We start from the raw sequence: 57671 nt of genomic DNA on the forward strand, positions 1-57671 counted from the left end.
CCTGGCGGTCGCGGGCTTGTTGTTTTTTAGCAGTCTGTCAGTGATACCTTTCATGGGGTCGAGCTTCGTGCCTAACAGCGACTTTGGGGAATTCAGCGTTGTGCTGGATTTGGATTCCGGACTGACGCTGGATGCTGCCGCCCAATCAGTACAATCGGCCGATTCGGTCATACGCAGTCATCCTGAGGTCACCAGCACCTATATTACCACTTCGGCGGAGAATTCCCGGATTTTCGTGCAACTGACCGACAAAAGTCAGCGTGAACCAGGGGTGGAAGATATCGCTGCCGAGTTGCGCCGCGAGCTGCAGAGCCAGCCCGGATATACCGCCAGCATGCTTTTTTACAATGCTATTGCCGAACAATATGCCTGGGATTACCGCATTCAGGGGGATGATATGCGCTTGATGGCAGGGTATGCCGAAGCAGCCCAGCGCATTTTGGAGAGCATTCCCGGGGTGGTCGATATATCCAACAGCTACCGGGAAGGGACCCCTGAGACCAGGCTGGAAGTGGATAAGCAGCGAGCCGGCGATTTGGGGATCAGTCCCGGCTACATCGGCGATACACTGTATACCCTGTTGACCGGCAAGATAGTGACTCAGTACAAAGAGGATGAGGAACGCATCAATGTACGCCTGCAGTTGGATGAATCACAGCGGCGCAGCTTATCCGACCTGGGGCGGATCTATCTACCCAGCGAGAATGGCAATGTGGCCTTAAGCCAGGTGACCAGGGAGGTTTTCGCCACCTCGCCGCGGAGTATCGAGCGCTTCGACCGTTCCCGGGAGATCGCTTTGAACGGAAATTTGCGCGGGATTTCATTGGGGGCCTTTAATAAGGAGTTTGCTGAGCGGGCCGAACAGGAACTAAAGCTGCCAGCCGGCTATCGGTTCTATGCCGGGGGTGACGCAGAACGCATGGGGGACGCCTTCAGTTCGTTGGCTTTGGCCATGGTGATGGGGATACTGTTCATATTCCTGATTCTGGCAGCCCAGTTCGAAAGCTATATCGATCCTTTCTCTATCATGTTCTCCCTGCCCCTGGCAATCGTCGGTGCCATTATTGGGTTGTTCCTTATGGGCAGCGAACTGAGCCTGGTGTCCATGATCGCCGTTATTCTGTTAATGGGCTTGGTTACCAAAAACGCCATACTCTTGATCGATTTCACCAAACAAGCCCGGGCTCGGGGATTGGAGCGCAATCAAGCCCTGCGCGAGGCTGCGGCCACCCGTCTGCGCCCTATACTCATGACCTCGACTGCAATGATATTGGGGATGGTGCCGGTAGCCATGTCCTTGGGTGCAGGCTCTGAATGGCGGGCTCCCATGGCCCATGCCACCATCGGCGGGCTGATCACTTCCACGCTCTTAACACTGGTGGTGGTGCCGGTGATCTATACCCTGTTGGATGATCTTCTTCAAGGCAGTCAGCCTAAACGGCTTCCTGCTGAAACAGCCTCAACAGATAATGATCTGGATGCTGGCATTTGAGCACTTTGAACCTGGGGTACCGGGGGCAGGCACTTTTGCCTAATTACAAGCCACGATTACGATGTTTGCTTGGAACGGGGAATCAGACCAGCACAGGCATAAATGGGATTGTTTTGGCCCTTACACCCCCAAACCGGACATCAGAACAGCTGATAGCAGGACATTGACAAAGGCTGGCAGAGGTTATTATATATTTCCCGCGGAGGATTAATAACCGCAATTGTCAAATATACTAGCACAAGCCAGGATATTCAGGAGGACAGCCTATGTGGATCATATACACCGACCCTAGAAGCCGCAATTTCCCACTGGAAATCGGCTCTAGATCGATTGCTTCCGCTCAGCTCTGTAACGATTATGATCGTATCACCGGGTACTGCAAGGACGGCTGCCCGGATTACGGCTCAGGGGGATGTCCTCCCCATGCCCCCGCAGTGGCACAAGTAGCCGAAAAGAACCCCCACGGGATATTGATTTACGCCAAATTCCACTCCCGTTTCAAACCACCTGAGCTAACGGCTGACGATTTCAGCCTGCAGGATACAGTTTTATCAGATATGCTTAACCAGCTGGGTTATGCCATTCTGGCCGAACACAAGGGGCAGCTGTTTTTCTTGACCTGCGGCCACTGCCAGGGATGCGGACAGGAGGCTTGCAGCTACAAGCTGGGCGAGGCCGCCTGCCGACTGCCGGAGCGCCGAGCCTATTCTATAGCCGCTACTGGGGTCGACGTAACCCCGACCTTGAAAAACGTGTTTGATATTACCCTGCAGTGGACAAAGGGGGGAGAACAGGCGGAATACATTATTAAAGTTATGGGCCTGTTGAGTTCTGATGAGGAGTTGCCAGGAGTCATTGAACAAAACCTGGGCCGGGTCTTAAACAGACTGGATTGTATAAAATGGGCAGGTGACAGCCTTGACAGCCCAGAACCCTGTCAGATGCTGAAAGACGCAGAGGGCTAGACCGAGTTGGCACACAAAAATTTTAGTCTTGCCAGAGCATAGGCGGTAACCTTTGCCTTATCGATGCTCAGACCAAGTTGGCACACAAAAATTTTACTCTTGCCAGGACCGAGGCAAGCTGTTTATAATTAAAAAAATTATATTACCTTATGTTTCAGGTGCCCCTTTGGGGGATAATAGGGAATCAGGTGCAAGACCTGAACGGACCCGCCACTGTAACCGGAGAGCTCCAAAAGCCGCAAAGCCACTGGGTAACTGGGAAGGCTGGCTAAAATGGTGAGAGCGTTTGATTCGGGAGTCAGGAGACCTGCCTGAGAACATGCGGTTGAGGATGAAGGTAAAGTTCTCAAGTCTAATCGGCTTGGGGACTTTTTATTTTTGTAATAAAGAAGGAGGTCAAACACATGGAACTGCTTAGTGCAACCCTGCAGAGTATCGGATTACCGGATGAAAAAGCGGCTGAGGCGGCACAACTGCGACTGGACAGCCTAACCAAACCATTAGGTGCTTTAGGCATCATAGAACATATCGTGGTGCGCCTGGCGGCCATCCAGGGCCAAGCTATCCCCGATCTGGGGGATAAGGTGGTTTTAGTCATGGCCGGCGACCATGGGGTGGTGGCTGAAGGGGTGAGCGCCTATCCTCAGGAAGTGACCCCGCAGATGGTCATGAATTTCCTCAATGATGGGGCGGCTATAAATGTGCTCGCCAACTATACCGGTGCAAAAGTGGTAGTCACCGATGTCGGAGTCTTGGGCCCAGCCATACAGCACCCCAACCTAAATGTACGTAAAATCCGGGAAGGGACCCGCAATATGGTTCGGGAAGCAGCTATGACCGAAGCTGAAGCAGTGGCTGCCATAGAAGCCGGTATAGAAATAGTTCAGGCCGAAATTGATGCCGGAGCCACGCTGATAGCGACAGGTGAGATGGGCATCGGCAATACCACCCCCAGCAGCGCGATATTGGCGGCATACAGCGGAGTGGACCTGGATATCATAACCGGGCGCGGCACCGGCCTGGATGACAGTGGGCGTAAGAAGAAGATTGAGGTCATCAAGCAAGCCCTGGATCTGCACCAGCCCGATCCCAACCGCCCGCTGGAGGTCCTGGCCAAAGTAGGCGGCCTGGAAATCGCCGCCTTGACCGGCGTGATCATAGGGGCGTCCGCCCGTCGGGTGCCGGTGCTGGTGGATGGTTTCATCTCCACCGCGGCAGCCCTGTTGGCCTGCAAGATGAATGAACGCTGCCGCGATTTCTTGTTTGCCTCCCACCTCTCTCAGGAGCCCGGACATCGCATCATGCTGGAATACTTGGGCCTGCGGCCTGTCTTGCACCTGGACCTCAGGGTAGGAGAGGGCACCGGAGCCGTTTTGACCTTCCCCATCTTCGAAGCCGCGGTAAAATTGACCAAAGAAATGGCCACCTTCGGCGAAGCCGGAGTCTCCAACAAGGAATGACACAGGGGGACGCGTTCGTTGTGTCATTTTTTGATGCGGTTTTGAATTAAGAGTACACCGGAGTACGTATTCAAAAGGTCGTGGTTTTACTGGCTCAATCCTTTGAAACACCCATTTGCAGCATACTGAGAACATGTGGGGAGGTTCTGATTTCCCAACCTCCCCACTCCCTCCTCAAATGACACAGGGGGACGCGAGCGACCGAGCAAGGTCGTGACATATAGTGGGTGAGAAGCCCACCGAGAAAGGACTAGCCAACCACTCGTAGCCAGCCTTGGAGCGCAACTGGCAACAGAAGCGTTTAAGCGTAGGCAGGCGAGGTAATGGGCCGAAAGCCAGAGGCTGAAGGGAATGAGCCCCGAAATGTGTGTGGATGAGGAGGCCGATGCCGTACGTCCAGCAGAAGGCAACACCTCAGCGGTCGATAGGGCGAGAACGCTGAGGCTCCTCCGGGGTCAGAGACCTTGGCACGTTACACATTGTTAAGTCACGGTAACTCGGGAGACCCTGACAGTTCTTCCGCAGGGGAGTATGGCCGACAAGCAATACAAAGCAAGGGAGCCAAAAGTCTGTCAGGGAGTCGGATTGCTGCATAGTACTGATGAACAGGGTAATGCCTGGGGAGGAAAGGCGGCAACGTATTATAGCCCTTAGTCAAGGAAACATTGTCCTACTGGAGAGGAGAAGACAGTGGAAACGCAACTGGCAAGGATAGCCGAACGAGCAAGAGAAAATCCCAAGTACAAATTCATGACCCTAATCCATCTCATCAACGAGGATACGCTAAGTGCTGCACATAACCAGATGGCAGCACGAAAAGCACCAGGAGTGGATGGGGTAACCAGAAAAGACTACGGCGAAAACCTGGAAGAAAACATCAAAAACCTGGTGTCAAGAATGAAGAAACAAGCCTACAAACCGCAAGAGGTCAGGCGGGTTCGCATCCCCAAGCCAGGAACAGACAAAACGCGTCCGCTCGGAATACCCGCCTATGAAGACAAACTTGTACAGGCAGTAGCAGCACAGATACTAAACGCCATCTATGAACAGGACTTCATGGGTTTCTCCTATGGATTTCGACCCAAGCGGAGTGCGCACGATGCATTAAAGCACCTTAACAAGCTCATAGAGGATCATCGAGTAAACTACATCGTGGACGCTGACATCAAGGGATTCTTTGACCATGTGGATCACAAATGGGTAATGGAATTTCTAAAGGAACGCATAGCAGACACGAACATGCTACGACTCATCTACCGATTCCTCAGAGCAGGGGTGATAGAAGCCGGGGTAAGATATGATACCCCCGAGGGAACTCCCCAGGGCGGGGTAATATCACCAATACTGGCAAATGTGTACTTACACTATGTATTGGATCTATGGTTTCAGAAAGTAGTGCGAAAGCATTGCCGTGGTTCGGCCCATATGGTAAGGTGTCGCCTTGCACGCAAAATAGGCGCTAAAAGGGACTTCTTTTTGCATATTCCGCCTGCAGGCAGTCTAGTCTGCAAACGCTAGAATCTGCTAAACTTCTTGCATAATAAAGTGCAGGAGTGTTTAAGTTGCAACTTCCTTGGAATTTTAAGCTGAGCCCAGGGTTGTGAACATCCTTCAGTGTAAATGGAATAATCATCCTAAAATTTGACCATAATATTATTGCAGCATAAATCGGGCAACGCTGAGGAGCGACCCAACGCTCGCTGTGGCTTATACGGTGAGACGGCGGGCAATGAGTCTGCCGTTTTCTGCTTCACCGGTAAGCCCTGAGCGGGTAAACCTCGGGAGTTTGAGGGCAGAGCCCTCAAGGCCTTATGCCACTAACCTGTCTGCAAAGAATATCATAATCTGGCTGTACGCCATTGCCCAGTCCCTTGATGGCTGCGTCCACTTCTTCGTGATTTCCTTAGTCGAAAGAAATACCACTTTCCGGATTGAGTCATCTGTGGGGAAGATGGATTTTGTCTTCGTAAATTTCCGCACCATCCTGTGGTACGCTTCCACTGCATTTGTCGTATAAATCAAATGCCGGATCTGTTCAGGATAATTGAAAAACGTGGTGAGTTCTGCCCAATTAGCATCCCAGGACCGCAAAATGGAGGGATACTTCCTATCCCATTTTTCCCGGAATTCTTCCTTGGCATACTCTGCGTCGTCTAAATTTACTGCACCGTAGATTTTTTTAAGGTCAGCGCAAATTGCTTTTCGATCCTTATACTGCACAAATTTAGTGGAATTGCGAATCTGATGGACTATGCAAAGCTGTTGCTTTGTCCTTGGGAAAACCGCATTTATGGCTTCGCCAAGTCCTCTCAGGTTATCATGACAGGCGATAAAAATGTCTTGCACGCCGCGCTTTTTCAGGTCGGAACAGATGGATGCGTAAAAGCTTGCGCTTTCATTCTCGCTGATCCAGATGCCCAGGATGTCTTTTTGGCCGCTCATATCAATGCCTAGCACTGAGTAGACGCATTTGTTGATGATCTGACTGTCCTTGCGGCTTTTGAATACGATCCCGTCAAAGTAGATGATCGGGTAAATCGACTCCAGCGGCCGATTCTGCCACTCGTTCACTTCCGGGAGGATTTTATCTGTTATCTTAGAAATCAAAGCCTGCGATATTTCTGCCCCGTAAATCTCCCGTAGATTATCTTCAATGTCGCGCTGGCTCATTCCTTTTGAATACATCGCCATGATTTTATGTTCGATTTCATCCGTCCGTGTCTGCCTCTTTTCGAGGATTTTAGGCTCAAATTCTCCGTTGCGGTCACGGGGCACGGCAATTTCACTCTCGCCGTAATCGCTGATGATGGTCTTTCGGTTATACCCATTGCGGGAATTACCAGTGTTGTTTCCTTCGGTGCTGTGCTTTTCGTATCCCAAATGATTTTCCATTTCGGCTTCCAGCATCTGCTCAATTGTTCCCGCAAAAAGGCGTTTTAGCTTCGACTGAATGTCACCCGTGCTTTGGCAGTCCTGCATTAATAGGCTCACTAATTCCATTTCCTTGTCCGTAAGAATGTTTTTTGACTGTCTCATTTTAATAACCTCCATTTTGTTTTATATGGAGATTATTGCCATTTACACGGGTTCTTAATCAGCCTCGAGCCCAGCTAAATATGCCAGCCTGGGCCGTGATTTCATCATCTTCCCCATATTACTCACTTGTCCAGCTTGTCATGCTAATGTCAGGTTGGACCGTCATGGATTCTACTCCCGTAATGCTTTAACTACTTATACCGAATACAGAATCGAGATTTGCCGGTATCTGTGCCAGTCTTGCCGGACAACCATTTCATTGCTTCCGACCTTCCTTTTGCCGCATTACCAACGCTGCTGCCTATCCATCCTGGAAGCAATCAGAGCATTCTTCTGTGGCATTAACAGGGTTTACCGGCAATTGGCGGCCTTCTACCTGCATCGATTTCGTAGAAACATGAATTCCATTATCATTGGGTTCCGAGAGCGTGACCCTAAAATTAAGATCCCGGATGATGACAAAGAAAAAGCCATAAAGTTACTCGATCTGTTATCCGAAACTCTGACCAGTCCCCCGGATAACGACTGTCTCCAGACACACCGAAACTTTATGGCACTTTCATTGTAACCGGAAACAGAAAAATTTGAAAGATTAGTTTGCTCCACATCGGTTTTTCCTGGTCTACATGCTTTTGTGGCCATACAATAGGTTCAGTGGTTAACCGGTTAGCCTTCAATTTGTTTTGGAGGTTTGAATATGGCTCTTAACGCTGAACAAAAAATGGATGTTGCTCTTTTTCGTTTTGGCTTGATCGCTCCTTTGATCAATAATCAGATCGAGAATCCGCGATCATATCTGGAGTCTATTTGCTCCAGGATTCATGACGTGCCTCACTATGGCCGTCGAGAGTATTCTGAACGGACGCTTTTGACTTGGGTGTCTGCATACCGTCAGGGCGGGCTTGATCGTCTTATGCCCTCAGAGCGAAAAGACAAAGGGTTATCCCGTACCATTAATACTCCCCTTGGTGAAAAGTTGATCGAGCTACGCCAAGAATACGCAGGCCTAAGTGTCCAGCTTTTTTATGACCAGATGCTAAAAGATGGTGTTGTCATGCGTCATGAAGCATCGTATCATTCTGTATACCGTTTTCTTAAGCGACATGGCTTACATAAACCAGCCCCAGAATCCAAGGCGGCTCTCAAAGATCGGAAGAAGTTTGCCCATGATCAGGTCAACCGCCTTTGGCAGGGGGATATGATGGTGGGGCCTTATCTCTACATAGAAGGCAAGAAGAAGGCCTCCTACCTCTTCGCCTTTATTGATGATTGTTCCCGAATCATACCCTATGCCTGTTTTGACACCAGTCAAAACTTCAATGCCATGAAGTCGGTCTTTGTGGAAGCTTTGATTCGTCGTGGCCTTCCTCAGGTGGTCTATTTGGATAACGCCAAGGTTTACCGGTCCAAAATGTTTCACGAGGCATGTGCCCGTCTGAAAATTACGGTTGCCCACGCCGAACCCTACGATGCAGCCAGCAAAGGCAAGATTGAACGGTTTTTCCGTACTGTTCGCAGCCGTTTTTTGCCCCTTTTGCCGACACCTTTAACCTCTCTTGAGGAACTGAACAGGGCTTTCTTTCTCTGGCTGGAACAGGATTACCATCGCAAAATACATTCGTCCCTTGATATGTGTCCTCTGGACAAGTATTTAAGCCAGTCGGCACAGGTTGAAATGGTCAATGATCCAGACATGCTCAAACGCTTTTTCCTGAAGCAGGAGGAGCGCCGTGTCAACAATGATGCTACCATATCTCTTTTTGGTCATTACTTCGAGGTTCCTGCTCATCTTATCGGGCAAAAGATCCAGGTTCGTTTTAATCCCGACGACATTACCCAAGCCTGGATCAACAATGGCAATGAGGTATTAGAATTGATCCGCCCGGTGATCGCGGCTGACAACGCCATCATCAAGCGTAACCAGCATGCTCTCTCCTTTCGAGATGCCCAGCGCGTGAAGGAGGAATTTTAAATGTACCGGGCTTTCTATTCGCTGTCCAGCCGACCATTTACCAAAGAGCTGACTCCTGCACAAATGTTTGCTTCGGCATCTTTTGAAGAATTAACTGCGCGGCTTCACTATCTCAAGGACAATCGTGGCATTGGGCTTATCACCGGTGAGGCTGGATCGGGTAAGACTTCGGTTATTAGGGCTTTCGCAAGCGACCTGAATCCAGCACTTTTCAAGCTAGCCTATTTCCCGCTTTCCACGGTAACGGTAAATGACTTCTATCGTGGGCTTGCCTTTGCTTTGGATCTGACTCCAGCGTTTCGCAAAGTCGACCTCTTTCAGCAAATCCAAGCCACTGTTTCCGAATTATATGCTGGCAAAAAGATTACCCCGGTAATTATTCTCGACGAACTCCAACTCGCTACTCCCAGCTTTCTAAGCGAATTACATCTGCTGTTTAATTTTGCGATGGACGCTCAAAATCCGTATATTCTGATTCTCTGCGGTATGCCCTTATTGTTGAACAAGCTGGCTCTGGCATACCAGCAACCGCTAAACCAGCGTATTATTCTTCGATACAAAATGCAGCCCCTTACCAGAGATGAGATCTCTGCTTATGTTGAACACCATATGAAACTGGCCGGTGCCAACCATCCCATCTTCAGCTCTGCTGCAATTGAGGCGATTTCAGCTGCCAGTCGTGGCTGGCCTAGGCTTATCAACAATCTGGCTACCAATAGCCTGGTGTACGGGTGCCAAAAAGGATTACCTATCATCGATGAGGAAGCTGTTCGCATGGCTGCTATTGAAACCGGACTCTGATGAATGAATCTGACTCTTTAAGTGCCAATGTGCAAATTAAGGGTTCTTGCATATTGGCACTTTCTTCTTCGCCCTTCTCGCGCACTTATATTCTGCAATCATCCAGGATATTTAGCGTGCAAAGCTACAGTAAGGTACGCAGACGACTTTGTATGCTGTTTTGAATTTGAGGAAGACGCCCGAAGATTCTACGTCGCACTAGAGAAGAGACTGGCGAAATTCAACCTCGAGCTGGCCGCTGACAAAAGCCAGATCATAGCATTCGGAAAGAAGGCGGAGGCAGAGGCTAAAGCAAACGGGCTGCCCAAACCCGGGACTTTCGACTTTCTAGGTTTCACACACTATTGCGGAAAGAGCAGGCATGGTAAATTTCGTGTAAAGCGGAAAACCTGTCGCAAGAAATTCAAAATTAGTGTAGCCAAGGCAAAGGAATGGATAAAGTCACATCGACACATTCCGGTGCCGGATATTATGGAGGTGCTGAAGAGGAAGCTGCAGGGCTACTATCAGTACTATGCAGTGACGGATAACAGCGACGCGCTCTATCGGTACAAGGAACAGATAGAGAGACTCCTATTCAAGTGGCTAAACCGACGAAGTCAGAGGAAGAGTTTTGGATGGGACAAATTCCAGAAAATGCTAAGAAAGTACCCACTACCAAGGCCAAAGATAGCTGTAAACATATTTGACATGAGGTGGGAAATCTCTAGCTGAGAAGGCAAATGATAATACGAAGAGCCGTATGCGTTAATAGCGCACGTACGGTTCTGTGAGGGGTAAGGGTACAATCGTATGGAAATTAAGTACGGTTGAGCTAGTGAGACACTGCCAACCGAAAGGGGCAGAAACCGAGTAGGCTCAACCTAACCTTAATCATCTGGCGAGAGGCCCTGCCTACTCGACTTTAGTCGTGTCATTTTTTGATTCACTCCAGAATCATACCAAGTAAATTGTAGTCAGCCGGAATAGGCTTAAAACACTGCTGCACCAGCTCAAATGACACCTGCAGGTTCTCGCGCGGTGTCGTTGAGTAAAGCAATAGACCCTTTATGTCTAAAAGTGGTAAAATGTGTAAAAGAGGAGGGGGAGTATGGGGCGTCAGGCAAGAAGATATGGCCAGACCGGAATATATCACTTAATGGTCCGGGGTATTAATCGCACCGAGATTTTTGGCGACGATAAAGATCGCCTACAGTACATAAATACCCTCGCTAGCATTAAAAACGAGGAGTCTGTCAGCCTGCTGGGCTACTGCTTGATGCCAAACCATGTCCACCTGTTGGGCAAAGACAATAACAATACCATATCAAAATTCATGCACCGCCTAAATATTCGTTACTCTCGCCATTTTAACGCCAGATACGAACGTGTGGGCCACCTTTTCCAAAACCGATTTAAAAGTGAAGCTATCGACGATGATGCTTATCTGATGACAGTCCTCCGATATATCCATCTTAATCCGGTAAAAGCGGGCATATCAGCACAGCCTGACTACTATCGCTGGAGCAGCTGCCGGGTGTATTATGGAAGTAAGGATGTCATGCCTGGCTTAACTGATACCGAATTCATTCTGAGCCTTTATTCAGATCATCTGGAAACCGCTCGAGAGGCAATTCGTCAGGCTACTATGATGGATAGCTGCGAAACGTGTCAGGAGTATGAAGAGAAGCTGACCGATACCCAGGCCTTTGCAGCCATCAAAAAGGTGCTCCATAACCGGGATGTGCATACGCTGACCAGCTTGCCCCGGGGAGAGCGCAATGCCGCCCTGCAGCAGATAAAAAGTATCCGCGGTTTAAGCATTAGGCAGATAGCACGCCTAACCGGTGTAACATTCAATATTGTAAAAAGAGCTTGATATAGATGTGCCGACCCTATGGCTGGCTGTAATTTTAGACTTGCCGGGAATAATATGCCCGGGAGGCATATGGGTATGAAAAAGCTTGAACTGCAGAAAAGGTATAGGCACCTTTATAATACACCGCGGGGAAAAATGTGCTGGTGGAGGTTCGGGCCAGGCCTAAAACCTTTGTCAGACAGCCGGCAGGAAGATGATACCTCGGATTCATCCCGAGTAATCAGCACATCATGCCGGTTAGGTAGCCCTAATATTCAGCTAGATAGTCTACAACTTCGGGGGAAGCGGGGATATGGCTTTAGAAATTGATCGTTCTCTACATATAATTCACTGTGATCTGGACGCTTTTTATGCTGCAGTGGAGCAGAATGACGATCCCACTCTGCGGGGCAAACCGGTTATTGTTGGTGGATCGGCTGAGTCCCGCGGGGTTGTCTCAACCTGCTCCTATGAAGCCAGGAGTTTCGGGGTGCGATCAGCAATGCCCATAACCAGGGCGAGACGCTTGTGCCCACAGGGGGTCTATCTTCCTGTGCGTATGCAGCGCTACCTGGAGGTATCCCAGCAGGTTTTTGCCATTCTCTCCGATTACACCCCCCTCATGGAACCGCTATCCATTGATGAAGCCATTCTCGATGTCAGCGGGACACAAAACCTCTTTGGCACCCCGGAGGAAATCGGGCGTGAGATCAAAAGCCGGGTCCGAAGTGAGCTGGGCCTGACCATATCGGTAGGCATTTCGTATAATATGTTCCTGGCCAAACTGGCTTCAGAGCTGGACAAACCCGATGGGATGTTCATCATTCCCTATGATCAGGCTATGCAGATCTTGAGGCCGCTGCCGGTCACGCGCCTATGGGGGGTGGGTGACAAAGCCCGCCAGACCCTGGAACGTATGGGGCTCAAGACCATCGGCGATATACAGGACCTGCCGCCAGGCTGGCTGGCAGAACGTCTGGGCACCAGCGGACAGCTTTATTGGGATTTGGCCCACGGCAATGATAAGCGCCAGGTGGATACCAACGAGGAGCGCAAATCCCTGGGTCGGGAGATAACCTTTCCCGAGGATGTCAGCGACATGCCTATGCTGCAAAACACCCTGGCCGCTTTTTCCGCCGAATTGTGCCGCAAGCTGCGCCGTGACAAGCTCTATTGTTCTACCATAACCTTGAAACTACGTTACAATACCTTTAAAACCATCACCCGCAGCCAGACCATCGCCCCAACTCATGCCGATTTGGTAATAGCTCAAGTAGCTGATGATTTACTGCAGAAGAACTATCAGGGAAATCCCTCCTTGCGCCTGATAGGCCTCAGTCTGGGGAAGCTCTCAGCAGCGCCGGATGTGCAACAAGGTGATCTTTTTGGGGAAGCTGGAAAATATGCCGAGGTGGATATGCTCATGGATCAGATCTGCCAGCGCTTTGGCTCCAGGGTCATACAGCGCGGCAATCAACTCCATAAGCCAGGCCAAGTTAACCGGCAAAGCACATGATCGGTAAATCAATTAAATTACTCAAAACGATTCGGGTTTGGACTGAGTTGTGGAAGATGGTTTTAATCCCTTTAGATCGTTGTAATTTTTGTAACCCAATGGCTAGATGGTAACCATCTCGGCATAGTGATACCGAAATGAATTAGAAAATGACACAACGAAAGCGTCCCCCTGTGTCATTATTGTGTTGGCATTTCTGTTCGCTTGTATTATAATCCCGTCTTTGACACTTAGTGAAGAGAAAAAAGCTCGTAAACTCCTAAAACAAGGGGGTTGCGAGCTTTTCACGTGTTAGTAAAAAGTGAGTACTATTTGTCTAAGACTTAGTAGCTTTAAAAATTTTTTTCATCTGTCGCATGGGGAGAATCTGGTAGTCAGTACGGAAGCCAAACACATCATGAAGATTATCCGTGAAGTCCGTTCTCATATAGGTGGGGACGAAACCCTCCCCTTTGACCTCATAGAAATTCATGTCACGCAGCCCCTGAACGATCTCACTGCAGGTGTATTGCTCACCTAACGTCTTCTTCAAGAGTCGGTAGATCACCAGCGCGATAAAACATATAATAAAATGCGCCATTATCCTGTCATCGCGGCTAAGGTATACCGGTCTAGCCTTAAACTCGCTTTTCATGATCCTGAAGCACTCCTCAATCTGCCAGCGCCTCCTATTTACCGCAAGGATAGCAGCGGCGTCGCCGTCAAGGTTAGTGCAAACCGCGTAGAAACCATCAAAAGCCTCCTCTTTCTGGATGACAGAGTTATCGATTTCATATACCGCCTTGCTGGCAACCTCACCCTCAGGGGTAATGCTGGTTTTCTTGATAAAACGTTTGTAGTCGTTTTGGTTCACCTTCGTAAGTTTCCCCAAATTCGTGTTAAGGACTTTGCGAGCACGCTCAATTTGGGCGTTCCTGACCTTGCGTTGATAATCTTGGTACTTGAGCGAAAAAGACACAATAAGCTTCTGCTCCAGCCCATCCTCCACAATCCAACGCTCCTTGTAAAAAGTCTTTTCCATGTCTTTGTTTTCATCAAGCTTGTCCAGACTGTATACGGAGGTATCGCCCGGGAGGCGCCAGCCCTCAGGGCTTAATGCCCATTCTCTTAGGTGTTTCTTCAGCTTCTTGACCGACTGCGTAGTGATGAAAGCTCGCTCGCCCTGGTTGTTGAATTGACGGTTACTATTGGAAGCGAGCCCTGCATCGGTGCAGACGATGAACTTGGAGCAGTTAAAGTCAGACAGTATTTTCTTCTCCAGCGGTTTTAGCGTCAGTTGCTCGTTAGTATTGCCTTTGCCAATATATACGGCTAAAGGCACCCCATCCCCATCCATGAAAAGCCCCATCTGGACAATGGGGTTAGGGCGGTGCTCTTTGGAGTAGCCGTATTGCTTGATGCCTGACTCCTGCTCAATTTCGAAGAAGTAATTGGTGCAGTCATAGTACAGCACCCGCGTGTTCCGCTCTGACACAGCCAGGCTGTTGGAATAAAGAGACGCCTGGATAGAGTCAGCCTCTTTGGCAATTATCTCCAACGCACGGTAGATTTGGTGGAGATCAAACGATGGCTGTTCTATGAACCTTGAGGAAAGTTGGAATGTAGAAAGCTTAGAGGAAGGGTAGATAATCCTGGCGTAGATAAGTCTGGATAGGATGGAGTCCAGGTCGTAAGAAAACTTGTACTTCTTAGAGATAGCTCTGCACATTTTATCAAGCTTCAGTTCGTGATATATCTTCTGCAAAAAGAGGTATCCGCCGTTGAATAAGCGCTGCTGGCCTTTATCAATAGTCTTGATCGGGGAATACTTAACTAGGACATCGCGTTTGTTAAGCTTTTCCTCCTCGTTAAGCTTGGCAATATACTCCTTGGCCCACTCGATCGGGTCTTGCCCGCCCAATTTTTTCTTAAGTTCATCATATGTACCAAGCTTTTCAACAATCTTGGAAGAATGAACGCCATTGACATAGGTGGACTTTATGACATAAAGCGAAGCAGCATTTTTTGACCTAGAGATTTTTAGCCGCATAGAAAACACCTCCCATCCCCTATATTATGACACATTACTCAAAAGTACTCAACACAAAAGTGTAACAATTGACAAAAAATTTAGCCCTTTTCGGGCTTCTCTAACCTTTTTCTACTATTCAACTGTCAAAGACCCGATACAGCGCGGCAATCAACTCCATAAGCCAGGCCAAGTTAACCGGCAAAGCACATGATCGGTAAATCAATTAAATTACTCAAAACGATTCGGGTTTGGACTGAGTTGTGGAAGATGGTTTTAATCCCTTTAGATCGTTGTAATTTTTGTAACCCAATGGCTAGATGGTAACCATCTCGGCATAGTGATACCGAAATGAATTAGAAAATGACACAACGAAAGCGTCCCCCTGTGTCATTATTGTGTTGGCATTTCTGTTCGCTTGTATTATAATGATTGCAACTCAAAAGTTGAAGCTACTGGTCCCGCAAGGGATAAAGGGAATCAGGTTAAAGGCCTGAGCGGTCCCGCCACTGTAACCAGTACGAACCACACATTAGCCACTGAGCAATCGGGAAGGGGTGTGGGGAGGATGACCTGGGAGCCAGTAAACCTGCCAATAGCTTGCGCAACAGAACCCCGAGGAAGGGTCGGTTTGCACAGTGTGGTTAGCCGTAGGCTTCTACTTTCGAGAAAGTAGAAGCCTTTTTTGATGGGAAAATTAGGAAGGCTGGAGAAAGAAAATGCATTATCCCCGTCTGATGATAGCCGGTGTACACAGTGGCAGCGGCAAAACCACTATATCCCTGGGCCTAATGACAGCCCTGCGCCGGCGCGGTGTGAAAGTGCAGCCCTTCAAGGTGGGGCCGGATTACATAGATTCAGGCCTGCACACCCATGCCAGCGGGCGCAGTTCGCACAACCTGGACAGTTGGATGATGTCTCCCGAGGTGGTGAACACGGTCTTTGCGAAAAACGCGGCTCAGGCCGAGGTCTCTATTATAGAAGGTGTTATGGGCCTTTTTGACGGCTTCCGCGGTGAACGCATCGCCGGCAGCAGCGCCCAGGTGGCATTAATGCTCAAAACCCCGGTAGTTCTGGTAGTGAATGTAAACAGCATGTCGCAGAGCTGCGTGGCTCTGGTCAAAGGCTTCATGGATTATGAGCCCGGGGTGGAGATCAAGGGGGTAGTCCTTAACCATGCCTCAGCTTTCCATAAAGAATGGGTGGTCCCCAACCTGGAAGCAGAGCTGGGGGTAAAGGTCTTGGGGTGTGTGCCCCGACAGGAAGCCATATCGATTCCCGAGCGTCATCTGGGGCTCCTTCCTGCCGACGAACACGGGGAATTAGCCCCACATCTAGATAAAATGGCCGACCTGGTCGAAGCCCACCTGGATATTGAAGCGGTACTCACCCTGGCCGGGGAAACCGCGCCACTCGAGATAAACTGGCAAGAGCCGCAGGTTGAGACAGTAACTACCATCGGGGTGGCCCGGGATGCTGCCTTCAGTTTTTATTATCAGGACAGTCTGGACTACCTGACGGAACTGGGAGCGGAAATTAAGTTCTTCAGCCCTCTGTTTGACACGAGCCTGCCCGAAGTGGATGGAATCTATATCGGGGGCGGATTTCCGGAGATGTTTCTGCCCCAATTGAGCCAGAATAAGCGCATGAAAGCGGCCTTGCAGCAGGCCCATCGGGCAGGCCTGCCTATACTCGCCGAATGCGGTGGGCTGATGTACCTGACTAATACCCTCAAGGACTGGGAAGGCTGTTCCTGGCCGGGGGTGGGGATAGTGCCAGCCGACATAATAATGACTCGCAAATTGCAGGAACTCGGTTACATTGAGGCTACCGCCCTGAAGGACACCGTCATCGCGGTGCAGGGCGAGGTGGTCCGCGGCCATGAGTTCCATTATTCCACCCTGGAGGGCCTGGATCCGGAAAAAAAGGCTTTTAGCCTGGAAGGCGGCATGACCCGGGGAACGCGCCAGGATGGCTATGCAGAGGGCTCACTCCTGGCTTCGTATCTGCACCTGCAGCTGCGCGCCAATCCAGTTGCGGCCCGGCGGTTTGTGGAGGCCTGCATCTGTTTCCGCAGCCGGATCCAGGAAAGCAGGAATAACTATTAGTTAGCAAACGATGTTTTTGTTATCGGGAGGTGAAGGCCATGAAGGCCTTGCGATGGGGTTACTCAACCGGCACCTGTGCGGCTGCGGCCAGCAAAGCGGCATTGATACAGCTGCTGCAGAACCGTTCGGTTGAATCAGTTTTAATGGAGCTGCCCGACGGCCATCCCGTAGAAATACCGATAGCCAAAGCCTGGCGTACCGAGCGGGGGGCCATCGCCCGGGTGGTCAAAGACGCCGGCGATGACCCAGATGTTACCAATGGCATCAGCGTTTTAGCAGAGGTAGACCTGCTGCCAGCCAAAGGGATAGTAATACAAGGCGGTGCCGGGGTGGGCACGGTGACCAAGCCGGGCCTGGCCGTGGCGGTAGGAGAACCGGCCATCAATCCGGTTCCGCGCAGTATGATCGAGCGTGCCTTAATGCCCTTGCTGCCTCCGGGCCAAGGGCTGCTGGTGACCATTTCCGCCCCGGGCGGTCAGCGACTGGCCGCAAAAACTCTGAATCCCCGGCTGGGCATCGAGGGGGGCATATCCATTCTGGGCACCTCGGGACTGGTCCGCCCCATGTCTGATCAGGCTTATTTGGATTCCCTGGTCCCGCAGATCGATCAGGCCATCGCCCTGGGATACCGCACCCTGGTGTTTACCCCCGGGGGCATGGGCTCCAAACAGATAGTCAATCTGGGCGCCCCGCCCGATGCGGTGGTGCAGACCAGCAATTACGTGGGACAGATGCTGGATGCAGCCCTGAAACGCCGCGTCAAGAGGATACTGTTGTTCGGCCACATCGGCAAACTGATCAAGGTGTCAGCCGGGGTTTTTCAAACCCACAGCAAAGTGGCTGATGCCCGCCGCGAGACCATGGCGGCCCACCTGGCCCTGTTGGGCGCGAAGCCGGAATTGATTGCCGAGGTCATGCAGGCTACTACTATCGATGCGGTCATACCGCTGATAAAAGAACACGGTCTGGAGATGGTGTACCAGTATCTGACTGCGGCCGCCAGCCGCAATTGCCAGCAGCGCTGTGAGGATAAGGTCTTGGTGGGAACAGCCATGTACCGTCTGGACGGCACCATTTTGGGCTATGACCTCACCGCTATCAGCCTGGGGCGGAGACTGGGATTGAAATGGCAGTTGAATTGAAATGGCAGTTGATATAAAAGTAGCATTCTGCCGGTATATGGTGTACGGGCAGGGGACAGAGATAGAAACACCCCGGCCTTGGATATAGAATCTCAATACAGACAGAGGGTGCTGATAATGAGTAAGGCAATAAAAATAGTGGGCACAGGCCCCGGACATCCACAGTACACTACCCCGGCAGCCTGGCAGGCCATTCGTCAAGCTCAGGTCCTGATAGGCGGCAGAAGGCTTTTGGAAGACTTTGCCCAGCCCCACCAGCAGTGCTGTGTTATTGATAAAGACCTCCCCGCAGTACTGCAATTCATCCTCAATCAACCCCCGGATCAAGACATTGCGGTGCTGGTTTCAGGAGATCCCGGATTCTTCAGTATGGGCCGCTTTTTGAAAAAGCGCCTGCATTGGCTGGAGTTTGAATTTATTCCCGGTATCAGTTCACTGCAATATATGTTCGCCCGTTTGCAGGAACCGTGGCAGGAGGTCCGATTTTTCAGCCTGCACGGCCGGGAGGCCCATCAACTCTCCGACTGGGTGAGCTCTGCTGCGGTGGTAGCCCTGTTGACCGGCGGGGAATGGACGCCCCAGGCCATCGCCCGCCGCCTGGCAGAGCGCATGGGGGGGGCGCGCACGGCCCTGGGGGTGAATCTGTCCTACCCCGATGAACGGTTATTTTTTACCACTCTTGGAGCCCTGGCCGAGGATGATGAAGATTACAGCAACAGTGTGATGGTGATTTTCAATGAAAAATGATTATACCTCCCCGGGAATTGCAGATCGATACTTTCAAAGGCAACCGGGTGTCCCCATGACCAAACAGGAGGTTCGGGTGATATCGCTGGCCAAGCTGCAGTTGTTTCCCGGTGCACTGGTCTACGATATCGGCGCCGGCACCGGTTCAGTGGCTATCGAATGCCGCCTGCTGGGAGCAGGCCGGGTTTTTGCCATAGAATCCAACCCGGTGGCAGTTGAACTGATAAAAATGAACATGGCATCTTTCAAGGTGGTCCTGGACCTGATTGAAGGCGCCGCCCCGGGAGTTCTCCAGGACTTGCCGGAGGCTGACCGTATCTTCATCGGGGGCAGCGGCGGAGATGTGGAGGCCATGATAATGACCTGTGACCGTAAATTGAAACCGGGCGGGATCATGGTTTTAAACAGTGTCACTCTTTATTCCGGGCCAGCCGCCTGCAAGACTATGGAAGGTCTCGGTTATGAGGTGGAAGTGGTGCAGGTAAGCATCGCCGTCAACGAGAAAAAGGGCCAGACCCGGATTTGGCAGGCCCGCAATCCGGTGACCATCGTGACGGGAAGAAAGGGGGCAGGGCATGAGTTGGGGTAAGTTTTACGGTATCGGAGTAGGTCCGGGTGATCCGGAACTCCTGACATTGAAGGCCAAACGTATTCTGGAACAGACCACTCTGTTGTTTGTTCCCAAATCCCGCCTGGAGAAGCGCAGTGTGGCTTATTCAATCGTAAGCCAGGCCATAGATAAAACCTGGGACGTCATCGAACTGCTGCTCCCTATGACGGCAGATGAGGACACGCTCAGCCGGCATTGGCAGGAGGCCGCCGGGGTGGTCGTCGAGCAGCTCTCCCGGAGCCGGGATGGGGCTTTTATCACTCTGGGGGATCCTACCTTATACAGTACCTTCACCTATCTGCTCAAATATGTAAAATCTGCTGAGCCGGCTGTGGAAGTGGAGATAGTGCCAGGCATCAGCGCAGTTAATTCCATCTCCGCCGCCTTGCAGCAGCCCCTGGCGGAAGGGGAGGAGAATCTGATCATAATACCAGCTTTTCAGGATAAAGAAAAGCTGGCCATACTTGCCAGGCAATTCGACAATATGGTGCTGATGAAGGCGGGACGGCAGATCGACAAAATCTGTGCGCTCCTGCAAGAGAATGGATTTAGCAGGCAAGCCCGACTGGTAAGCCGCTGCGGGTTTGCAGACATGACCATTTGTGATGATATTTCCACTTTAGAGGGACAGGAACTGGATTACCTGTCAACGGTGATAATTAAGAAGCAAACAGGAGGTGCCAGGCGGTGATCTGGTTTGTGGGAGCGGGGTCCGGTGATCCCGAATTGATTACCTTAAAGGGATACAGACTGCTACAGGAGGCCGACCTGGTAGTGTATGCCGGGTCGCTGGTCAATGAGGCTTTGCTGAAATACACCCGCCCCGGAGCCCGGCTGATCAACAGCGCCCCCCTAAATCTGGAGGAGATCGTTACTGAGATGACCCGGGCTTACCATCAAGGGGAGAAAGTGGTGCGGCTGCATACCGGCGACCCCAGCTTATACGGAGCTATCGGGGAGCAGATGGAACTGTTGGATCAGGCCGATATCCCTTACGGCGTGGTTCCCGGGGTGAGCTCCTTCCTGGCTGCAGCCGCCAGCCTGAAAAAGGAATACACCGTTCCTGACGGCACACAGACAGTGATTATAACCCGTATGGAAGGCCGCACCCCGGTGCCCGAATTGGAGCAGATGCGCCTTCTGGCACAGCATCGATCCTCTATGGCCATATTTCTCTCGGTCGGTCTGATCGATGCGGTGGTCGCAGAACTACTTGAGCATTATCCGCCCCACACCCCGGCAGCAGTCGTGGAGAAGGCTTCCTGGCCGGAAGAGCGCATTCTGCAGGGCGAGCTGCACGAAGTGGCCGGGATGACAGCTGCAGCGGGGATTAAGAAGACCGCTTTGATTCTGGTGGGAGACTTCCTGCGTCAGAGCGGCAAATCCAAATTGTATGACCGGGATTTCAGCCATGAATACCGGTGAAGCGCAAGCGAAGCTGGCCATAATCTGTCTGACTCGCAACGGCGCTAAGATGGGTGCCCGTCTGGCTGAAAAAATGCCGGGTTGCCATCTCTACCTCCCGGAAAGGCTGCGCGGCTATATGGCCCGGGAAGATGGGAATTACTATTTTTCCGAATTCGCCGCTGCATTTGGTCAAATATTTAAAAATTATAGCGGTTTGATATGCATTATGGCCACCGGCATAGTGGTTCGCAGCCTGGGACCGGTGATGGCCTCCAAACACACTGACCCGGCGGTGGTGGTGGTGGACGAAAGCGGACAATTTGCCATCAGCCTGTTATCCGGGCACCGGGGCGGGGCCAATGCTCTGGCGGCCACGGTAGCCGAACTCTTGGAGGGTCAGGCAGTTATAACCACCGCTACCGATGTCAACGCCAGGCCGGCAGTAGATGTCATGGCCGCACAGATTGATGCCGTCATCCGACCGCAGCACAATGTCAAACTCATTAATCGCTTGCTGGCGGAGGGGGAAACGGTTCACCTCTACAGCCCCTGGCCGTTGCATGCCGAGTGGTCCCGGGGATTTGCTGTCCACCCCTGGCCGATCCCGGAGACGGAGGCCCTGCCGGTGGAGAAAATGAGACTCCCGGCGGTGATTGTTGATTGGCGCTGCCAATCTGCGCAGCCCGGAGATAATCTGATCTTTCTCCTGCCCCGCAATCTCCACCTAGGAATAGGCTGCCGTAAGGGAGTGGACTGTGAACAGCTCACCCTGGCCGTAAATACGGTATTAAACAGTTTTTACATAGAGAAGAGCTGCATCCTGGGCATGGCCAGCCTGGACATCAAAGCTCAGGAACCGGCTTTGCTGAAGCTGGCCGGGGATATGCAGCTTCCCCTTAAGTATTACGATCGAGAGTCCCTGGCAGCCCTGGAAGGCAGCTTCGAGGGTTCAGAATGGGTCAAGCAAAATGTGGGAGTTGATGGTGTATGCGAACCGGCGGCGCGATTGGCGGCCAAATCCGGTATAACCCTGGTGCCCAAGCAGAAAATCGGCCCGGTGACAGTAAGTGTGGCTATGGAAAAATCCTGGTGGTGGGATTGGGACCAGGCGGAGCAGAGTATATAACCCCGCGCGCCCAGGCCGCCCTGGAAGAGGCCGAGGTTGTCATCGGTTATAAGACCTACCTGGGTTTTATCAAAGAAAACCTGGCCGATAAACAGGTGATCGGCTCAGGTATGCGCAAGGAGATCGACCGCGCCCGCCAAGCTGTGGAAATAGCCAGACAGGGACAGGTGGTAGCGGTAGTCAGCAGCGGCGATCCCGGGATTTACGGCATGGCAGGCATTATCCTGGAGTTGGCCCCAAAAGACCTGCAGGTGGAAGTCATTCCAGGCGTCACCGCCGCCACCTCGGCTGCCGCAGTGTTGGGGGCACCTCTGATGCATGATTTTGCGGTGATCAGCTTAAGTGATCTGCTCACCCCCTGGGATACCATTGCCCGGCGCATAGAGGCGGCGGCTCATGCAGACTTCATTATCGTGTTATACAATCCCAGAAGCCGCGGGCGTGAGACTCAGATCATCCAGGCTCGCAACTTGATCCTGACGCACCGCCGACCTGAAACCCCGGTGGGCATAGTACGCAACGCCAAACGCAGCGGCGAGCAAAAGGTGATTACCACTCTACAAGGAATGCTTGAGGAGGAGATCGACATGTTCTCCACCGTGGTCATCGGCAATTCCCAAACCCGGGTTCTCCATAACCTTATGGTGACCCCCAGGGGGTATAGCATATGATACTGGTTTTGGCCGGCACCAGCGAGGGTCGTCAGGCAGCTCTGGAATTGCAAAAAAGTGGCTGCCCGGTTCTGGCCTCGGTCACCAGTCCATATGGAAAGCAACTGATGAACGCCAGCGGGGTGACAGCAGTTCGCCAGGGAGCCCTGCAGCTGCAGGATTTGATGGCTTTGTTGCAGGACCAGGGCTGCAGACTGATCGTGGATGCCACCCACCCGTATGCAGTAGTGATCAGCACCTACGCCATAAAAGCGGCCGAGATACTGGGTCTGGAGTATGTGCGCCTGGAAAGGCCGGCCGAAGATCTGCCTGAGGATGTTAAGACCATTTCCGACCTGGAGGAATTGTCCCGCTGCCTGTATCCCGGATGCCGCCTCATGTCAACCATCGGCAGCAAATATCTGCCCCGGATACTGGAAATCAGCCGGGCCAGCCAGGCTGATTTGATTGCCAGATTCCTGCCCTCCAGCCAGGTCCTGGCGAGTTGCGAATCCTTAGGCTTGTCGCCCGGGCAGGTGGTTGCCATGAAAGGGCCTTTCAGTCTGGAGATGAATCAGGCTCTATTTCGCCACTACAGCATCGATATGGTCTTGAGCAAAGAGAGCGGCAGTGAGGGCGGGTTTAGAGAAAAATATGAGGCAGCCAGGGGAATGTCCATTCCGATGGTGGTGTGGACCCGGCCCCGGCTTGAATACCCTCGGGTAGTGAACAGCCTGACAGAGCTTAATGACTTTATAAAAAGCAGGAAAGGGTGCTTATGATGAAAAGTGGTGTGGTATTGATCGCACACGGCAGCCGCCGCGAGGAGGCCAACACCGAGATCCGCAATCTGGTGCACCAGGTTCAGGAGGCCAACCCGCACGGGATTTACGAAGTGGCTTTCATGCAATTCGGCAGTCCCGATCTTAAATCCGCAGCAGCTCGAATGGCCGCTAAAGGGGTAAAACGTATTGTAGTGGTGCCCTTGTTCCTGATTACCGGCAACCATGTCACCCAGGACATACCCCAGGAACTGGTCAACCTGAAATCCGATTACCCCGACCTAGAAGTCATCCTGGCGCGCCACCTGGCCGGACACCCGGCCCTGGTGACTATCATCCAGGACCGTATCGTCGAGGCCTTCATGGAAGGCGAGGTGGTGGGGGAATGAATATCATCTGGAACCCCAGGGAGATAGAGACCCGCAGCATGGAGATAATCGAAGGGTATCTGGCCGGCTGGGATTTCTCACCTCTGGAAAAGCAGGTGGTTAAAAGGGTGATACACACCAGCGGCGACCCTGATATAGTCAAGTATCTGCGCTTTCACCCCCAGGCGGCACAATCCGGCTGGAAGGCTTTGAGGAACGGGGCTTCGGTTTTCACTGATGTCAACATGCTCAAAGCAGGGATCAATGCAGTTCGCCTGGGAACCTTCGGGGGACAGGTAGGCTGCGCTATAAATGAGCCGCAGACCATCGACAATGCCCGCAGATGGCAAATCACTCGGGCTGCGGCAGCTATGCGCCAGTATGGCAGCCGCCTTACTGGAGCGGTGGTAGCCATCGGCAATGCTCCCACCGCCCTTTTCGAGGTCCTGGAGATGAGCCGGCGGGGCATTTGCCGCCCCGCCCTGGTGGTGGGCACCCCGGTAGGCTTTGTGGGCGCCGCCGAATCCAAGGACCTGCTGGTCAGTCAGAATGAACTGCCGTATATCAGTCTGGTGGGCACCCGGGGGGGCAGCCCCATAGCAGTGAGCGTGATCAATGCCCTGCTGTACAGCGAGGAGGCTTAACATGCTGGAAACCATCATGGTCATAGGGGGAAGCAGCAGCGGCAAGAGCGCTTTTGCCGAAGAGCTGGCCAGGGAGCTGGAGTCATTTTACAACTGCGATGTTTTCTATTTGGCCACCGGCATAAGCTGTGACCCGGAATTTGCACAGCGCATCCAGAAACACCAGGAACGGAGGCCTAATCACTGGCACACCGTGGAAGAGCCCCGCTGCCTGGATGAGGTATTACAAAACTGGAGCCATCAGCCCAGTGTCATTCTGGTGGATGGCATCGGCACCTGGGTGACCAACCTTATCTATGATGAGGATTGGCAGCCAGGGTCAACCTGGTCGCAAGGCCGCGAACAAGCCTGCCTGGACCGGGCTAAAGACTTCATCGCCTGCTGGCAAAAGCTCAGCGGAGCATTGATAATGGTTGCCGATGAGGTGGGTATGGGCATTGTGCCCGAATACCCCGATGCGCGCGTTTTTAGGGACTTGAACGGCAGGTTCAACCAGATGCTGGCGGCAGCAGCGGATCAGGTCTATTTTGTGGTCGCGGGGATAGCCTGGCCTATCAAAGGAGGGGAAGCAAGGTGAGAACGCATCGGACCATAATGGTGCAGGGGACTTCATCAAATGTGGGCAAAAGCCTTTTGTGCACTGCTTTGTGTCGCATCCTGATCCAGGATGGGTATCGCACCGCGCCTTTCAAGGCGCAGAATATGGCCTTGAATTCCACCGTTACCCCTGAGGGCGGTGAAATCGGACGGGCTCAGGGAGTTCAGGCGGAGGCTGCCGGAATTGCTCCCAGTGTGCTTATGAATCCTATTCTTATGAAGCCCAAGCAGGACAGCCAGGCCCAGATCATTGTCCTGGGGAAGCCTTACGCCGATATGTCCGCCACCGCCTACCGTCGCGATTTCCTGCCCGGAGCGGTTTCGATAGTTAAGGATTGCCTGGATCAATTGCTGGCTCAATATGAAGTGCTGGTTATCGAAGGCGCTGGCAGCCCGGCGGAGATCAACCTCAAGGACCGGGACATAGTCAATATGAAAACAGCCGAACTGGCCGACGCTCCGGTGCTGCTGGCCGCGGATATCGACCGCGGCGGGGTGTTCGCCTCTTTGATCGGCACTCTGGAACTGTTGGAACCCCATGAGAGACAGCGGGTCAAAGGCTTTATCATCAACAAATTCCGCGGCGACATCAGCCTGCTGCAGTCAGGGCTGGATTTCCTGTCACAACGCACCGGCATCCCGGTATTGGGGGTGGTGCCCTATCTGCATGAACACGGCATCGATGAAGAAGATTCGGTGTGCCTTGCTGAGAACTATGGCTGGGGAGAAGAAAATGCCGCAGTGCAGGTAGCGGTGATACAGCTGCCACGCATTTCCAATTTTACCGACATCAATGCTTTTATCGGCTTGTCCGACTGCCGGGTGCGCTACGTTCGTCCCGGGGAGCCCATCGGCAAGGCCGATCTGCTCATTATCCCCGGCACCAAGAATTCCATGTTAGATATGCTTTATCTGCAAGAACAGGGCTATGCCGATGAGATTCGCCGATTGGCGGAACAGGGCGTTTTTATAGCTGGCATCTGCGGAGGTTTCCAGATGATGGGTCAGGAACTACTTGATCCACAGGGGACTGAAGCCGGCATAGGCTCTCTGCCGGGGCTGGGTTTATTGCCGGTCAGCACACTGTTCGGAGCCCACAAGACCACCCACCAGGCCAAGGCCGAGATCACCTCTGACCGGGGCATTTGGCGGCCATTACAGGGGCAGCGGGTGACCGGCTATGAAATCCATATGGGACAGACTATGCTTACCGCAGAGGGACGGAGTCTGACCCACATCTTTTCCCGATCGGGGGAGGAATGCAGTGTGCTTGACGGGGCGTGCAGTGACAGCGGGCGCGTATTCGGCACCTATTTGCACGGGATTTTTGACAACCCGGAAGTGATGTTGGGGATTATGAATCAGATCCGCCGCAGCAAAGGTCTGCCTGAACTGAACAGTGACGATCTGCCGGTGCAGCAGCGGCAGCGTAAATACGATGAATGGGCCGAGCTGGTAAGGGCTTCGCTGGATATGGATGAACTGTATCGCATAATGGGATTGAGAGAGGCTTAACATGGAATGGATCATTGTGACCGCATTGATATTGGACTTGCTGATAGGGGATCCGCGCTGGCTGCCTCATCCGGTGGTTATGATCGGACGGGTTATCAGCGGCTGTGAAGCCCTGATGCGCAGATTCGCCATAAGTCCTGGTCTGCTAAAACTGGGAGGCAGTCTTATGGTCCTTGTAGTCGTGACCGGGACCTATCTGATCACCTGGGGCATCATGGCTCTGGCTTATCGGGTGCATGCCTATCTGGGCATCGCGGTCAGTGTGGTGATCATGAGCCAGACCCTGGCGGTCAACAGTCTGTATCGCCATGCGGAGGAGGTCTTGCGCCCGCTTAAAGCGGGAGACCTGCCAGCAGCGCGGCAGGCTCTGGCCATGATCGTAGGCCGCGACACCGCGGAGCTGGATGAGTCCCAACTGGTGCGCGGGGTGGTGGAAACGGTTTCCGAAAATACCGTCGATGGCATCACGGCGCCGCTGTTCTATGGCTTCCTGGGCGGACCGGCCCTGGCTATGGCCTATAAGGCGGTAAATACCCTGGACTCTATGGTGGGGTACAAAAACGAACGCTACCAGCATCTGGGCTGGGCCGGGGCGCGCCTGGATGATGCGGCCAACTACATCCCCGCCCGGTTGACCGGTTTGTTATACCTGCTGCTGGCACCATTTACTGTGGGCGGATTTGGTGGGGTGGCCAAGACGATGTGGCGTGATGCGCCCCGCCATCCCAGTCCTAACAGCGGCATCCCTGAATCAGCGGTTGCCGGGGCACTGGGAGTGCAGTTGGGCGGTCTCAACTACTACAATGGAGTAGCTTCTCACCGGGCGGTCATGGGTGAGCCGATCAATCAGCTGCACACCGGTCACATCAGGCAGAGTCTCAACATTATGCTGATAGTCAGTTGCGAAGCTTTAATTCTGGGGATCTTGATATCCTGGTGGTGGAGATAGCTAATAAATAGGGGGTGAGGATCGATGAATGATGAGAATACCAATAAACCGACTCACGGTGGAAATGTGTGGACCGAGGCAGGCAGGTGGGGAGTACCGTTGGAGAATATCCTGGATTTCAGCGCCAATATCAACCCCCTGGGGCCTTCACCACTGGCCTTAGAGGCTATTGGCGACAATCTGGGCCAGCTCATCCATTACCCGGAGCCAACCGGGGATTCCTGTAAAATCGCCCTGGCTGAATACTTGGGCGTAGAAGGCTCCAACTTGGTGCTGGGCAACGGCGGTTCAGAGCTTATTTACCTTTTGGGACGCATGTTTTATAAAGGCCGCTTGGTGCTGCTGGCCCCGTGTTTCTCCGAATACGGCGAAGGTTTGGAAAATCCGCAGGTGGTGAGGATAAACCTCCAGCCTCAGGAGCATTTCCGCCTGCCCCTGGAGCAAATCAGAGCAATTTTACGGCCCGGGGACCTGCTGTTCATCGGCAATCCCAACAACCCTACCGGCAACCTGTTTGGCAAAGACAATTTGCTGCAACTGGCCCACCTGGCCGGCACTGTGGGAGCGGTAGTGGTGGTGGATGAGGCTTTTCTGGATTTCACCGGTGACGACTCGCTGTCCCTGCGCTATGAGGCGGTGCAGCATCCACATATTATCGTAGTCGGCTCCCTGACCAAGTTTTTCGCCATACCCGGCTTGCGTTTAGGATACGCTGCCGCCCATGCGGAGCATATCAAACGAATGGAGTTCTTGCTTCCCACCTGGCGAATCAACACCCTGGCCTTATCGGCAGGGCAGGCCTCGCTGAGAGACCGTGAATACATACAGAGAACTATCGCCGTGGTAGCCGAGGAGAGAAAGTTCCTGACCGCACAGCTTCAGGACCTGCCGTTTTTAACGGTGTTTCCGGGAGTGAGCAATTTCCTGCTCATCGATGCAGAGCAGAGCGGGCTTACAGCGGCTCAGTGGCAGCAGAGGCTGGGACCTGAGGGGATTCTGATCAGGAATTGCTCCAATTTTGCCAACCTGTCACCGTACTATTTCCGCGTCGCAGTCAAACAGAGAGAGCACAATCTGCGCCTGCTGCAGGCCTTGCAGGGGAATTATTATCGACTAACTGCTGAGCTTTGATGAACCAGCCATGCCTGGTTGGTCGCCGAATAGATATGGAGTAAGAGTAAGGAGGCAAGTGCCGTGACGTTGTCTTTTGGAATGCATATAATGGAAGGTTTTCTTCCCCTGGGGTGGGCTGTGGCCTGGTTTGGGCTGATGCTTCCTTTCCTATACCTCAGTATTGTCAGAGCCCGCAGACTGATAGCCGATAATCCCCGGGCCCTGCTTTTGCTGGCCTTTGCGGGAGCGTTTACCTTTGTGCTTTCGGCTCTAAAACTGCCCTCGGTTACAGGGAGTTGTTCCCACCCTACCGGAATGGCTTTGGGGGCTATACTTTTCGGGCCGACTGCTATGGTGCTGATCGGATTGATTGTCCTGTTTTTTCAGGCCTTGCTCCTGGCCCACGGCGGACTGACTACTATAGGAGCAAATGTTGTATCTATGGCAGTGGTAGGACCTTTCGTAGCTTACGGGTTGTACGCCCTCCTCAAAAAAACCCGCCTGCCCCACTGGGTTGCAGTGCTCAGTGGGGCTGCGGTGGGTAGCCTGGCTACTTATGTAGTCACTGCCCTGCAGTTGGCACTGGCTTTTTCCGGGGGGGCAGAGGGCTTTTATGCGGCATTTATCAAGTTTTCCGGTATTTTTGCGGTGACCCAGGTGCCCATCGCCATTGTCGAAGGAATTTTGACGGTTTTGGTACTGGATTTATTATGGGCTTACAATCGTAATGAAGTGGAAAGCCTCAAAGACTTGAGAACAGGGGGTGAACAGGCATGAAGCGCAATATCGCCTTGATGGGCATTGTTTTGCTGCTGATGGTCTATGCCTTTTTAAGCAATCGCGGGGCTGAATTCGAGGGAGCCGATGCACAGGCCGAAACCGTTATCGAGGAAATCAGACCAGATTATCAGCCCTGGTTTGAACCGCTGTGGGAACCTCCCAGCTCTGAAATCGAATCTTTATTGTTTGCCCTGCAGGCAGCTCTGGGTTCGGGATTTATCTGTTACTACCTGGGGTACACCATAGGCCGCAAAAAGGCAGTGGAGCAATCGCGATGATACGTATTGACCAAGCCGCCTACAGTTCACCCTGGTATTCATTTCACCCGGCTGTCAAATTGGGATTGGTAGCAGCCTCTTTACTGCTGGTTTTGGCTCTTGACACCGAGATCATTTCCATATCGGTCCTGCTATCCATGTCGCTCCTGGTGATTTTGGCAGCTCGGGTCTCTTGGCGCTTCTACCTGAATTTAATGTTGATCCCGCTGTGCTTCCTAGTGGCCGGCTGTGCTGCTGTGGCTGTCACCAACAGTATTCAACCTCATGGTCTCTGGCCAGCTGTATATGCCGGAGGACTATGGTGGGGTATTTCAGACGGATCCTGGCACCAGGCCCAAGCACTAATGCTGCGTTGCCTGGCCTGTGTCAGTGCGATGTACCTCTTGGCGTTAACCACCCCGGTGGTTCAACTGGTGTATGTGATGCGGATGCTCAAGATTCCCGATGTAATTACCGATCTTACCGGGCTTATATACATAAACATATTCACCTTTTTACAGACTGCGCAGGATATATATATCGCCCAACAGTCCCGCTGCGGGTATCGGGGTTTTAAAGGTCAGTTTTCTTCCCTGTCAGCTTTGGTCAGCAACCTTTTCTTAAAAAATCTGCATAGGACCAGCGCTTGTTATGATGGTTTGCTGGCTCGCGGATTTAACGGCAGCCTGGAGGTGCTTGAAGAACCTTATATCTTCAAACCTGTACATCTGGCTGCGGTAAGCATATTTATCAGCAGCCTGCTTATGATCTATTTCTATGGGGGACGCTATGCAGCCTGATTTACTGACGGTCAGGGACTTATATTATCGATATCAGGACGGCACCAACGCCTTAAACGGCCTCAATATATCCGTGCCCGTCAATTGCCGGGCTGCCATCCTGGGAGCGAATGGCGCAGGCAAATCCACCTTGTTCCTGCATTTTAACGGCTTGCTGCGCCCATTGGCCGGTTCCGTTTATTACCGCGGGCGGGAGGTCCAGTATAACAAAAAGGCTTTAATGAACCTTCGCCAGCGGGTGGGTATCGTTTTTCAAAATCCTGACCATCAACTGTTTTCTGCCAGTGTGTGGCAGGACATCTCCTTTGGCCTGATGAATCAGGGTTGTGGAAAGGCGGAGGCCCGCATGAGGGTGGAAGCGGTTGGAGAGCAATTAGGTATTAGTGAACTCTTTTTCCGCCCTACCCATTTTTTGAGCGTGGGTCAGAAGAAGATGGTGTCTCTGGCTGGAGTACTGGCAATGGAACCGGAACTGATAATCTGTGATGAGCCTACCGCCGGACTGGATCCTGAGAATGCCCAACTGTTTATGCATGTGCTGAATCAATTGCAACAACAGGGCAAGACCATCGTGATTTCGACCCATGATGTGAATCTGGCCTATCAGTGGGCCGATCTGGTGTGGCTGCTGCATAGAGGGCAGGTCTTGGCAGAGGGCTCTCCACTTGAGGTCTTTGATCAGGACGAGTTGTTGAAGCAGGCCCACCTGGAGACCCCCTGGTTGTTGGAAATCTGGCGGGTTATGGAGGCGCAGGGGCTGGTTTCGGCTGATATGCCCCCGCGCAGCAAAGCTCAGCTGCGGCAAGCCTTGCACGAATGACACAGGGGGACGCTTTCACTGTGTCATTTTTAATTCATATATGAATCGCTGACCGCCGACAAAGAAAAGTGCGAAGGCTCAGCAGCGTCGGCTTCAAGGCATTTCGCCTGCAGTGATATTGCTGGTAGCTGCGCCTAAGCCGGGGTAGAAGTTCTTCTGCAAGGATTTGCGCAGCTCGCCGCGCAAGTCGGGATGAGCTATCTCTATCAGAGCTTGGGCCCGCTGGCGGCGGCTTTTATATTTCAGGTCAGCCACCCCGTATTTCGTGACTACATAGTGGGCATAGGCGCGGGGAACTGTTATTGGCGTACCAATCGGCATCTCAGGCATAATCGAGGATGACAGGCTGCCGTCAGGCTGCTGGCGGGCCGCCGATAACAGGGTTATGCCTTTGCCTCCCTCTGACCAGTAAGCACCCAGCATAAAATCGAGTTGTCCGCCACTGCCGCTGATCATGCGGTGTCCCCAACCCTCGGAGCAGATTTGTCCGCTCAAGTCGACCATGACGGCCATGTTGATGGCTGTCAAGTTAGGGTACTGGGCCAGCATGATGGGACTGTTGGTATATGATGAGGGATAGAACTCGCAGGAAGGATTTTCGCTGATGTAATCGTACAGATCCTGGTCGCCAAGGCACATAGTGGCCAAAGTAACGCCGCGATGCCGGGGTTTGCAGGCATTGGTCACAATGCCTTGTTCCACCAGCTTGGGCAGTCCGATGGGGAACATCTCCGTGGTCACGCCCAAATCGTGTTTGCCCTGCAGACCGCAAACCACCGCTTCGGGGATGCCGCCGATTCCCATCTGAATGGTATCCCCGTCGTTGATCAAATCGAGCACATGAGCAGCGATGGCTTTCTCAATCTCGGTAGGCTTGCTGCGGGAAAAGGTAGGTATAGGGCTGTTATGCTCAATAAAGCAGTCAAATTCCGATACATGCATCCAGTTGTCTCCCAGGACTATAGGCATAAATTCATTTACCTCGGCAATGACGACCCGCAGTTTTCCCTTAGCCCGGCCTTTGCGGATCGTATCCATGGTATAAAAATTGGTGAGCCCCAGATTAACATAACCTTTACTATTGGGCGGAGTGACCATAGCGATAAAAACGTCCGCATTGGCTGCCATTTTATCACCCAGATCCTGGGCGGTGATGGGCAGGAAATCAGGTATGCGGGTGGAGTTGATATTGCGGATGGTGGAGAGGCCAAAGGCGGGGCAATATTCGATGCGTCCCAGCAGATTACCCATGAATTCCGGGTCGTACAGCCGGGTGGGCCGAAGCTGCACGGTGTCTGAGATTACCACCCCGGTAAGCTCTTCATGGCGGTCCAGGATAGCTTCATACATAGGCGGGGTGCAAGCTCCCACTCCCAGGGCTATGCCCACAAAATCACCGGATTTGACCAGACTCGCAGCTTCCTTAAATGAAACCTGATTATTGCGATAGTGCTCCTTCCAATTCGACACTACTATACCCCCTCTTCCTTATATAACCAGCCTGCCTATGCCCAAAATGTATTCTATACGGGCTTAAACGGCAGTCTCCTCAAGAATATATTCCTGTTTTGGGCGTTTTTTCCTTCTTTACTAGAAAATAATATTGGGACGCTAACTAACAGCATTTGCCATCTGCTATAATGATTCTGTCGGGAATCAATAATGGTAATTGCGGTCTGTCTCCCCCGCTCATAACTTATTTTTCAAAGAAAGCGATTGGTAAAATGGGCCGTTTACGCGTGTGGAACGCACTACGCAAAATCAAACCCGAACGTACCCCGCGGGGTGAAATCCTCATCGCAGAGGCATTTCTAAAAGAGGCCAACACCAACCTGGAAGCGTTTTTGGAGGAGATTGAGGCCGATCTGCTCACACTCCCTGTCAATTACCGCTCCCAAGTGGACTGGCAATACTGGTGCCGCAAGGGGTATTTCACCTTTGCCCTGATTGATGGTCCATTCAATACTCTGATACAGTCGCTAGGATGGGCGCGGGCCGCAGAATGGATCGTAAAAAAACCTGCCACTGTGCGCAGCTTCATGGGCAAGTATTTGAAAGCCGCCTGGGAAGTGGCCGCCGGCGCACTGGATGGAGGCTGTGAAGGGCTTATATTGGGGGATGATCTGGCTGGACAAAACGACTTGCTGGTTGATCCGGTTTTCCTGCGTAAATACTATTTCCCCGAATTGCGCTGCTGGCTGAAAAAAATACCGGTGGTGAGCACGCCGGTGCTATTTCACTCCGACGGCAATGTGGCAGAGTTGATACCGGATTTGAGGGGCGTTGGCTTCTGGGGCCTGCAGGGCCTGCAGCCTGATGCGGGGATGAGTAAAGCAATCCTACCGGAAGAATTGGTGGATGATTGGGTGTGGTGGGGCAGCCTGCAGTTTGAGGGCCGACTCGGTCTCAAAGGCCCTGCGCAGCTCAGCTCCGAGGCTGTGCAATTGTGCCGGCAATGGCAAGGAGTCCCCGGATACATCTTCGGTTCCTGCGGCGGCCTCTATTCCGGCCTACCTCTGGAGCTGGTAAAAGCTGCCTACCTAAAATGACACACGGGGACGGGCCTCTACTCCTTATCTGTGTCATTGAGTCGTAATTGAATCATTTATCAGGAGACAGAGTTGTGACAAGAACTTGATATGCTAGAACCTGCCTCCTCGATAGAGGAATTTACTCAACAGGCCACAGGTTTTTCTCCCACTTTTCGGCATAAGGGGCTGGTTCACCACGGAGCAATGCCGCAAAGGCTTCCACGGCCTGCAAAGCATCTCCGATTGGGTAGTAAAAGGCATTCCAATTATCGCTGTCCTCACCGTCATGATTGGGTATGACCCAATCGAACTGCCACGCCAAATCAAGCTCCATTGGGGCGCTATTGCATCGTTTCTCAATATTCTCCAGGTCTTTCAGCGAGAGGATGCCCTTCTGTTTCTGAGTGCGGCGTAGCAGTTTGCGGCGCATCACATCCACCAGCATCTCCCGCACGTTGGCTCCCTGCTCACGCAGCCAGATGATTTCGGCTCTGCACAGGGGAGCTAGGAACACCCGCTGTATATCCACTTCCGCCATCTCAGGCAGATTCCAGATGGCCTGGGGAACGTAAGGATTCCCTTCAAAAAGCACGTCCTGACCGCTGTCCAGAATGCTGAATAGCTCCGCGGTGTCCAGACCTTGCAAGTCACCGCGAACTTCCAGGAGGATGAAATCTTCGCGCTCATTGAGTCTGTGCATCTGGTCAGGGCTGCGGAAATAATAGTCCACCCCTTCACTCTCGCCCGGTCGCGGAGCGCGCGTATTGTACATGACCAATTTGCGAAGTTTAGACTCCAGCTGAGGATATAGCGCCTTCAAGGCATTACACAGCGGCCCTTTACCCACGCAGGAAGGTCCGCCCAGAAGCACCAACCGGCCGCGTTTGGACATACTAACGCCCCCTATAAACATTCTTTCCTTGCCAATTCGGCACCCTACACACTTTATCCTGCATACCTAAATACCTATATACCTGTAGTACGATACCCTCTATCTGTGTTATTCCCACGAGTGGCATGATAAGCGCAGTATGATGAAAGTTAAGTCAATATCTTGCGCTATGGTTACTCTGCAAAGAATGGAGACAACGTACAGTGTCCCTGTGTTTCACTCAGTTAATGCCAGCCAAAATGATTCCACTGTGAATTAAAAAATGACACAGATAAAACGTCCCCCTGTGTCATTCGTCCCCCTGTGTCATTTGCTTACTTCCGCAAAGAATGGGGACAAAGAGTTCCCGTGTTTTCGTGTTTCATTCCGCAATAGCCATCATAATGATTCCATTGTGAATTAAAAAATGACACAAATAAAACGTCCCCCTGTGTCATCTTGGTATCTTGTGGGGAAATATTTTACTGCAATGACTTCATATTACGCCCTTGTTTTTGTTCTCCTGTAGTGCAATAATTAAATTCAACAAAATTTCTCCAAAAATCGCCCCACATCGGAGTTCTTGCGCATTGTATGTTGTATACAGAAAAACCATAAACAGCGGACCAGAAATAAACCTTGATAAAGGAAATTATATAAATCGGAGGATTGAGGTGATTTATTTATGTCCATGGAGATCAAAGTTACCAGGACAAACTCTCCCAAGGTGAAACCGGATCAAAATAATCTTCCTTTCGGAGAGTACTTTACCGACCATATGTTTGTGATGGATTACACCGAAGGGCAGGGCTGGCACGACCCCCGGATTGTACCCTACGGCCCCTTGGAGCTTGATCCCTCCACTATGGTCTTCCACTACGGGCAGGCGATTTTTGAAGGAATGAAAGCGTACAAGTGCAAAGACGGCAGTATCAACCTGTTCCGCCCCTACGCCAATATGGAGCGCGCCAACATCTCTAATGAAAGAGTGGTCATACCTCCTCTGGATGTGGATTTCGCCGTAGAGGCCATAAGGGCTGCAGTGGATATAGACAGTGACTGGGTGCCGGATGCGGAAGGCACCTCCTTATATATACGTCCATTCATCATTTCCACCGACCCTTACCTGGGGGTGCGACCCTCGCATACATATAAATTTATGGTGATCATGTGCCCGGTAGGGGCTTACTACCCTGAAGGTCTGGACCCGGTCAAGATCTATGTTGAAAGCAACTATGTCCGTGCAGTCAAGGGCGGCACCGGCTATATCAAGACTCCGGGCAATTATGCTGCCAGCCTGAAAGCCCAAATAGAGGCCAAAGAGAAGAATTACACCCAGGTGTTGTGGCTGGATGGAGTAGAGAAGAAATATATAGAAGAAGTTGGCACCATGAACGTGATGTTTAAAATAGACGGTACGGTGGTGACTCCAGCCCTGGAAGGCAGCATTCTGGGCGGCATCACCCGCGATTCCGCTTTGGCCTTGTTAAGGCATTGGGGCGTTCCGGTTGAAGAAAGGCGCATCAGCATACAGGAGTTGTTCGAGGCCTATGAAAAAGGCCGACTGGAAGAGGCCTTCGGCACCGGCACCGCTGCGGTCATCTCTCCCATAGGCGAGCTGTCCTGGGACGGCAAGGTGATGAACATCAACAACGGACAGATCGGAGAGATCTCCCAGAAGCTGTATGACACCATGACAGGTATACAGTACGGCGAGGTGGAAGATCCTTTCAACTGGGTGGTCAAAGTCAGATAATTCATGGCCATTGGTCAGACCCGAAGAGCCCCCAACTAAAAATAATCTCTGAGCAACCTGGGACGTTTTCGGCCGTGTTGTATACTACGGATAACACGGCCAGACGTCCCCTTTCGTTTTCTCCGACCGTTTTTAATTTCCAAGTTTATACATCTGACCTTTTGGTTTAAACTATCGATATAATATTAATAAGCAGTGGAGAGGGGGGAGCCTGCCGAATGGTAGTGGTCTTATGGTTTTCCTGGCAACAGAAACTGAATACGCTGCGCCACAATCTCGACTATCATGCCGGGGAACTGTATTGCGCGCCGCTGATTCCCGACCTCTTGCTGGATTACAGCCGTAAATTGTGCCCGACCATAGACCCTGGGGAGAAGCCCTATTGCCTCTATTTCACCTATAAAGACAGCGGCAGACTGCCGGTCTTGATTCTGCTTACCGATCAGCGACTGCACTATTTCAATCCCTTCCGGCCCCACACCATGGCCTGGGGAGAGGTCCGCGAAGTGGGTTCCATCCCCCTGCAGGCTATCGCCCAATTCGAGGTACAGGCCAGACCTTTCCGCACCTTGCTCACCGTCAATGAGCAGGAATTCCTGACCCTGCCTTATCGCATCGAGCCGGTCATACGGCATCGGCTTAAGACGGCCGTGGATTTGAAAAAAGGCCCAGAAGCATTTAAAACCAATATTCAGGACACCTATCTGAATCCCGAAAACTCCATTGACGGATACGATCTGGCCGAAGTGACCCACCATTTCCTCAACCAGTTCGTGCCCTTGTTCAATTTTTACACCTGTCCCTTCAACGCTGAACACCTGCAAGAGCTGCGCCTGATTTGCGGCTGCAGCTTGGAAGATGAGGCCCCATTGATTTACCTGCCTCTGGAGCAACCAGGCAGCCAGCATTGCGGGGTGTTAATCACCACCGTTAATATGTATGTGCTGCGCCAGCAGGTCGAAGTCATCCCGCTGTCCAGTATATATCAGGCCGGCCTGGCAACGGTCAACGGTCGGGTTTATCTGCATGTGAACGGCCAGAGCCGGGGCATACTGTATGAAGAACGGAGTGCATTTGACAAGCGCAATACCCGCGTCTTGCAGACCTTATTCCGGCTCTACCGGCGCACCTTGAACCGCTACCAACCGGTTCCGGCCAGAGGCTTTCCCGCTTTTTATCCGCATCCCGACCATAACCACTGAAACATCGGAATAATTAAAATGCTGCCAGCAGATGCTAAGACTGCCTCCAGATGGTGAGGGGCAGTCTTTTTATAAGGAGAGATGATATGGAAAAGAGTGGTTTCAGTCTTCTATTATTCAGTGGTGACTATGATAAATGCCTGGCGGCAATGATCCTGGCCAATGGAGCGCGCGATTTGGAGATGGAGGTAGATGTATTCTGCGCCTTCTGGGGGCTTTTACTGCTGCGCGACCCAGAAAAACTCAGTATGGAAGACAAGGATGTATACGAAAAAATGTTTACTCTGGCCACCCCGGCGGGGGCAGAAGCGCTCCCTCTGTCGAAGATGAACATGGCCGGAATGGGCAAACAGATGCTGCTCAATATGATGGCTTCTCAAGAATCCCCCGATCTGGTGTCATTTCTGCACGGAGCTTTTAAAAAAGGGGTGCGTTTCCATGCCTGCGAACTCTCCATGAAGATTATGGGCTTTGAGAGCGAAGAACTGCTGCCTGAGGTAACAGTTAAAACTGTACATGACTATTTGCAGCAAGCCAGAAAAGCAGAAATTCAGTTATTCATCTGATCGCCGCCCGCACCATGAAAATGTTCATACTGTGTTCCCAAATCTAGCCCCGGTTCATAACATATAGGAAAACATTGTGTGACAGGATGAGTGCATTTGTTTCCTTTACAGGTTGTGAACCGCCCCAATGCTGCGCTGCGCAGCAACATACACGGCATAGATCTCAAAGTGCCGGTATTAGGGGGGAAAAAGAAGCCCTTTATTTTTTTCGATAACGCCGCCAGCACCCCGCCCTTGAAAACAGTGCTCCAACAGATGGATGAATTCATGAAGTGGTATTCTGGGGTCCACCGCGGCACCGGGTACAAATCGCTGGTATCGTCTCGGGTGTATGACCACAGCCATGATGTGATAGCTGAATTCGTCGGCGCCGATCCGGTTCTGGATACAGTGGTGCTGGTCAAGAACACCACCGAAGCTATCAATAAACTGTCCTATCGTCTAGGCTTAAAGCCCGGAGATATAGTCTTGACCACGGAAATGGAGCACCATTCCAATGATCTGCCCTGGCGGCAGCAGGCCCGGGTGGAGTACGTTCAGGTCGATGCCCACGGCCGACTGAATATGGAGCAGCTGCAGAACCTGTTGAAGAAGAACTATCCTCGGGTCAAACTGGTGGCAGTATGCGGAGCCTCCAATGTGACCGGACATATCAACGACGTACACCGCATCGCCGAGCTGGCTCATGGTTTTGGTGCCCGCATACTAGTGGACGGAGCCCAATTGATCCCCCATCACTGCTTCAATATGAAGCCCCATAGCCATCCCCAGCACATTGATTTTCTGGCCTTCTCCGGGCATAAAATCTTCGCGCCATACGGCTGCGGGGCCTTGATCGGGCCGCGCTGGCTGTTTGAACAGGGTGCCCCGGAATACAGCGGGGGTGGCACAGTCAATATGGTGTTTAGAGACACTGTCTACTGGGGATCACCGCCCGACCGGGATGAAGCCGGTTCACCCAATGTGCCCGGGGCCTATGCGCTGGCGGCTACCTTGCAGTATTTAAAAAGCCTGGGCATGTTGCAACTCAGCCGTAACGAGCAGCGTCTCACTTCATATTTAATGGAAGGATTGGGCCGCAACCGCGAAGTTATTCTGTATGGCAGCACCCCCCGGGTAGGGGTGGTCACATTCAACATAAAGGGTCTGTCACATGCACTGGTCGGAGCCATACTGTGCTTCGAGGCCGGCATCGGGGTGCGTACCGGGTGTTTTTGCGCCCAGGGTTATGTAAGGCGCCTTTTAGAGGAGACGGAGAACCCTGATCACCTGCAATACTATATGAAACGGGAACTGCACAAGCTCCCGGGAATGGTGCGCGTCAGTCTGGCAGCTTATAACACCGAGCGGGAGATAGATATTTTTTTGCAGCTGGTGGAGCAAATCTGCCAGAACAAAAAGGCCTACCGGGACAGTTACCAGTGGTCTGAGCAATTGGGGACCTATGTGCCCAAAGATCTGGGAGTGGAATCCCTGTTGGAGGAGATTTACCAGCGGGTTGGTTTTTAGCAAGCCAGGTTTTGCGCGAGACTATGCACATCGACCTGCCCACCGAGGCCGAAATATACTGCCTGGAGGGTGACCGTCATCCCCACGGCTGCCGCGAGGAGCGCTGCCGCTACTATTGGAAACACGCCCCCATGGGCTAAGGCGGTTATTCACTCTCCATCAGATCCTGCACCGGCACCTCGGTTCTTTTGCGCTGGTGCAGCAATTCGATCTTGGCCTGGTCCCCGTAAATATCCTCGATCCAGATCGGCTCCCCCTGATACAGCACCTCTATAACCCCGAGCGAATTGAAAATATCATGAGCCCTTTTCACATCCATCTGACTGCCTCCTAGAATTCAAATACTACTGTTAGTTTCCCAGAATGGTCTATAGATCACGGTTATTTATTGTGTACACTAGAATTATGCTATTGTTAGTTTCCCTGCAGCAAATAAATATATGATTGCCGATTATTGGTTGATATACTAATAGCACAACTGACGGATGGCCCTAACCATCCTACGGCCCTTTCAGAACTACCTGCTTATTGGCCTTTTGCATCAAAAAACCCCCCGGGCAAATACATATATACCAGAGGGGATGAACCATCGAAATTTACTTAATTCATGACATAGATCCCCGGGGGAAGCCATTCAATGTTTAGGGGCGAGCCATTTAGATTTGGCCAAAAAATGACTCAGTTAATACGTCCCCGCGTGTCATCATCAAAAATGACACAGATAAAGCGTCCCTGTGTGTCACAGATAAAGCGTCCCTGTGTGACATTCGGAGCCGAGGACGCGGATGCAGTTGACCTGGGGGTCGGCGGTGCCTTGCAGGGTGCAGCCCTGTGCTTTGAGGAAATTTATATAATCGATCAGATCAGAAGTGATGCGTTCACCCGGAAGTATCACTGGTATGCCGGGCGGGTACGCCATCAGCATCTCGGCGGCGATCTCCCCGGCAGCGGACTTCAAGGATATCGATTTAGTGGGGCTGTAAAAAGCATCCCGGGGAGATACGATCATCTCCGGCGAGGGCGGTATTTCGAAATAGAACGGGGTGTTTTTATGCTGTGTTTCAGCGGCCAGTTGCGACAGGGCACCGACCAATTGCTGTAACTGGGCTTCATCGTCCCCGATAGTGATTATGGCCAGTATATTGTGCAGATCCGACATCTCCACCTGTATATTAAAGCGCTGGCGCAAGATTTCTTCCACCTGATAACCGATCAGCCCCAGACCGGCAACATGGATGCCCAATTTAGTCTCGTCAAAACCATAGCAGCCCGGTCTGCCTGGCATATCCGGCCCAAAGGCGTATAGCCCCGGAATGCGGTTTATCTCCTCACGGGCCCACCTGGCCAGGCGCAGAGTCTTGCTGAGCAGTTTGCGGCCGTTGAGGGCCATCTGTCGGCGGGCCAAATCCAGGGAGGTCATCAGCAGATAGGAAGCGCTGGAGGTATAGGTCAATTCCAGCACCTTTTTCACCCGTTCCACTGCAATTAAATTACTCTGGTACAGCAGTACTGAGGACTGGGTCAACGAACCCGAAGTCTTATGCATGCTGGCCGCGCTCATATCGGCTCCGGCTTCCATGGCGGTGGTCGGGAAACCGGGATGGAAATAGGCATGGGCTCCATGAGCCTCATCCACCAAAACCGCCATATCGTAGCTGTGAGCCAGGTTCACAATAGCCTTCAGATCAGCGACGATCCCGTAATAACTGGGATTAATCACCAATACCGCCCGGGCATGGGGATGAGCCTTGATAACTGCTTCCAAATCAGATAGGGTGACCGCGGTGGCTATGCCCAGGTTGCGGTCGCATTGAGGCTGCACGTAAACCGGCAGGGCACCGCTGAGGATGACGCCGCCGAAGGTGGATTTGTGCGCGTTGCGGGGAATGATGATCTCACTTCCCGGTTCACAGGCCGACATGATCATGGCCTGCACCCCGGAAGTGGTGCCGTTGACCAAAAAATAGGCGCGCCAGGCGTGAAAAGCCCTGGCCATGAGGATCTGCGCTTCCCGGATCACCCCTTGAGGGTTGCCGATGAAATCCAGGTCTTTCATGCCGTTGACATCCATCTTTAAGATCAATTCTCCAACCATGTCCGCCAGTTCTGGAAGTCCGCGGCCCTGCTTGTGGCCGGGCACATGGAACGGGACTACCCCATCATTTACGTATCGCAACACCGCCTCATAGAGAGGGGCAGAACATTGTTCATTTGGCAAATCATGATACCCTCACTTTAATCATCTGTTTATCAACCGATGCTATTTAATGGATAGCCCACACATACTCCTACCATATGCAGGACAGGTAAAGGTTGGTGCCAACGCCAGGTATATGAATTGCGCTGCCGGGGGTAAGATGGCGGCATTATGCCGAGCCCTGGCACCCAACCTCAGTATTTTGTATTAATCGATCGGATCGAGTGGTAGGTGATTTTGACTGATGACTGAACCTGCGCTCGGGCATCAAGCCTGCTTAGAACCCAGTTGTGATGGAATTTGGTATGATTTCGAGCTGGATACAATAGGATGGTAACAGACTCCATCTATCCAGCTGAGCCATTGCGATTGAGTATCATAGTATAAGCAGTGGGTGGCCATTGATGTTCCTTCCCTGCCTGCAGCGATTGTACGCAAAAGGATATTTTAATGTGAAGCTAAATTGGTATGACCAGGCCAGGTTCTTCCTGGTAGATGCTTTGAGGAGAAACCGCATGATGGTTATCTGGATTGCCATATTCGGCATGATCTGCTGGGGTATTGCGCCGATTTTCGCCAAGGTTGGCCTGCGCGGGGTCAATCCAGCCGCGGCCCTTATCGTCCGTACCATGTTTGCGGCCATAATCGTGACCACCTGGGTGGCCATGAGCGGTTCATTCGGGGAACTTTTAAAAGGCTTCACCTGGCAGGTCGGATTGCTGCTGGGTATGGAGGCCGTACTGGCTACAGTGATAGGCGATCTGGCCTATTACACCGCCATCAAATACGGGGATGTCAGCGTGGTCTCACTGATCATGGCCAGCGCCCCCCTGGTCACCGTAATCTGCGCGGTGCTGCTATTAGGAGAAAGCATCACCATTTGGAAAGTCTTAGGAGCCTGTTACGTAATGCTGGGTATCCTCTTATTGCTATAGCCCTGTGTGACCGGGTGTGACACATCCCGTCATACCCCGTCACAAACCCGTTGAAACTTCCTTGTCTGCTTTAGCTTATTAAGGCAAACTGTCACATCCCCTGTCACATTATTACGGCATCATATCACTGTCGTCTTTCTCCGGAATCATGTCAACCAGAGAACTTGGAGGGTAATGGTCAACTGTATGCCTATGCAGGAGATGCCTGAACTCGAGTAGAAGAAGGCGCAGGTGACCAGGCAACCATTTTGGCTGAGGCTATGCTACCATATAGAAAAGAATGGTTGTACGGGATGAGTTTACATGACTTGGATGTATTACACCATAGTTGCGATACTCGGTCTGATCTTTGGCTCTTTTGCCAATGTGGTGATTCACCGCCTTCCCAGAGGGGAGTCGGTGGTTTTTCCTGCCTCTCACTGCCCGTCCTGCGGACAAATTCTCTCGACTGGGGACTTGATCCCGGTAATTAGCTACCTTTTGCTGCGGGGCCACTGCCGCTATTGCGCAGCCGAAATAAGCCCGCGCTATCCTCTGGTGGAAGCTCTGATGGCCTTATTGTTCTTACTGGTCTTTCTGCAGTGGAGATTGTCACTCACCACCCTAACCGGAATGGCCTTGAGTTTCGCACTGCTTTGCGCCGCCTTAATTGATGTGGACTGCGGCCTTATTCCCAACCGCCTGACCATGCCGGCCTTGGGCGCCGCTCTCATCCTGGCCACTCTATCCGGGAGTTTGCTATCAGCGCTCTTAGGGGGACTGGTTCTGGGTGGCCTTTTTCTTGCCTTAGCCCTTTTGTCCAACGGGGGCTTAGGCGGGGGTGATATCAAGCTGGCTGCAGTTATCGGGGCCTTTTGCGGCTGGCCGGGGGCATTGACAGCCTTGGTCTTGGTTTCTTTGATTGGAGGGGTTTATGCCCTTTACCTGTTGATATTCAAAGGGGCAGGCCGCAAGACTGCAGTGCGTTTTGGTCCCATACTGGCCCTGGGGGCTTTTTTGGCCTTTAATTACGGAGCACAGTGGGCGGCATGGTATTTTTCCTGGTTAAGTCGCTGATAATAGCTGACCTCCCAGGGGAGAGTCAAGTAAAAGGTTTGCATAAGGTTAACCTCCAGACGGGCTACAAAGTGAAATTAATTAAACTGAAGATTCAGTCTAGTTTTAACGAAATATGTATATGAAAGCCTGGCGATAATGGCTTAGTGACCATGAAGGTCCGGAGGTGGATATCGATGCTGATAAATAAGGATACCAATCAGTGCTTATGCAGTCATATCTTGCACGCTAACACCTTCTGGAAGCGCCTTTGCGGCCTCTTGCCATATAAGTCATTGCCAGAGGGCGTGGGCATGCTGATCACCCCGTGCAAGAGTGTGCATACCTTTTTTATGCGCTTCCCAATTGATGTGGTTTATCTAGACCGGGAGATGCGGGTGGTTGCTCTATATGAGAATGTGCCTAAAGGTAAAACCCTGCCTTATCATAAAACGGCCTATTCTGTATTGGAACTCCCGGCCGGTACTATAAATGTCACTGGGACTGAAGCGGGACACCTAATCAAGCTTTATTAATTCGTTTACTATATACAATGATAAACAATGGCTAAATGGGGAAGAGTACCCCAGTGCATTTTTATATTGAGGCTTCTTAAAAGAAGTATGTGGTTCTACTTTGACCTAGTAATAATCCATTATTGTTTCGAGCAAACCAGCCTATGGTTCAATATTTGGACCAGGAGCAACATATGATTTTTCGTAAGAATTTTGAATTTATTCTATTAATTATCTTTGTATGTATATGGGGCTTTTATACATATTTTAAAGGGTTGCCCATTAACATGCCCAATAAAGCCAGTTTTTTATCAATTTGGCTGCACTATGTCCATCCTTTAGCAGTTGCAGTAATAGTACAAATTGTATATGTATTAGTTTTTAAGAAAAAGGCTATTAACTCATGGATTCCATATTTTTATATACCGTATATTTTGGTGGTGGTATTTCTGCACTTCAATTTTAAAGCATGGACACCCCTCATCAACCCTATATCGTATGATGCGATGTATTTTCATATAGACAATTTTCTATTTCCATTGAAACAAGTTTTTATTTGTGCTGCTGACTTTATCACCTGGGGAGGAAAAGTCAACTTAAGTTCGTTTTATAATCAAATGTTCGTCTTAATGTTTTTCTTGTCATTCACCTTTCACCTCATTTATGATAACTTAAATAATTTTAGAAAAATTGTAATTGGGGTATGCCTTATATTATTAGTAGGAGGCGTGTCATACTGGATATGCCCAGCTGTCGGCCCATTTATATTTGATACAAGCACTACGGTATTTACTCCTATTCAACAAGGAATGTACTCTCACTACTTAATTGTATCTCAACAACATTATATCCCGGATGGATACTTCACAGCAGCCCCTGCTGCTATGCCCAGCCTTCATATAGCACACAGCTTCTTTCTAATGATAATGGCTTTGCGAAAAATAAGACCTTTAGGTTATTTCTATATTGCCGTGTTTTTGGGAATCTTGTTTATTTCCGTAGCCTCAAAATGGCATTATCTTATTGATATTCCATTTGGGCTTTTGATAAGTGTAGGCACAATTTGGATTGTAGACAGGATTTATAGCAACGAAATAACATTTAAGGGGAATTATTGCACACCATGATAAGTTGGAATACGAGGGAGACAATATATTAGCTAATGACAAAACAGAACCGCTCTCTAGAGTTTTTCACTCTAATCCTGTATGCTTCTGCTTTGCTGACCATCATGTATTTCCATGAACCATGGTTTGATGAAGCCCAGGCATGGTTGATTGCTCAGGATGCATCCATACTTGAGTTAATTACAAGTATAACTCATTATGAAGGGCATCCACCGATATGGTTCCTAGTACTAATGCCTTTTGCCAAGCTGGGCCTGCCTTTTGAGATAGGCCTGAAAACAGTTAATTTCGTTATTGCCACTACCGCGATGGGCCTGCTGATATTCAAAGCCCCTTTCCCCAGAATCATTCGCTGTACGATTCCCTTCACCTATTTTTTCTTTTATCAGTATGGGGTGATCAGCAGAACCTACAGCATGATGATGCTGGGTTTTGTGCTGAGTGCCCTATTTTATAAAGACCGCAATACCAAACCCTATCACTTTACAGCGTCCTTGGCGATTGTCTGCGGCTCCAGCGTGTATGGCATGGTTATCTGTGCGGGGATCGCTTTGGTTTGGTTGGCGGAGGTGGCGGAATTACAATCTACTGCTTGGCATAAGGCGGTTTGTCAGCAGCAAATCATTTTACGCTCTCTTATCGCTGCTGGTATTTAATATTCTGTTGGCCGTAAGTGCCTATCCGCCTGCTGATACCTATGCGATAAATGCGGTGGTAGCCAAATCAGCTGATATGTCCTTGTTGTTCTATATGTTGTTGATAGCCCCGGCTGATGCATTTTTCACCTCATTTTTCTCGGCCTCTGCCGCCAATGGTGCTGTTCAATATTTAGTATGTGGCCTTATCAGCGCGGTGATCATCATCCTGCTGTTGGAGGTGGCCAAGGCAGCACGAATGCTGGCTTTGTTGCTGGTGCCGTACCTGTTCTTCATCCTGTTTGGAGGGCTAGTCTATTTTTGGGACCATCATATCGGCATATTCTCCATGTTCTATGTTTTTGTGCTTTGGTGTTTTTGGGACCAGCTTCAACTCCGCCGCGAGACCTTATTTACAAACAATAAGCCTTTCAGGTATTTGGGCCTGTTCGTGCTCGCTTTGGCTTTGCTCAGCACCCTACGCTGGTCGGTGGTTGCCGCCAGGAATGACATCGATCTGAATTATGGAACCGGCCGGGAAGCGGCAGCCTTTATTATGGAAAATAAACTGGATCAATTAAATATTTGGGTTGCCTGGCGTATTATCGAGAATGAAAAAGCAGGAGAAAAATATTATGATTATGCATCTACAGAAGGAGTACCCACAATAGCTTATTTTGATAACAACATCTTCTCCAATTTTAATTACCAAAATAACAATAGACGATATCTTACCCATAAAATCAATTGTGAAGATAAATGCGTGAACGAATTAGATGCGAAAGATAATCCAGATGTTTTATTTACGAATTTGAGCCTCTATTACACGTTAGGAGAACAGATATCGGTTAATGATTATGCGCTGGTTAAATCAATAAGTGGTCGCAAAATCTGGAAAGACGAAGTCGATGAATACAAGGTTTTGATCTTTCTTAATAAAGACCTACTGAACAATTATCCGCAACTCGATATATTAAATTGGGAAGATGAGTTATTGCCGAATGAAGAAATATCACCATGGTTTACAAAGTAAATACCTGACCATATTTTTCGAAATGGTCAAATACGGACTGGTCAGCGTGTCTGCCCTGGCAGTGGACGTCGGGCTCTTATATGCCCTGGTAGAATACTACGATTTCCACCATATCCACGCTGCCACGATTTCCTTCATCTGCGGACTGGTTGTCAATTACAGTCTGGCCAGGGTATTCGTATTCAAGGAGAGCAAGTATCCGCTCTGGCAGGAGTTTATATGGTATGCTTCTATCGGGGTAGTAGGATTATTGCTGAATGACTTTATAATCTATTTGTTGGTATGGTTCGGGACCTGGTATCTATACGCCAAGGCGGTGTCGGTGGCGGTGGTTTTCTTTTTTAATTTCTTTGGCCGACGCCGGTTGTTTTCTGATCAGTAATTTGGGGAGAGGTTCAATTATGTCGCAAAGCGTTGTGATAATGGGAGGTGGACCGGCCGGATTAGCGGCTGGATATGAGCTTGCCAAAAAGGGATATAAGGTAATTTTGTTGGAAAAGGAGAAACAGGTCGGGGGAATTAGCAAAACCGTTGAAAAAGATGGCTATCGATTTGATCAAGGCGGGCATCGCTTTTTCACCAAAATCGATGAGGTGGAAAGGTTGTGGAAAGAGGTCCTGGAGGAGGAATTCTTGCTTAGGCCCAGACTTTCCAGGATATTTTACCGGGGCAAGTTCTTTGATTATCCTATCAAGCCATTTAATGCCCTGTCCAGACTGGGATTTATAGAAGCGGTAAAGATAATGGGCAGTTATGTAAAAGTCAAAATAAAGCCCATAAGTCCGGAAGAAAGCTTCGAAGACTGGGTTACCAATCGCTTCGGCTATCGCCTGTTTAAACATTTCTTCAAATCCTACACTGAAAAAGTATGGGGCATGTCCACCAAACAACTCAAGGCCGAGTGGGCGGCTCAGCGCATTCAGGGCTTAAATCTGGTAACCGCAGTCACTAATGCGCTTTTCAAGCAGTTTAAAAAAAACAGCATTAAAACGCTTATTGAAGAATTCCATTATCCCCGCCTGGGGCCGGGGCAGATGTATGAATCCATGGCCCGGGCGATAGAAAAGTGCGACGGCAGGGTATTACTGAATGCCCGGGTCAGTGGGATAAATATGCAGGGAAAGCGGGTCTTATCGGTGGACTATGTGAATGGAGACGGGCAGGAGAAAAGCATCGCGGCTGATTATGCCATCAGTAGCCTGCCCTTGAAGGATATGTTCAATCTGATTGCCCCGAAGCTCGACAGCGGACTTGATCATGCCGGCAATTTGCTTAAATACCGCGATTTTATCTCAGTCAACCTGGCACTTAATCAGGAATTCCTTTTCCCGGACAATTGGATCTATGTGCATTCCCCGGAGGTCAATCTGGGCCGTATTCAGAATTTCAAGCAATGGAGCCCGGCTATGGTGCCGGAAGAAGGCTGCAGTTCATTGGGCCTGGAGTATTTCTGCAATGAGGGAGATAAATTGTGGAATTCTCCGGATGAGGATTTGATAACCATGGCCATCGATGAGATCAGCCGGATGGGACTGATTGATAAGGATGCCGTCAAATGGGGCTGGGTGGTGCGGGTGCCCAAGGCTTATCCGGTTTATGATGACGATTACCAGCAGGCTATGCCGGTAATAAAACAGTATCTTAACAGCCTGGAGAATCTACAATCCATTGGCCGCAATGGCCTGCACCGCTACAATAACATGGACCACTCCATACTCACCGGGCTTATGGCCGCCCAGAATATTCAAGGGGCCGCTCACGACCTGTGGAGTGTCAACACCGATGATGAGTACCATGAAACCATGGAAGCGAAACACTGATGAACAACAACTTGAAACAAGGGTATGGCGATTCCAACCGGTCCATTTTTGCGGTCACAATCGTGGCCTGGTTCATCATTTTGCTGGTCTATTACTATGTTCAGGGCTATCCAGAAAAGGATTTGTTGGATACAGATGCCTTTACCCGCCTGGTCAGGGTGGAGCAACTAGCAACAGATCACGACTGGTATAACTCGGTTATCCCCCGTAGCAATGCCCCTCACGGTGAAACCTTGCACTGGACTCGGCCGCTGGACATACTGCTGTTGTTAGGTGCTGGTGCACTGACTCCGTTGTTCGGCTTTCATAAAGCCTTATACTGGTGGGGGGTTGTTATTAGCCCCATTCTGGGGGTAATTAGCCTGGCAGCAATGGCCTGGGCTGCCCAACCGGTCTTGGACCGTGAAAACCGTCGGTGGGTATGGATACTATTCTTGGGCCAGTTTCTGCTGGTGTCTGTATACCATTTTGGTCGCCCCGATCACCACAGCCTGTTATCTTTGCTCTTTATCGGGCTAATTGGCTGTCTACTACGTCTCGCTGAACCTGAACCTAACCGGAAAATGGCCCTTTGGGTGGGTTTACTGGCTGGTGTGGCAATGTGGGTAAGCGTAGAGGCTTTGGCCGGTGTGGTGCTGGTTTTTATTGCTCTGGCAATTCTGTGGGTTTTACACGGTGGGGGCTACCTCGATAAACTGCATGTTTTTGCAGGAACCTTACTGGTCTGCTCGGCTGTGTTCCTATTATCAGAGTACCCGTTGAGAGCATTGCTCAGTTTTGAATATGACCGCATTTCAGCGGTGCACATAATCATATTTGCCCTGGCAGCTGTTTCGGTCTTCATATTGAGGGCTTTTACCTCCAAGGGCAGGACCTATCGTTTATCAGCGGCCCTTGTCATAGCTGCAGCTGATTTTGCGCTGTTATGGTTCACCATACCGGCGTTTTTTAAAGGCCCTTTCAGCCAGGTTAACTCGGAGATAATACCTATCTGGTTGGATTGGGTGATAGAAGTACAACCATTGCTGGCAGACTCAACTATTACTATAGTGACTGTTATTGGATCTATAACAGTAGCCAGTGGCTTTGTCATATATCGGTTGATTTTAAAGAAATGCGATCGCCAGACAGAATACCTTCTCACCTTTCTGATAGGCCTGCTTGTCTTCATACCCCTGACATTCTATCAAATTCGCTGGGTATATTACTGTTCAGCCCTGCTGGTTATTCCCCTGGCTATGGCGTTAAGCCAAATAATGAATAGATTATCCAGCATCAAAAAAGATGGCCTACGGGCTCTGGCACGAGCCGGGACTATCGTTTTGTTCTTATTCGGATTCCTGCTGCTAGGTGTCATTCTGGATACACCAGAAAACCCGGCGGATGCCGCTGACAGCAAGCCCCCAACCCGGGTCTTATGCAACTGGCTCAATGACCCCGGCAGCAATCTTCCTGCCAGTGCAGTCATAATGATCGACATAGATTACGGGCCTGAAATTCTATACCGCACTCCCCATCAGGTCATTGCAACTCCTTATCATCGCAATGACGCCGGTATTCTCTTCAACCACCGGGTGATGACCTCTGCCAATGCCGAAGCGGCCCGTGTTGTGATCAGTGAACGACCCGTGGATCTGCTCATACTGACCCCTGAATCATCAGAAAAGGTCATATATAAGGCTGCAGAAAACCCCAATATTTTCTACAACCAACTGCTCGCCGGGCAGGTGCCAGAATGGCTTATTCCTGTGCCGACCCCACCCGGGGTGAGCGAATGGTTTCTGGTATTTAAGGTGATAGATTAACCACATTGTGGCATGGACATTAATAGACTGAGGTGCCGTATACATATAATCCAGAACCGGGTTTAAGCAGGAGGGCCTCCAGGGGAGGGTGGTCATGCTGGGCGTTCTCACCTAAACTATCGGGCTTCAACGGCAACTGTCAGAAGCCCCGAGTAGTCCCTCGTCTTCCCACCTCTTCAATACTCCAGTTGATGTATAATCTTTATAGAGTTACTGTTAAGGACAGGAGGCTAAGCTATGTGCGGGCGTTATTCCATACTGGATGATATCGATGAGCTATGTGAGCGCTTTGCCTGCCCAATCCCGGGTTTTACCGTGCAACCCCGCTATAATGCAGCCCCGACGCAATACTTGCCGATTGTCGTCTCAGGTGATACCGGAAATGAGCTAAGAATCATGCGCTGGGGCTTGATCCCGCATTGGGCTAAGGAGGCCAAGATCGGCAGCCGCCTCATTAACGCCCGCATCGAAACCCTGGCGGAAAAACCCGCCTTTCGTGCTGCGCTGCGCTACCGGCGCTGCCTGGTGCCTGCTGACGGGTACTATGAATGGTTCCCCGGCGAAAAAGGCAAAGTGCCTCACCGGGTAATAGGAAAGGACGCAAAAGTGTTTGCTTTTGCAGGTTTGTGGGAGAAATGGTCTGATCCTGAAGGGGACGAAATACAGTCCTTTACCATAGTGACTACCGAGCCGGTGCCTAATTTGGCCTGGCTGCACAACCGCATGCCTCTGATACTTCCAGACCACCTGGAAAAGACCTGGCTGCAGGGGATGCAAGATTTCAGCCCCAAAACGATGGTGGCATTTCTGCACCAAATGCGTCCGGTCGATGAGCTGCAGGCCTTCCCGGTTTCAACTCGGGTCAATTCGCCCCGCAATGATGATCCCTCGGTTATGCAACCGGCCTAGCAATCAGACCGATTGCAGCCCCCCAAAGCCTTTCTGATACCGACTAAAACCAATTAATCGGGTTAATACTTCAGAGCCCGCCTAGCAGCTTGGTACAAATCTATGTGTTGCTCGATTTCACGGCAGTAGTCAAACCTCTGCCTGACCAGCTCAGCGGCTGCCTGCCCCATGACCTGGCGCAGTGCGGGGTCGGCGTGCAAGGTGAGGGCAGCCTGGCATAATTCCCGGGAACCGGAGAAATAAAAACCCTCCCGGCCGTCTTCCATAATGCCGCGGTTCCCCGGCACAGCGCTCATAATGGCAGGAAGGCCCAGACTCATCGCCTCCAAAGTGGCCTGGGGCTGCCCTTCGGCATGAGAACAATTTATCACCACATCCCCCAGCGCGTAAATCCCGCTGATCTGCTGGTGAGGTATTTCCCCTATGTATTTAGCCCAGGGAAGGGCTTCAATGCGCTGAATGATCCGCTTTCCATAAACCGCATCGATCACTGGGCCCATTATCAATAAACGCACCCGGTCGTCTTTCCCGGCCAGCATTTCCAGGCCATCCAGGGCCAGCTCCACATTTTTTACCGGGCGCAAGCCGGTGGGGAGCAAAAAAACGGTGCATTCGTCCGGTATCCCGAAGTCTTGCCGTTGACGGGGTGGAGACGGGGGCAAGTGGATGCCCTGAGGGATGAGTACGATTTTATCCTCCATAGCCGGGCTGCATCTGATGAGCCTGGCCTTGAATTCCTCATGAAAAACCACCACCTGCCTGACTACTGCAAACACTGCCTGCAGGGCTTGGCGTTCTTCACTATCTGCCTGGTTTAGGTCAGTCCCGGTCAAAGTCACGATCAGCGGGTGATCTAGCAATTGCGGATGGCTCGTCAACAGCCGGGCCAGATACAAGCCATTGAAGGCGTGTATGATGTCGAAGTAACCGTTTGCCAGATGCTCATGAAGTTGCTCACTGAAACCCTCATTTTCCAGGGAAAGCAACTCGGCCTTGATGCCGTGGGCTATCAACCCGTCACGGATTCGCCGGGTGGTCAGGGTGTTGCCGCGCTGGCTTTTGTGGAAAGGGGTTATTAAAAGGACTGCGGGGTTGGCATTATTCATAGGCAGGCTTATCCATCAGTGACGTAATCTTCAACAATTGAAAACACTCGCAATACTGACAGCGGCTATTCATCACTGCGCGGTAGCGATTCAGGCCTTTAATGGCATCATCATAGGCATAGCCCTGAAGTTGGGAGCGGTGCTGACGCAGCGCGGCCAGCTTTTTATCCATAAAAGCCGAAATGTCAACAGCTATTCCTGGTGCTGCGATTGGAGTCCAGATTTCATAACCGAGTACGGTGGCGACCGCCCAGGGTTCCCCAGGACTATCCTGGTGCCAGGGACCGGCAGCCCGGCGTATAGCCTCCATTCCCAGTTGGTGGGTGACGAGATGGTCTCTGACCCCATCCTGACTGTGGGGCAGGTAGACGCGGTGCGGTCTTTCTCTCCTGATCAGACTGGTCAATTGCTGCAGATATTCCCGCTGCACGTTGAGATAACTGTCAGGCCAGCCTAAGAACTCGGTTTCCCCAACGCCTAGAACCCGGGCTGCGGCCTGGGCCTCGCTTTTCCTCATATCACCCAGCTCAGCTTTGTCGATGTCCAGACTGCCAGATTCCCCGGAGGTCAGATATACTATTTTTACCGTATCGCCCTTTTCAACATGAAGGGCTATGCTGCCCCCGCAACCCAGGATATCGTCATCAGGATGAGGGGCGAATACCAGTATGCGGTTGGCGTTAAGTTTAAGATTCATATGGTTATTTTATAGGATTTGCCCCACTTTTGCCACTGCTGTGGTTGATCAGGCCATAAGCGCCAGCTGGTTGAGCTCAGGGCCTGGCCCGCGCTGATATCAGGCAGTGATGACGAAAACCACTGAGCATAGTTAGGTGCAAAGGTGTGGTTGGTCTTAAAAGGAATAGGCCGAAGGAAAGCCTTCTTCCGGGATAGAAAAGGTAAGGGCCACCGCCAGGGTGGCCCAGGAAAGGAGGACTATTAATCGGTTATAATGCGATTTAATTCTGTCAGGGTGCCATTCTGGTTGGCTTTGATCATACCCTCTGATAAGGTGTAGAGATTGCCCCCCAGGTAGACTACGCGCTGGATCTCGCGGTTGCTGCCGCCCCAGTAGTCCCCGGCCTTGAGGTAATCCTGCTGGTCCAGGTGGGTTATGCGCCCCTGCAGATTGAAGCCCTGAGCTGAGACATTGTAGACATAGGCTCCCTGGAAGGCGAAGGAGCCATAACCACCGCTGCCTTCATAGACAGTCACCGGGAAGGCCAGGATGTTGTCATACATCATAAAAGCCTTGTGGTTATTGGTGGCTTCTGAACGGGTTCCCGAAGTGCCGATCACCGTCTTGCAGACTTCGACAGGATGATTGACATCGGCCACATCAAACAGACTCAGTTTCAGGCCTGTGGTCTGAGTAGCCTTGCCCACTTCTTCGACTTCACTGCCCAGGCCGATAAGGTAATGGTCACCATAGGGGTGCAGGTAATTGCTGAATCCGGGGATCTTGAGTTTGCCCAGGATTTTGGGTTCAGTGGGATTCATATCGATGACAAACAGGGGGTCTATCTGTCTGAAGGTGACCAGATAAGCCCGTGGCCCCATGAAGCGGGCTGAATAGATTCTCTCGCCGGGGGCGATGTCCTGGATAGCCCCGGTCTGTCTCATATTGGCGTTGAGGATGTAGATCGCATTGGCTGACCGGATCGTATCCCATTGCTGGCTGGTGGTGGCGATGCGAAAATGGCCTTCATATTCGTCCATGGAAAACTGGTTCAAGACCGTACCCGGGACCAGCCCGCGGTTAACATAGCGTACCCCGTCCCCCAGGCCGAATTTGTAGACCACGGTGCTCTCGGTGTCCCGCATGCTGCCTTCCCGATAGTAGCTGGGGTGGTAATGTGATGCCGCTATATAGAGATTGTTGGGTGAGCAGAACACATTGCCGCTGGAACCGAGGAAGGTTTCCAGGTCAAATTTGTTGCCAGCGGTGCTCATCTGTATCTGGGCGATGTTTACATATGAGTTGAGCTGCATATCGGGGAAATAACGGATCTGATCGTAGTGCTTGGTCTTTTCCTGGCCATTGATGGTATACACTGGCTCGAAAGGCTGGTATACGTATTCATTGGTGATCACATAGATGCTGCTGCCAATTTTTCGCGATGACAGGTAGGTTCCGGGAGTTCCGAATTCATCGGCCTTGGTCGGGTTGGCCTTGTTGCTGGTATCGAACACCGTCACCAGGGTGCGGTTTTGATTCACTGGATAAACAGGCGGCATGATTCTTTTGGCGCTGCTCTCCATTGGCACCGGGTAGGGATAATCATAACGGGCTGTGCCATCCTGTATCAATATAAGGCGATTGTGGTCTATATACATCTCCCGGGGATGCTGCAAGAGCGGTATGCGTGCGCTCACCTGCAACTGGCTTGCTGGGTAGGCTTTGACAATGATAACTTCATGATCTTTCACTTGATAAAGGTATTCCCCGTCGGTTTTGACGATGTCGGACTCATCTACCCCCTGCACCTGCACATTGGTTCCTGAATAATCATTTGCGCCGCTGAGCTGGTTGGGGGCTGAATCCGCAACCTGTTCCTGTGCGGGCCTGGCGGACTTCATGCTCTCAAGGCGTACGCTATAGCCGCTGTTGCCATATTCATCAATTAGGCGCTGCAAATTCTGGGCTGAATTGACCCGGGGAAGATCAGCCCCGGCTGCGGAGGCGGCCTGAATGATCGCGGCTTGCTCTTCAGGGGTCTGCCCCAGAGTAAATACATGAACCGCCCGGCTGGTATCGTTCCAAACCACTTGGGCGGCAAAGAATTCCGATATAAAGCGCAAGGGCACCATGGTGCGCCCATTTTTAAGCACTGCTGCGGTGTCCATCTGCCTGGGGCTCTCGCCGCTGATCAGCATCTCGGTGCTGTTAATGACCAGTGCTGCCTGACGGGCCGGTGTCTCACCGTCAGCAGGGCGTGTAATGGTGACCTGCGAATTATGTGCATCCCAATCCACACTGGCGCCCAAAGCCAGCGAACAGAACCTGACCGGCACCATGGTGCGATCGTTCTCGTCGATATAGGGAAGCTGGTCCGGGAACAGGGTTTGCACCCCGTTGATATAGACATTGACATCCTGGGCCTGAACGGTTGAAGCCGTTAACAGTCCTGCAGCAACAAACACTGACAGCAGCAAACATAAGATTATTGCAACTCCTTTGTACCTGGCCGACATGGCATCCCCGCCTTTCTGCTTCAAAATTTCCCTTGTATATACCTAATACATATCAGGGCTAAAAATCTTACATCTGGTGGGTACCATTTCCACAGCATAAGATTGTGCCGATGTGCTCAGATAAATGCCACTTTTAAAGAGGATTCGACATATTTAACATCATCAAAATATGCCGGTGTGATAACGGAAAGCATAGTGCAACCAATTAGCCTGAACCAAGAGCTATGAGACTGGACCAGAAATGAAAAACTACCCCTGCGGCGGGGTAGTTTTTCAAGGGCAAACAAGAGTACTATGAGACTGGTTTTTGGAACGAATCGGAAGATGTTGCTCCTGTTGAGCGTCAAGAGCGTCTGAACCATCTTCTTGTTATGAATGCGTTTATCAGATTTAAATTTGGGGGTAGGTCCACGCAAAATGAAAAAATTTTTACCTTTTGAAAATGTCCGCTTATTCGCGCGATTGCCCAGCTTAGATATGCTAACATGAAATAACGGACAAGCAAGGAGGTCTTTTGGCATGAGGAATTTCAGCTTTGTCAATCCCACCCGGATCATTTTTGGGCGCGACACCATCAAGCGCTTAGGCCAGGAAGCTTCTGCTGACGGCATAAAGCGGGCTCTGTTGGTTTATGGACAGGGTTCGGTGTTTCGCAACGGGGTATATGAACAAGTGGTGGCGTCACTCTCCGCTTCAGGGGTCGAATTCGTGGAACTGCCAGGGGTGCAGCCCAATCCGGTACTCTCCAAAGTTCATGATGGGATAGCGCTGGCTCGGGAACACCACGCTCAGGCTATCATTGCCGTCGGTGGGGGCAGTGTGTTTGACAGCTCTAAGATTATAGCCGCAGGGTACCATCATTCCGGTGACGTATGGGATTTCTTTTCCGGGGCGGCCCGAATCAAACAAGCTCTACCCGTTTACGGGGTCCTGACCATTTCCGGGACCGGTTCGGAAATGAACCTGAACGCAGTCCTGACCAGGGAAGAAGACCGGACCAAGTGGGGTATAGGCTCAAAATACCTGTATCCCCGGCTGTCCATCATCGACCCCGCTGTGCAGGCCACCCTGCCTGCCCGCAACACCGCTGAAGGTGCGGCGGATATGATCACTCATATCCTCGAGGTCTATTGCGATGGCAGTACCGGGGTGGAGGTGATGAGAGAATATATGGAGGGGCTTATCCGGGCTATCATTGCCCAGACGGCGCTCGTTCTCCAGAATGCGGATGATTACCAAGCCCGGTCCCAATTGGCCTGGGCTGGCACCCTGGCTTTTAATGGCAGCACCTCACCAGGCACAAAAGGAGGGGATTGGGCCACTCACGGCATGGAACACAGTCTGAGCGCCTTTTACCCGGTGGCTCATGGTGCCGGATTGGCGGTGCTGTTGCCGGTGTGGATGCGCTATGTTTGTGCTCAA

The 57671-nt window shown here is 51.4% G+C and carries 55 protein-coding genes and 2 riboswitches (2 of these 57 only partly in view); of the genes, 46 read left to right on the forward strand and 9 right to left on the reverse strand.

The window, feature by feature from the left end; all coding sequences use genetic code 11:
• The 4 genes from AC15IQ_RS04975 to AC15IQ_RS04990 form a co-directional block, all read left to right on the forward strand.
• A protein-coding gene (locus tag AC15IQ_RS04975) for an efflux RND transporter permease subunit (protein WP_483177569.1) crosses the window boundary here: on the forward strand, positions 1-1492 show its 3' end. The gene continues 1592 nt to the left of window position 1, outside the view; 1492 of the gene's 3084 nt are visible here — the last part of the coding sequence; the start codon falls outside the window, past its left edge; it ends in the stop codon at positions 1490-1492.
• A 266-nt stretch (positions 1493-1758) separates the two neighbouring features.
• On the forward strand, positions 1759-2457 hold the full coding sequence (locus AC15IQ_RS04980; protein ID WP_483177570.1) for a DUF2284 domain-containing protein: 699 nt from the start codon (positions 1759-1761) through the stop codon (positions 2455-2457).
• Positions 2458-2596: 139 nt separating this feature from the next.
• Positions 2597-2786, forward strand: a riboswitch (cobalamin riboswitch).
• Between the two features lie 75 nt (positions 2787-2861).
• Positions 2862-3917: a nicotinate-nucleotide--dimethylbenzimidazole phosphoribosyltransferase gene (cobT, locus tag AC15IQ_RS04985; RefSeq protein WP_483177571.1), complete on the forward strand. Its 1056-nt coding sequence runs from the start codon at positions 2862-2864 to the stop codon at positions 3915-3917.
• Positions 3918-4607: 690 nt separating this feature from the next.
• Positions 4608-5435: a reverse transcriptase domain-containing protein gene (locus AC15IQ_RS04990; protein ID WP_483177572.1), complete on the forward strand. Its 828-nt coding sequence runs from the start codon at positions 4608-4610 to the stop codon at positions 5433-5435.
• Between the two features lie 291 nt (positions 5436-5726).
• Here the strand turns inward: AC15IQ_RS04990 and AC15IQ_RS04995 are convergent, their stop codons facing one another.
• Positions 5727-6917, reverse strand: a complete 1191-nt coding sequence (locus AC15IQ_RS04995; protein ID WP_483177709.1) for an IS256 family transposase — start codon at positions 6915-6917, stop codon at positions 5727-5729.
• Positions 6918-7068: 151 nt separating this feature from the next.
• Here AC15IQ_RS04995 and AC15IQ_RS05000 point away from each other — a divergent pair, with 151 nt between their 5' ends.
• The 6 genes from AC15IQ_RS05000 to AC15IQ_RS05025 all read left to right on the forward strand — a co-directional run bounded on the left by AC15IQ_RS05000 (position 7069) and on the right by AC15IQ_RS05025 (position 13079).
• Complete coding sequence (locus tag AC15IQ_RS05000; RefSeq protein WP_483177757.1) at positions 7069-7521, forward strand: DUF6431 domain-containing protein; 453 nt, start codon at positions 7069-7071, stop codon at positions 7519-7521.
• 153 nt (positions 7522-7674) lie between these two features.
• The gene (locus AC15IQ_RS05005; RefSeq protein WP_483177758.1) at positions 7675-8925 is read left to right on the forward strand and encodes a transposase; all 1251 of its coding nucleotides are present in this window, start codon (positions 7675-7677) and stop codon (positions 8923-8925) included.
• A complete protein-coding gene (locus AC15IQ_RS05010) occupies positions 8926-9726 on the forward strand; it encodes an ExeA family protein (RefSeq protein WP_483177573.1) in 801 nt (266 codons plus the stop codon).
• Positions 9727-9753: 27 nt separating this feature from the next.
• Positions 9754-10440 (forward strand): group II intron maturase-specific domain-containing protein, encoded by a 687-nt coding sequence (locus AC15IQ_RS05015; protein ID WP_483177574.1) that lies wholly within the window; start codon positions 9754-9756, stop codon positions 10438-10440.
• Between the two features lie 376 nt (positions 10441-10816).
• A complete protein-coding gene (locus tag AC15IQ_RS05020; RefSeq protein WP_483177575.1) occupies positions 10817-11584 on the forward strand; it encodes an REP-associated tyrosine transposase in 768 nt (255 codons plus the stop codon).
• Positions 11585-11876: 292 nt separating this feature from the next.
• Complete coding sequence (locus tag AC15IQ_RS05025) at positions 11877-13079, forward strand: DNA polymerase IV (RefSeq protein ID WP_483177576.1); 1203 nt, start codon at positions 11877-11879, stop codon at positions 13077-13079.
• 316 nt (positions 13080-13395) lie between these two features.
• On the opposite strand, the gene AC15IQ_RS05030 is transcribed toward AC15IQ_RS05025, so the two are convergent.
• Complete coding sequence (locus tag AC15IQ_RS05030; RefSeq protein ID WP_483177447.1) at positions 13396-15108, reverse strand: IS1634 family transposase; 1713 nt, start codon at positions 15106-15108, stop codon at positions 13396-13398.
• 418 nt (positions 15109-15526) lie between these two features.
• Positions 15527-15698: riboswitch (cobalamin riboswitch) on the forward strand.
• Positions 15699-15806: 108 nt separating this feature from the next.
• Here AC15IQ_RS05030 and AC15IQ_RS05035 point away from each other — a divergent pair.
• The 19 genes from AC15IQ_RS05035 to AC15IQ_RS05125 all read left to right on the forward strand — a co-directional run bounded on the left by AC15IQ_RS05035 (position 15807) and on the right by AC15IQ_RS05125 (position 31502).
• Positions 15807-17195, forward strand: a complete 1389-nt coding sequence (locus tag AC15IQ_RS05035; RefSeq protein ID WP_483177577.1) for a cobyrinic acid a,c-diamide synthase CobB — start codon at positions 15807-15809, stop codon at positions 17193-17195.
• Between the two features lie 38 nt (positions 17196-17233).
• Positions 17234-18337: a cobalt-precorrin-5B (C(1))-methyltransferase CbiD gene (cbiD, locus tag AC15IQ_RS05040; RefSeq protein ID WP_483177578.1), complete on the forward strand. Its 1104-nt coding sequence runs from the start codon at positions 17234-17236 to the stop codon at positions 18335-18337.
• A 117-nt stretch (positions 18338-18454) separates the two neighbouring features.
• Positions 18455-19084: a precorrin-6y C5,15-methyltransferase (decarboxylating) subunit CbiE gene (gene cbiE, locus AC15IQ_RS05045; protein WP_483177579.1), complete on the forward strand. Its 630-nt coding sequence runs from the start codon at positions 18455-18457 to the stop codon at positions 19082-19084.
• Entirely contained in the window at positions 19074-19673 is a 600-nt protein-coding gene (gene cbiT / locus AC15IQ_RS05050) for a precorrin-6Y C5,15-methyltransferase (decarboxylating) subunit CbiT (RefSeq protein WP_483177580.1), read from the forward strand. Before cbiE ends, cbiT begins: the two co-directional genes overlap by 11 nt.
• Positions 19660-20385: a precorrin-2 C(20)-methyltransferase gene (gene cobI / locus AC15IQ_RS05055; protein ID WP_483177581.1), complete on the forward strand. Its 726-nt coding sequence runs from the start codon at positions 19660-19662 to the stop codon at positions 20383-20385. Before cbiT ends, cobI begins: the two co-directional genes overlap by 14 nt.
• Positions 20382-21119, forward strand: coding sequence for a precorrin-4 C(11)-methyltransferase (cobM, locus tag AC15IQ_RS05060; RefSeq protein WP_483177582.1), 738 nt, complete (start codon positions 20382-20384; stop codon positions 21117-21119). Before cobI ends, cobM begins: the two co-directional genes overlap by 4 nt.
• The gene (locus AC15IQ_RS05065; RefSeq protein ID WP_483177583.1) at positions 21088-22227 is read left to right on the forward strand and encodes a cobalt-precorrin 5A hydrolase; all 1140 of its coding nucleotides are present in this window, start codon (positions 21088-21090) and stop codon (positions 22225-22227) included. The genes cobM and AC15IQ_RS05065 overlap by 32 nt, the downstream gene beginning before the upstream one ends.
• Positions 22188-22898, forward strand: coding sequence for a precorrin-3B C(17)-methyltransferase (gene cobJ / locus AC15IQ_RS05070; RefSeq protein WP_483177760.1), 711 nt, complete (start codon positions 22188-22190; stop codon positions 22896-22898). The genes AC15IQ_RS05065 and cobJ overlap by 40 nt, the downstream gene beginning before the upstream one ends.
• Positions 22895-23659, forward strand: coding sequence for a precorrin-6A reductase (cobK, locus tag AC15IQ_RS05075; protein WP_483177584.1), 765 nt, complete (start codon positions 22895-22897; stop codon positions 23657-23659). Before cobJ ends, cobK begins: the two co-directional genes overlap by 4 nt.
• The gene (locus tag AC15IQ_RS05080; protein ID WP_483177585.1) at positions 23656-24048 is read left to right on the forward strand and encodes a sirohydrochlorin chelatase; all 393 of its coding nucleotides are present in this window, start codon (positions 23656-23658) and stop codon (positions 24046-24048) included. Before cobK ends, AC15IQ_RS05080 begins: the two co-directional genes overlap by 4 nt.
• Positions 24045-24671, forward strand: a complete 627-nt coding sequence (locus AC15IQ_RS05085) for a precorrin-8X methylmutase (RefSeq protein ID WP_483177586.1) — start codon at positions 24045-24047, stop codon at positions 24669-24671. Before AC15IQ_RS05080 ends, AC15IQ_RS05085 begins: the two co-directional genes overlap by 4 nt.
• A gap of 1 nt (position 24672) precedes the next feature.
• Complete coding sequence (cobU, locus tag AC15IQ_RS05090) at positions 24673-25248, forward strand: bifunctional adenosylcobinamide kinase/adenosylcobinamide-phosphate guanylyltransferase (RefSeq protein ID WP_483177587.1); 576 nt, start codon at positions 24673-24675, stop codon at positions 25246-25248.
• Entirely contained in the window at positions 25245-26783 is a 1539-nt protein-coding gene (locus AC15IQ_RS05095) for a cobyric acid synthase (RefSeq protein WP_483177588.1), read from the forward strand. The genes cobU and AC15IQ_RS05095 overlap by 4 nt, the downstream gene beginning before the upstream one ends.
• A 1-nt stretch (position 26784) precedes the next feature.
• Positions 26785-27732, forward strand: coding sequence for an adenosylcobinamide-phosphate synthase CbiB (cbiB, locus tag AC15IQ_RS05100; RefSeq protein ID WP_483177589.1), 948 nt, complete (start codon positions 26785-26787; stop codon positions 27730-27732).
• Between the two features lie 24 nt (positions 27733-27756).
• On the forward strand, positions 27757-28863 hold the full coding sequence (gene cobD / locus AC15IQ_RS05105; RefSeq protein ID WP_483177590.1) for a threonine-phosphate decarboxylase CobD: 1107 nt from the start codon (positions 27757-27759) through the stop codon (positions 28861-28863).
• A 63-nt stretch (positions 28864-28926) separates the two neighbouring features.
• Positions 28927-29622, forward strand: coding sequence for an energy-coupling factor ABC transporter permease (locus AC15IQ_RS05110; protein ID WP_483177591.1), 696 nt, complete (start codon positions 28927-28929; stop codon positions 29620-29622).
• The gene (locus AC15IQ_RS05115; protein WP_483177592.1) at positions 29619-29903 is read left to right on the forward strand and encodes an energy-coupling factor ABC transporter substrate-binding protein; all 285 of its coding nucleotides are present in this window, start codon (positions 29619-29621) and stop codon (positions 29901-29903) included. Before AC15IQ_RS05110 ends, AC15IQ_RS05115 begins: the two co-directional genes overlap by 4 nt.
• Positions 29900-30682: a cobalt ECF transporter T component CbiQ gene (gene cbiQ, locus AC15IQ_RS05120; protein ID WP_483177593.1), complete on the forward strand. Its 783-nt coding sequence runs from the start codon at positions 29900-29902 to the stop codon at positions 30680-30682. The genes AC15IQ_RS05115 and cbiQ overlap by 4 nt, the downstream gene beginning before the upstream one ends.
• Positions 30672-31502 (forward strand): energy-coupling factor ABC transporter ATP-binding protein, encoded by an 831-nt coding sequence (locus AC15IQ_RS05125; RefSeq protein WP_483177594.1) that lies wholly within the window; start codon positions 30672-30674, stop codon positions 31500-31502. Before cbiQ ends, AC15IQ_RS05125 begins: the two co-directional genes overlap by 11 nt.
• A gap of 93 nt (positions 31503-31595) precedes the next feature.
• Here AC15IQ_RS05125 and AC15IQ_RS05130 read toward each other — a convergent pair whose 3' ends face one another.
• Positions 31596-32972 (reverse strand): acetyl-CoA hydrolase/transferase family protein, encoded by a 1377-nt coding sequence (locus AC15IQ_RS05130; RefSeq protein ID WP_483177595.1) that lies wholly within the window; start codon positions 32970-32972, stop codon positions 31596-31598.
• Positions 32973-33226: 254 nt separating this feature from the next.
• Here AC15IQ_RS05130 and AC15IQ_RS05135 point away from each other — a divergent pair, with 254 nt between their 5' ends.
• Positions 33227-34051 carry a uroporphyrinogen decarboxylase family protein gene (locus tag AC15IQ_RS05135; protein WP_483177596.1) on the forward strand — a complete coding sequence of 275 codons (825 nt, stop codon included), beginning with the start codon at positions 33227-33229 and terminating at the stop codon, positions 34049-34051.
• Between the two features lie 121 nt (positions 34052-34172).
• On the opposite strand, the gene AC15IQ_RS05140 is transcribed toward AC15IQ_RS05135, so the two are convergent.
• Complete coding sequence (locus tag AC15IQ_RS05140; protein WP_483177597.1) at positions 34173-34925, reverse strand: guanylate kinase; 753 nt, start codon at positions 34923-34925, stop codon at positions 34173-34175.
• Between the two features lie 670 nt (positions 34926-35595).
• Between AC15IQ_RS05140 and AC15IQ_RS05145 the strand changes: the two genes are divergently transcribed.
• From AC15IQ_RS05145 to AC15IQ_RS05165, 5 genes are all read left to right on the forward strand, one after another.
• Positions 35596-36660, forward strand: coding sequence for a branched-chain amino acid aminotransferase (locus tag AC15IQ_RS05145; RefSeq protein WP_483177598.1), 1065 nt, complete (start codon positions 35596-35598; stop codon positions 36658-36660).
• Between the two features lie 218 nt (positions 36661-36878).
• On the forward strand, positions 36879-37862 hold the full coding sequence (locus AC15IQ_RS05150) for a hypothetical protein (RefSeq protein WP_483177599.1): 984 nt from the start codon (positions 36879-36881) through the stop codon (positions 37860-37862).
• Positions 37863-37948: 86 nt separating this feature from the next.
• Entirely contained in the window at positions 37949-38428 is a 480-nt protein-coding gene (locus AC15IQ_RS05155; protein ID WP_483177600.1) for a DsrE/DsrF/DrsH-like family protein, read from the forward strand.
• A gap of 96 nt (positions 38429-38524) precedes the next feature.
• On the forward strand, positions 38525-39937 hold the full coding sequence (locus tag AC15IQ_RS05160) for an aminotransferase class V-fold PLP-dependent enzyme (protein WP_483177601.1): 1413 nt from the start codon (positions 38525-38527) through the stop codon (positions 39935-39937).
• A gap of 11 nt (positions 39938-39948) precedes the next feature.
• Positions 39949-40077 (forward strand): hypothetical protein, encoded by a 129-nt coding sequence (locus tag AC15IQ_RS05165; RefSeq protein WP_483177602.1) that lies wholly within the window; start codon positions 39949-39951, stop codon positions 40075-40077.
• 5 nt (positions 40078-40082) lie between these two features.
• Here the strand turns inward: AC15IQ_RS05165 and AC15IQ_RS05170 are convergent, their stop codons facing one another.
• Together AC15IQ_RS05170 and AC15IQ_RS05175 are read right to left on the reverse strand one after the other, a co-directional pair.
• The gene (locus tag AC15IQ_RS05170; protein ID WP_483177603.1) at positions 40083-40256 is read right to left on the reverse strand and encodes an H-type small acid-soluble spore protein; all 174 of its coding nucleotides are present in this window, start codon (positions 40254-40256) and stop codon (positions 40083-40085) included.
• A 420-nt stretch (positions 40257-40676) separates the two neighbouring features.
• A complete protein-coding gene (locus tag AC15IQ_RS05175) occupies positions 40677-42155 on the reverse strand; it encodes an aminotransferase class I/II-fold pyridoxal phosphate-dependent enzyme (protein WP_483177604.1) in 1479 nt (492 codons plus the stop codon).
• 431 nt (positions 42156-42586) lie between these two features.
• On the opposite strand from AC15IQ_RS05175, the gene AC15IQ_RS05180 reads away from it, so the two are divergent.
• The 10 genes from AC15IQ_RS05180 to AC15IQ_RS05225 all read left to right on the forward strand — a co-directional run bounded on the left by AC15IQ_RS05180 (position 42587) and on the right by AC15IQ_RS05225 (position 51948).
• A complete protein-coding gene (locus AC15IQ_RS05180) occupies positions 42587-43069 on the forward strand; it encodes an EamA family transporter (RefSeq protein WP_483177605.1) in 483 nt (160 codons plus the stop codon).
• Positions 43070-43372: 303 nt separating this feature from the next.
• Positions 43373-44125, forward strand: a complete 753-nt coding sequence (locus AC15IQ_RS05185; RefSeq protein ID WP_483177606.1) for a prepilin peptidase — start codon at positions 43373-43375, stop codon at positions 44123-44125.
• A gap of 176 nt (positions 44126-44301) precedes the next feature.
• Positions 44302-44640, forward strand: coding sequence for a DUF192 domain-containing protein (locus AC15IQ_RS05190; RefSeq protein WP_483177607.1), 339 nt, complete (start codon positions 44302-44304; stop codon positions 44638-44640).
• 173 nt (positions 44641-44813) lie between these two features.
• Positions 44814-45746, forward strand: a complete 933-nt coding sequence (locus AC15IQ_RS05195; RefSeq protein WP_483177608.1) for a phosphatase PAP2 family protein — start codon at positions 44814-44816, stop codon at positions 45744-45746.
• Positions 45747-45781: 35 nt separating this feature from the next.
• On the forward strand, positions 45782-46402 hold the full coding sequence (locus tag AC15IQ_RS05200; protein ID WP_483177609.1) for a hypothetical protein: 621 nt from the start codon (positions 45782-45784) through the stop codon (positions 46400-46402).
• A gap of 94 nt (positions 46403-46496) precedes the next feature.
• Entirely contained in the window at positions 46497-47414 is a 918-nt protein-coding gene (locus AC15IQ_RS05205; protein WP_483177610.1) for a hypothetical protein, read from the forward strand.
• Positions 47383-47796 (forward strand): GtrA family protein, encoded by a 414-nt coding sequence (locus tag AC15IQ_RS05210; protein ID WP_483177611.1) that lies wholly within the window; start codon positions 47383-47385, stop codon positions 47794-47796. Before AC15IQ_RS05205 ends, AC15IQ_RS05210 begins: the two co-directional genes overlap by 32 nt.
• A gap of 19 nt (positions 47797-47815) precedes the next feature.
• Positions 47816-49234 (forward strand): NAD(P)/FAD-dependent oxidoreductase, encoded by a 1419-nt coding sequence (locus AC15IQ_RS05215; protein WP_483177612.1) that lies wholly within the window; start codon positions 47816-47818, stop codon positions 49232-49234.
• Positions 49234-51039, forward strand: a complete 1806-nt coding sequence (locus AC15IQ_RS05220) for a hypothetical protein (RefSeq protein ID WP_483177613.1) — start codon at positions 49234-49236, stop codon at positions 51037-51039. The genes AC15IQ_RS05215 and AC15IQ_RS05220 overlap by 1 nt, the downstream gene beginning before the upstream one ends.
• Positions 51040-51276: 237 nt before the next feature.
• Positions 51277-51948: an SOS response-associated peptidase gene (locus tag AC15IQ_RS05225; RefSeq protein ID WP_483177614.1), complete on the forward strand. Its 672-nt coding sequence runs from the start codon at positions 51277-51279 to the stop codon at positions 51946-51948.
• Between the two features lie 62 nt (positions 51949-52010).
• Here the strand turns inward: AC15IQ_RS05225 and AC15IQ_RS05230 are convergent, their stop codons facing one another.
• The 3 genes from AC15IQ_RS05230 to AC15IQ_RS05240 all read right to left on the reverse strand — a co-directional run bounded on the left by AC15IQ_RS05230 (position 52011) and on the right by AC15IQ_RS05240 (position 56273).
• A complete protein-coding gene (locus AC15IQ_RS05230) occupies positions 52011-53054 on the reverse strand; it encodes a glycosyltransferase (protein ID WP_483177615.1) in 1044 nt (347 codons plus the stop codon).
• Complete coding sequence (locus AC15IQ_RS05235) at positions 53047-53751, reverse strand: PIG-L deacetylase family protein (protein WP_483177616.1); 705 nt, start codon at positions 53749-53751, stop codon at positions 53047-53049. The genes AC15IQ_RS05230 and AC15IQ_RS05235 overlap by 8 nt, the downstream gene beginning before the upstream one ends.
• A 242-nt stretch (positions 53752-53993) precedes the next feature.
• The gene (locus AC15IQ_RS05240) at positions 53994-56273 is read right to left on the reverse strand and encodes a beta-propeller domain-containing protein (RefSeq protein WP_483177617.1); all 2280 of its coding nucleotides are present in this window, start codon (positions 56271-56273) and stop codon (positions 53994-53996) included.
• 495 nt (positions 56274-56768) lie between these two features.
• On the opposite strand from AC15IQ_RS05240, the gene AC15IQ_RS05245 reads away from it, so the two are divergent.
• A protein-coding gene (locus AC15IQ_RS05245; RefSeq protein ID WP_483177618.1) for an iron-containing alcohol dehydrogenase crosses the window boundary here: on the forward strand, positions 56769-57671 show its 5' portion. The gene runs 261 nt beyond the window's last position; the window shows 903 of its 1164 coding nt (coding positions 1-903); the start codon lies at positions 56769-56771; its stop codon lies off the right edge, out of view.

It is taken from the genome of Syntrophomonas sp. DTU019 (genome assembly GCA_913757435.1).
Lineage (GTDB): Bacteria > Bacillota > Syntrophomonadia > Syntrophomonadales > Syntrophomonadaceae > DTU019.

What these genes read in the sequence shown, in the direction of transcription:
- AC15IQ_RS04980 (WP_483177570.1), top strand. Translation starts at nt 1,759, where the DNA reads ATGTGGATCATATACACCGACCCTAGAAGCCGCAATTTCCCACTGGAA.
- cobT (WP_483177571.1), top strand. Translation starts at nt 2,862, where the DNA reads ATGGAACTGCTTAGTGCAACCCTGCAGAGTATCGGATTACCGGATGAA.
- AC15IQ_RS04995 (WP_483177709.1), bottom strand. Translation starts at nt 6,917, where the DNA reads ATGGAATTAGTGAGCCTATTAATGCAGGACTGCCAAAGCACGGGTGAC.
- AC15IQ_RS05005 (WP_483177758.1), top strand. Translation starts at nt 7,675, where the DNA reads ATGGATGTTGCTCTTTTTCGTTTTGGCTTGATCGCTCCTTTGATCAAT.
- AC15IQ_RS05010 (WP_483177573.1), top strand. Translation starts at nt 8,926, where the DNA reads ATGTACCGGGCTTTCTATTCGCTGTCCAGCCGACCATTTACCAAAGAG.
- AC15IQ_RS05015 (WP_483177574.1), top strand. Translation starts at nt 9,754, where the DNA reads ATGTGCAAATTAAGGGTTCTTGCATATTGGCACTTTCTTCTTCGCCCT.
- AC15IQ_RS05020 (WP_483177575.1), top strand. Translation starts at nt 10,817, where the DNA reads ATGGGGCGTCAGGCAAGAAGATATGGCCAGACCGGAATATATCACTTA.
- AC15IQ_RS05025 (WP_483177576.1), top strand. Translation starts at nt 11,877, where the DNA reads ATGGCTTTAGAAATTGATCGTTCTCTACATATAATTCACTGTGATCTG.
- AC15IQ_RS05030 (WP_483177447.1), bottom strand. Translation starts at nt 15,108, where the DNA reads ATGCGGCTAAAAATCTCTAGGTCAAAAAATGCTGCTTCGCTTTATGTC.
- AC15IQ_RS05035 (WP_483177577.1), top strand. Translation starts at nt 15,807, where the DNA reads ATGCATTATCCCCGTCTGATGATAGCCGGTGTACACAGTGGCAGCGGC.
- cbiD (WP_483177578.1), top strand. Translation starts at nt 17,234, where the DNA reads ATGAAGGCCTTGCGATGGGGTTACTCAACCGGCACCTGTGCGGCTGCG.
- cbiE (WP_483177579.1), top strand. Translation starts at nt 18,455, where the DNA reads ATGAGTAAGGCAATAAAAATAGTGGGCACAGGCCCCGGACATCCACAG.
- cbiT (WP_483177580.1), top strand. Translation starts at nt 19,074, where the DNA reads ATGAAAAATGATTATACCTCCCCGGGAATTGCAGATCGATACTTTCAA.
- cobI (WP_483177581.1), top strand. Translation starts at nt 19,660, where the DNA reads ATGAGTTGGGGTAAGTTTTACGGTATCGGAGTAGGTCCGGGTGATCCG.
- AC15IQ_RS05065 (WP_483177583.1), top strand. Translation starts at nt 21,088, where the DNA reads ATGACCGGGATTTCAGCCATGAATACCGGTGAAGCGCAAGCGAAGCTG.
- cobK (WP_483177584.1), top strand. Translation starts at nt 22,895, where the DNA reads ATGATACTGGTTTTGGCCGGCACCAGCGAGGGTCGTCAGGCAGCTCTG.
- AC15IQ_RS05080 (WP_483177585.1), top strand. Translation starts at nt 23,656, where the DNA reads ATGATGAAAAGTGGTGTGGTATTGATCGCACACGGCAGCCGCCGCGAG.
- AC15IQ_RS05085 (WP_483177586.1), top strand. Translation starts at nt 24,045, where the DNA reads ATGAATATCATCTGGAACCCCAGGGAGATAGAGACCCGCAGCATGGAG.
- cobU (WP_483177587.1), top strand. Translation starts at nt 24,673, where the DNA reads ATGCTGGAAACCATCATGGTCATAGGGGGAAGCAGCAGCGGCAAGAGC.
- cbiB (WP_483177589.1), top strand. Translation starts at nt 26,785, where the DNA reads ATGGAATGGATCATTGTGACCGCATTGATATTGGACTTGCTGATAGGG.
- cobD (WP_483177590.1), top strand. Translation starts at nt 27,757, where the DNA reads ATGAATGATGAGAATACCAATAAACCGACTCACGGTGGAAATGTGTGG.
- AC15IQ_RS05115 (WP_483177592.1), top strand. Translation starts at nt 29,619, where the DNA reads ATGAAGCGCAATATCGCCTTGATGGGCATTGTTTTGCTGCTGATGGTC.
- cbiQ (WP_483177593.1), top strand. Translation starts at nt 29,900, where the DNA reads ATGATACGTATTGACCAAGCCGCCTACAGTTCACCCTGGTATTCATTT.
- AC15IQ_RS05125 (WP_483177594.1), top strand. Translation starts at nt 30,672, where the DNA reads ATGCAGCCTGATTTACTGACGGTCAGGGACTTATATTATCGATATCAG.
- AC15IQ_RS05135 (WP_483177596.1), top strand. Translation starts at nt 33,227, where the DNA reads ATGGGCCGTTTACGCGTGTGGAACGCACTACGCAAAATCAAACCCGAA.
- AC15IQ_RS05140 (WP_483177597.1), bottom strand. Translation starts at nt 34,925, where the DNA reads ATGTCCAAACGCGGCCGGTTGGTGCTTCTGGGCGGACCTTCCTGCGTG.
- AC15IQ_RS05145 (WP_483177598.1), top strand. Translation starts at nt 35,596, where the DNA reads ATGGAGATCAAAGTTACCAGGACAAACTCTCCCAAGGTGAAACCGGAT.
- AC15IQ_RS05150 (WP_483177599.1), top strand. Translation starts at nt 36,879, where the DNA reads ATGGTAGTGGTCTTATGGTTTTCCTGGCAACAGAAACTGAATACGCTG.
- AC15IQ_RS05155 (WP_483177600.1), top strand. Translation starts at nt 37,949, where the DNA reads ATGGAAAAGAGTGGTTTCAGTCTTCTATTATTCAGTGGTGACTATGAT.
- AC15IQ_RS05170 (WP_483177603.1), bottom strand. Translation starts at nt 40,256, where the DNA reads ATGGATGTGAAAAGGGCTCATGATATTTTCAATTCGCTCGGGGTTATA.
- AC15IQ_RS05185 (WP_483177606.1), top strand. Translation starts at nt 43,373, where the DNA reads ATGACTTGGATGTATTACACCATAGTTGCGATACTCGGTCTGATCTTT.
- AC15IQ_RS05190 (WP_483177607.1), top strand. Translation starts at nt 44,302, where the DNA reads ATGCTGATAAATAAGGATACCAATCAGTGCTTATGCAGTCATATCTTG.
- AC15IQ_RS05195 (WP_483177608.1), top strand. Translation starts at nt 44,814, where the DNA reads ATGATTTTTCGTAAGAATTTTGAATTTATTCTATTAATTATCTTTGTA.
- AC15IQ_RS05200 (WP_483177609.1), top strand. Translation starts at nt 45,782, where the DNA reads ATGACAAAACAGAACCGCTCTCTAGAGTTTTTCACTCTAATCCTGTAT.
- AC15IQ_RS05205 (WP_483177610.1), top strand. Translation starts at nt 46,497, where the DNA reads ATGTTGTTGATAGCCCCGGCTGATGCATTTTTCACCTCATTTTTCTCG.
- AC15IQ_RS05210 (WP_483177611.1), top strand. Translation starts at nt 47,383, where the DNA reads ATGAAGAAATATCACCATGGTTTACAAAGTAAATACCTGACCATATTT.
- AC15IQ_RS05215 (WP_483177612.1), top strand. Translation starts at nt 47,816, where the DNA reads ATGTCGCAAAGCGTTGTGATAATGGGAGGTGGACCGGCCGGATTAGCG.
- AC15IQ_RS05220 (WP_483177613.1), top strand. Translation starts at nt 49,234, where the DNA reads ATGAACAACAACTTGAAACAAGGGTATGGCGATTCCAACCGGTCCATT.
- AC15IQ_RS05225 (WP_483177614.1), top strand. Translation starts at nt 51,277, where the DNA reads ATGTGCGGGCGTTATTCCATACTGGATGATATCGATGAGCTATGTGAG.
- AC15IQ_RS05230 (WP_483177615.1), bottom strand. Translation starts at nt 53,054, where the DNA reads ATGAATAATGCCAACCCCGCAGTCCTTTTAATAACCCCTTTCCACAAA.
- AC15IQ_RS05235 (WP_483177616.1), bottom strand. Translation starts at nt 53,751, where the DNA reads ATGAATCTTAAACTTAACGCCAACCGCATACTGGTATTCGCCCCTCAT.